This window comes from Streptococcus infantis, assembly GCF_047465525.1.
GTDB classification, from domain to species: Bacteria; Bacillota; Bacilli; order Lactobacillales; family Streptococcaceae; genus Streptococcus; species Streptococcus infantis_R.
In genome coordinates, this window is the sequence record NZ_JASGZS010000019.1 from 1 (window position 1) to 41961 (window position 41961).

At 35.1% G+C, this 41961-nt stretch carries 38 protein-coding genes and 2 tRNA genes; 21 read left to right on the forward strand and 19 right to left on the reverse strand.

Annotation, left to right across the window (positions count from 1 at the left end; all coding sequences use genetic code 11):
• Positions 1–227: 227 nt before the first annotated feature.
• The 10 genes from pcsB to yfmF form a co-directional block, all read right to left on the reverse strand.
• Positions 228–1412: a peptidoglycan hydrolase PcsB gene (gene pcsB / locus QM374_RS07545; protein ID WP_414311356.1), complete on the reverse strand. Its 1185-nt coding sequence runs from the start codon at positions 1410–1412 to the stop codon at positions 228–230.
• A gap of 91 nt (positions 1413–1503) precedes the next feature.
• Positions 1504–1998, reverse strand: a complete 495-nt coding sequence (gene mreD, locus QM374_RS07550) for a rod shape-determining protein MreD (RefSeq protein WP_414311357.1) — start codon at positions 1996–1998, stop codon at positions 1504–1506.
• Positions 1995–2816, reverse strand: coding sequence for a rod shape-determining protein MreC (gene mreC, locus QM374_RS07555; protein WP_414311358.1), 822 nt, complete (start codon positions 2814–2816; stop codon positions 1995–1997). The genes mreD and mreC overlap by 4 nt, the downstream gene beginning before the upstream one ends.
• 21 nt (positions 2817–2837) lie before the next feature.
• A complete protein-coding gene (locus QM374_RS07560) occupies positions 2838–3632 on the reverse strand; it encodes an energy-coupling factor transporter transmembrane component T family protein (RefSeq protein WP_414311359.1) in 795 nt (264 codons plus the stop codon).
• Positions 3625–4464, reverse strand: a complete 840-nt coding sequence (locus QM374_RS07565; RefSeq protein WP_414311360.1) for an energy-coupling factor transporter ATPase — start codon at positions 4462–4464, stop codon at positions 3625–3627. Before QM374_RS07565 ends, QM374_RS07560 begins: the two co-directional genes overlap by 8 nt.
• Positions 4449–5276 (reverse strand): energy-coupling factor ABC transporter ATP-binding protein, encoded by an 828-nt coding sequence (locus QM374_RS07570; protein ID WP_414311361.1) that lies wholly within the window; start codon positions 5274–5276, stop codon positions 4449–4451. The genes QM374_RS07565 and QM374_RS07570 overlap by 16 nt, the downstream gene beginning before the upstream one ends.
• 2 nt (positions 5277–5278) lie before the next feature.
• Positions 5279–5818 carry a CDP-diacylglycerol--glycerol-3-phosphate 3-phosphatidyltransferase gene (pgsA, locus tag QM374_RS07575; RefSeq protein ID WP_061863869.1) on the reverse strand — a complete coding sequence of 180 codons (540 nt, stop codon included), beginning with the start codon at positions 5816–5818 and terminating at the stop codon, positions 5279–5281.
• Positions 5819–5830: 12 nt separating this feature from the next.
• Positions 5831–6655 (reverse strand): cytoskeleton protein RodZ, encoded by an 825-nt coding sequence (gene rodZ / locus QM374_RS07580; protein WP_414311362.1) that lies wholly within the window; start codon positions 6653–6655, stop codon positions 5831–5833.
• A 37-nt stretch (positions 6656–6692) separates the two neighbouring features.
• Entirely contained in the window at positions 6693–7976 is a 1284-nt protein-coding gene (gene yfmH, locus QM374_RS07585) for an EF-P 5-aminopentanol modification-associated protein YfmH (protein WP_414311363.1), read from the reverse strand.
• Positions 7973–9223: an EF-P 5-aminopentanol modification-associated protein YfmF gene (gene yfmF, locus QM374_RS07590; protein WP_414311364.1), complete on the reverse strand. Its 1251-nt coding sequence runs from the start codon at positions 9221–9223 to the stop codon at positions 7973–7975. The genes yfmH and yfmF overlap by 4 nt, the downstream gene beginning before the upstream one ends.
• A 161-nt stretch (positions 9224–9384) precedes the next feature.
• Here yfmF and yaaA point away from each other — a divergent pair, with 161 nt between their 5' ends.
• The gene (gene yaaA, locus QM374_RS07595) at positions 9385–9753 is read left to right on the forward strand and encodes a S4 domain-containing protein YaaA (protein ID WP_373095363.1); all 369 of its coding nucleotides are present in this window, start codon (positions 9385–9387) and stop codon (positions 9751–9753) included.
• Between the two features lie 2 nt (positions 9754–9755).
• Positions 9756–10847, forward strand: a complete 1092-nt coding sequence (gene recF, locus QM374_RS07600; RefSeq protein ID WP_414311365.1) for a DNA replication/repair protein RecF — start codon at positions 9756–9758, stop codon at positions 10845–10847.
• Between the two features lie 53 nt (positions 10848–10900).
• Here recF and guaB read toward each other — a convergent pair whose 3' ends face one another.
• Together guaB and trpS are read right to left on the reverse strand one after the other, a co-directional pair.
• A complete protein-coding gene (guaB, locus tag QM374_RS07605; protein WP_045762410.1) occupies positions 10901–12379 on the reverse strand; it encodes an IMP dehydrogenase in 1479 nt (492 codons plus the stop codon).
• Positions 12380–12540: 161 nt separating this feature from the next.
• Positions 12541–13566, reverse strand: coding sequence for a tryptophan--tRNA ligase (gene trpS, locus QM374_RS07610; protein WP_414311366.1), 1026 nt, complete (start codon positions 13564–13566; stop codon positions 12541–12543).
• Positions 13567–13772: 206 nt separating this feature from the next.
• On the opposite strand from trpS, the gene QM374_RS07615 reads away from it, so the two are divergent.
• Positions 13773–15395 (forward strand): ATP-binding cassette domain-containing protein, encoded by a 1623-nt coding sequence (locus QM374_RS07615; protein WP_414311367.1) that lies wholly within the window; start codon positions 13773–13775, stop codon positions 15393–15395.
• 61 nt (positions 15396–15456) lie between these two features.
• On the forward strand, positions 15457–18006 hold the full coding sequence (locus tag QM374_RS07620; protein ID WP_414311368.1) for a YfhO family protein: 2550 nt from the start codon (positions 15457–15459) through the stop codon (positions 18004–18006).
• A 31-nt stretch (positions 18007–18037) separates the two neighbouring features.
• On the opposite strand, the gene QM374_RS07625 is transcribed toward QM374_RS07620, so the two are convergent.
• On the reverse strand, positions 18038–20701 hold the full coding sequence (locus QM374_RS07625; RefSeq protein ID WP_414311369.1) for a YhgE/Pip family protein: 2664 nt from the start codon (positions 20699–20701) through the stop codon (positions 18038–18040).
• A 128-nt stretch (positions 20702–20829) separates the two neighbouring features.
• On the opposite strand from QM374_RS07625, the gene QM374_RS07630 reads away from it, so the two are divergent.
• Complete coding sequence (locus QM374_RS07630; protein ID WP_001158257.1) at positions 20830–21372, forward strand: TetR/AcrR family transcriptional regulator; 543 nt, start codon at positions 20830–20832, stop codon at positions 21370–21372.
• Between the two features lie 215 nt (positions 21373–21587).
• Here the strand turns inward: QM374_RS07630 and QM374_RS07635 are convergent.
• The 6 genes from QM374_RS07635 to rlmH all read right to left on the reverse strand — a co-directional run bounded on the left by QM374_RS07635 (position 21588) and on the right by rlmH (position 24769).
• Positions 21588–21661, reverse strand: a tRNA-Asn gene (locus QM374_RS07635).
• Between the two features lie 120 nt (positions 21662–21781).
• Positions 21782–22534, reverse strand: a complete 753-nt coding sequence (gene comE / locus QM374_RS07640) for a competence system response regulator transcription factor ComE (protein WP_049530388.1) — start codon at positions 22532–22534, stop codon at positions 21782–21784.
• Complete coding sequence (comD, locus tag QM374_RS07645) at positions 22531–23850, reverse strand: competence system sensor histidine kinase ComD (protein ID WP_315640220.1); 1320 nt, start codon at positions 23848–23850, stop codon at positions 22531–22533. The genes comE and comD overlap by 4 nt, the downstream gene beginning before the upstream one ends.
• A 22-nt stretch (positions 23851–23872) precedes the next feature.
• Positions 23873–24007 (reverse strand): ComC/BlpC family leader-containing pheromone/bacteriocin, encoded by a 135-nt coding sequence (locus QM374_RS07650; protein WP_315640221.1) that lies wholly within the window; start codon positions 24005–24007, stop codon positions 23873–23875.
• Between the two features lie 165 nt (positions 24008–24172).
• Positions 24173–24246 (reverse strand) — tRNA-Arg (locus QM374_RS07655).
• A gap of 43 nt (positions 24247–24289) precedes the next feature.
• Entirely contained in the window at positions 24290–24769 is a 480-nt protein-coding gene (gene rlmH / locus QM374_RS07660) for a 23S rRNA (pseudouridine(1915)-N(3))-methyltransferase RlmH (RefSeq protein WP_075230577.1), read from the reverse strand.
• A 183-nt stretch (positions 24770–24952) separates the two neighbouring features.
• Between rlmH and QM374_RS07665 the strand changes: the two genes are divergently transcribed.
• The 16 genes from QM374_RS07665 to QM374_RS07740 all read left to right on the forward strand — a co-directional run bounded on the left by QM374_RS07665 (position 24953) and on the right by QM374_RS07740 (position 41827).
• Positions 24953–26137 (forward strand): S1C family serine protease, encoded by a 1185-nt coding sequence (locus QM374_RS07665; protein WP_414311370.1) that lies wholly within the window; start codon positions 24953–24955, stop codon positions 26135–26137.
• 56 nt (positions 26138–26193) lie between these two features.
• A complete protein-coding gene (locus QM374_RS07670; RefSeq protein ID WP_414274055.1) occupies positions 26194–26952 on the forward strand; it encodes a ParB/RepB/Spo0J family partition protein in 759 nt (252 codons plus the stop codon).
• Between the two features lie 221 nt (positions 26953–27173).
• Positions 27174–28529 carry a chromosomal replication initiator protein DnaA gene (gene dnaA / locus QM374_RS07675; protein WP_414274054.1) on the forward strand — a complete coding sequence of 452 codons (1356 nt, stop codon included), beginning with the start codon at positions 27174–27176 and terminating at the stop codon, positions 28527–28529.
• A 157-nt stretch (positions 28530–28686) separates the two neighbouring features.
• Positions 28687–29823, forward strand: a complete 1137-nt coding sequence (dnaN, locus tag QM374_RS07680; RefSeq protein WP_049508360.1) for a DNA polymerase III subunit beta — start codon at positions 28687–28689, stop codon at positions 29821–29823.
• Positions 29824–29889: 66 nt separating this feature from the next.
• On the forward strand, positions 29890–30084 hold the full coding sequence (locus QM374_RS07685; RefSeq protein ID WP_049503817.1) for a DUF951 domain-containing protein: 195 nt from the start codon (positions 29890–29892) through the stop codon (positions 30082–30084).
• An 84-nt stretch (positions 30085–30168) separates the two neighbouring features.
• Positions 30169–31284, forward strand: a complete 1116-nt coding sequence (gene ychF / locus QM374_RS07690; protein WP_414311371.1) for a redox-regulated ATPase YchF — start codon at positions 30169–30171, stop codon at positions 31282–31284.
• A 72-nt stretch (positions 31285–31356) separates the two neighbouring features.
• The gene (pth, locus tag QM374_RS07695; RefSeq protein WP_414311372.1) at positions 31357–31926 is read left to right on the forward strand and encodes an aminoacyl-tRNA hydrolase; all 570 of its coding nucleotides are present in this window, start codon (positions 31357–31359) and stop codon (positions 31924–31926) included.
• The gene (mfd, locus tag QM374_RS07700; RefSeq protein ID WP_414311373.1) at positions 31919–35422 is read left to right on the forward strand and encodes a transcription-repair coupling factor; all 3504 of its coding nucleotides are present in this window, start codon (positions 31919–31921) and stop codon (positions 35420–35422) included. Before pth ends, mfd begins: the two co-directional genes overlap by 8 nt.
• A gap of 63 nt (positions 35423–35485) precedes the next feature.
• Positions 35486–35752, forward strand: coding sequence for an RNA-binding S4 domain-containing protein (locus tag QM374_RS07705; RefSeq protein ID WP_001234970.1), 267 nt, complete (start codon positions 35486–35488; stop codon positions 35750–35752).
• Positions 35745–36113 carry a septum formation initiator family protein gene (locus QM374_RS07710; RefSeq protein ID WP_000277028.1) on the forward strand — a complete coding sequence of 123 codons (369 nt, stop codon included), beginning with the start codon at positions 35745–35747 and terminating at the stop codon, positions 36111–36113. The genes QM374_RS07705 and QM374_RS07710 overlap by 8 nt, the downstream gene beginning before the upstream one ends.
• A 6-nt stretch (positions 36114–36119) precedes the next feature.
• A complete protein-coding gene (locus tag QM374_RS07715; protein ID WP_045762396.1) occupies positions 36120–36242 on the forward strand; it encodes an SP_0009 family protein in 123 nt (40 codons plus the stop codon).
• Positions 36235–37503, forward strand: a complete 1269-nt coding sequence (locus QM374_RS07720; protein WP_414311374.1) for a serine hydrolase — start codon at positions 36235–36237, stop codon at positions 37501–37503. The genes QM374_RS07715 and QM374_RS07720 overlap by 8 nt, the downstream gene beginning before the upstream one ends.
• Positions 37500–38777, forward strand: coding sequence for a tRNA lysidine(34) synthetase TilS (tilS, locus tag QM374_RS07725; RefSeq protein WP_371561286.1), 1278 nt, complete (start codon positions 37500–37502; stop codon positions 38775–38777). Before QM374_RS07720 ends, tilS begins: the two co-directional genes overlap by 4 nt.
• A gap of 4 nt (positions 38778–38781) precedes the next feature.
• Complete coding sequence (hpt, locus tag QM374_RS07730) at positions 38782–39324, forward strand: hypoxanthine phosphoribosyltransferase (protein WP_301393796.1); 543 nt, start codon at positions 38782–38784, stop codon at positions 39322–39324.
• Positions 39325–39340: 16 nt separating this feature from the next.
• Entirely contained in the window at positions 39341–41299 is a 1959-nt protein-coding gene (gene ftsH, locus QM374_RS07735; protein WP_414311375.1) for an ATP-dependent zinc metalloprotease FtsH, read from the forward strand.
• Between the two features lie 312 nt (positions 41300–41611).
• Complete coding sequence (locus QM374_RS07740) at positions 41612–41827, forward strand: hypothetical protein (protein ID WP_414311376.1); 216 nt, start codon at positions 41612–41614, stop codon at positions 41825–41827.
• Positions 41828–41961: the final 134 nt, after the last annotated feature.

Sequence of the window (41961 nt, forward strand, 5' to 3'; positions counted from 1 at the left end):
TGCGCTCTTTTTGTCTATTCATTTTGGCTACAGAAGCGATGAAATCAAGCATTAGTAAAACCAGTGGAATTTACCCTGACACGGAATTCCACTGGTTTTTAGGATTTTTATCAGACTAACTTCCACTCGTACTAGCAGTGGAACTTAGTTTGGGAATTTAGCGAAAACTTGGGATTTCACCATCTTATAAATAAGAAAAGAGACCCAATCTGAGTCTCAATTTTTCATTAGTTTGGATAGATGTAAGTAACGTATCCTTGTGATGTAGTTGGATTAAACCATCCACGTTTGTTACCAATTGTACGGTCTCCACCATAGTTAGATTCTGATACTTGAATGTTAGTTGTAGATGAAACAGCTGTAACAACCGCTACGTGACCATAACCACCATCATTCCAGCAAGCAATCGCACCAACTTGTGGCTGAGAACCAGTACGGAAGCCTGCTGCCGCTGCACTTGTAGCCCACTGTCCTCCGTTACCCCAGTAATCTCCAGCCCAAGGAGCTAATGTCTTAGCACCCCATGTACACTCTCCAACTGGATAAGTTGAGGCATTGGTACTGTATGTTGGACGAGTTGCTACAGGAGTGTAGCTTGGTGCTTCATTGCTTGATGATGAAGCCGCTTGTACTTGCGCAGCAAAGCTTGTGTTAGCTGAAGCTGCAACTGATTGACGTTGGCTAGTTTGTTGAGCTCGGTAAGCTGCTTCAGCTTCCACTGCCGCTTTTGCTGTTGCTTCTGCTGCTGCTTTTTGCTCCAACAAGCTTGCTTTTTCACCTTCTGCAGTAGCTTTCTCAGCTGCAAGGTTCAATTCTGCTACTTTCAATTCTGCTTGTTTTGTTGTCAAAGCTTGAGCATCGTCAGCAAGTGTTTGTTGGTTAGCAATGACTGTATTGATTGCTTCGTTGTTTGCAACTTGTTTTTCAGAGATAGCTTTCTTATCTTCTTTTTGTTGCTGCAACATTTTATTGTTTGCTGATACGATTTCACTCATAGCTGCTACACGAGAAATAGCTTCTGTGATTGAGTCAGAGTTAATAATCGTATTGATGTAGCTTGTAGCAGTTCCGTTCGTTTGTGCACTACGAGCTTGGTTTTCAAGCGATGCATTACGAGCTACAATATTTTTTGAAAGCTCTGCGATTTCACCTTCAAGTTTTTTAGATTCTTCTTGAAGTTTTTCGTTTTCAGATTGCAATTTTTCTTGCTCTGATTGAATAGCTGAAACTTTAGTTTGAATTTCGTCTACTTGTTTTTGAGCTTCTTTCTGTTGAGCTGTCAAGTTACTAATTTTACTATCTTGAGCAGCAATCTTTTCATCTGTTGTATTTGCTTTAACACTTGAAAGAACAGCTCCTTGTGAGACCAATACTGTACTTAACAAAAGTGATGCTAGGATTTTTTTCTTCATAAGTGTGAATACTCCTTCTTTTAAGACAATACTAGTATATCAAAAAAAGGCCTAATAAATATTACGCCTTTATTACAGTTTTGTTTCTTTCTTATAGATATATTTTTTCAAAAATAAACTGGAAAACTAACATCCATAGACAGTTTAATATCATTGACGGAACTAGACCATAAACGATAAAGACTGTTATACTTTCAGCAGTTAATCCAATCATTTGCGCTAGAAGAAAACTACCAAATTCAAAAGAGAAAGTCATCATTAAAATAGCTAATAGTCTAGTCCATCTATTTGATAAAATAATCGCATTATTTTTATAAATGATTGCACCAATAATAACAAAAAGAAGACTGGCAATCCCTATCAAATGAAAGAAATATATATCATAGATAAGCCCTATGATTAAGCAATAAACCAAAAACAAATATTCGGATACTTCTATCGTCTCAAATAATAAAAAGATGAAGATAGTATGACTAACAAGTTGAAAATAAGGGAAAAAACTATTGACAAATTGCCCTAAATGACTATCTATTAAGATTATAAAGGGCAAGAGCAAAAACATGCCTATCTGCTTAAAAAGTCTCATGATGGGTTCCCCACTAACTCTACGACTTTGGTATTCATTGAATCAGACTGAAGTTTGACTAATACCTCTCTTGTCAGATAGTCATTGCTATGTGTCACAGATTCGACTTCACCTACTGGAATATCAGTAGCATTAAAATTACCAAGACCACCAGTTACGACCTTATCTCCTTTACTAATGTCGCTACTGCTGTTTAATTGACTAATTTTCAGTAAATCTTTTTCTTTGTCGTACCCAATGATAATACCATATATACTAGTAGAACCGTGCTGAATTTTAACGGAGATTTTCTCCGTATTTTCCGCGTTGGTCAATAAGTTGACCACAGTAGAGTTATCTTCAATCTTTCCCACGCTTCCAATCAGTCCCCCACCAGCTATAACAAGCATATTGCTTGTCACGCCTTGTTGAGAACCTGCATCAATTGTCAACTCTTGTTTCCAGGTTACAGGAGTTCTCATGATGACGTCAGAAGCAATTAACTTGGTTGCATTCAATTTTGACTTCATATCCAATAACTGACGTAGTTGCTCATTTTCTTCCTTCAGACTGTCTGCTTCATTCGTTTCCTTCTTCATCTGATAGAGTTCTTTTTTGAGAGTTTCATTCTCGTTATAGGTTCTGGTCAAACGACCTAAATCAGATTTTACGGAAGAAAGCCATTGAAAAGGCTTTTGCACTATTCTATCGACTAATGAAATTCCATCTCCAGCTTTTGTTACAACTGCACTTGATTGTGTTGTCACTAAAAAAACGGATACTACTAATACAACGACAAATAGAACAATGATATATTTTGATTTTTTAAAACGGTTCATACCTCTACCTTATATTACATTCTAAGATTTTAGCAAAAATAGAATTGCACCCAATACACAAACAAATAATAGCGCTATACTGTCTCTGTTCATCCAATTTAACTGTCGATACTGACTGCGTCCATTTCCACCTTGATAGCCTCTAGCTTCCATGGCTGTAGCAAGAGAATCTGCTCTTTTCAAACTCGTAGCGAACAAAGGAATCAAAATAGGTATCATAGCCTTAACTTTTTGGATTACATTTCCTTCTCCAAAATCAACACCACGCGCCTTTTGAGCATTCATTATGCGAATCGTATCATCCATCAAGGTTGGTACAAATCGCAAACTCATAGACAACATGAGCCCAATCTCATGAACTGGAACCTTAAATCTTTTTAAAGGTCCAAGCAAGGATTCAACTGCTGTTGCCAAACTTAGTGGCATGGTCGTCAAAGTAAGCAAAGTTGAGAAAAAAATAATCAACACAAAACGACAAAAAATAATTCCTGCTTGCTCAATACCATAGCTTGTGATTTTTATAAATCCCATCTCGAACAAGACGTGACCACCAGAGATAAAGAACAGTTGAAAAAGGGTTGTAAAAGCAATCAGAAAAAACATAGATCGCAAACCTTTTATAAAAAAAGATAAGGGAACTTCTGATAAAACGACAAATATGCCTGTTGCAATGAAGAGTATGAGATTTGTAATTGGATTATTGGCCCAAAAAGCGATGATGATCAATAAAATCATTGCTACTAACTTACTACGAGGATCTAGACGATGAATAATCGAATTTCCTGGTATGTATTGACCTAAAATCATATTATCCATTGATAAACTCCTTAAACTCCTCTATCGTTATCGGCAATTGTTCGAAAGAAATTCCTCTGTCAACTAGCCTTTGAGCAAATCGTGTGATTTTAGGAACACCCAATTGGATTTTTTCCATAAATTCGACATTTTGAAAGACAAGATCTGGTTTCCCACCCTTAACTAGTTTCCCTTTTTCCATCACATAAACTTGATCAGCAAATTCGGCCACATCATCCATAAGGTGGGTTACTAAAACAATTGTGATGCCATCTTGATGAAGCTTTTTAAACAAGGTCATCAACTCTTTTCGACCAATTGGGTCCAAACCAGCTGTTGGCTCATCTAAGACCAAAATTCTTGGCTCCATTGCCAAAATTCCAGCAATCGCAACCCGTCTCATTTGTCCACCCGAGAGTTCAAATGGACTTCGATCAAAGAGTGATTCATCGATTCCTACTAAAGCTAGTTTTTCACGCGCAATAGCTTCTGCCTCTTCTACAGAAACACCAAAATTTTGAGGGCCAAAAGCCACATCTTTTAGGACAGTTTCCTCAAAAATTTGATTCTCTGCAAACTGAAACACCAACCCAACTTGTTTGCGAATTTGGCGAATTTGCTTATTGACCGATGTTGGTGTGATCAATGTATCAAAGACACGAACACTTCCATCTGTGGGAACTAGCAAACCATTCAAAAGTTGAAGGATTGTAGACTTTCCGCTTCCTGTATGCCCAATAATCGCAGTATAAGAGCCATCCTCTATTGTCAAACTGACATCTGACAAGGCTGCTGAGGCAAAAGGGGTCCCTTCCTGATATGTATAACTAACATTGTCTAGAATAATTCCCATAAAGCCTCCTCAAGCTCCTCTTCGGTCAGGTAGTGCTCTGGTAATTTAAAGCCACTATCACGCAGTGATTGTTTTAATTGGTTGACAAAGGGTTGATCTAATCCAATTTGATCTAAATCTGACCTAGAAAACAACTCTCTAGGAGTGCTAGTGGACTCGACTTCTCCTTTTTTCATCACCAAAACTCTGTCACTCATGGACACCTCATCCAAATCGTGCGTAATGGAGATGACTGTCATCTGATGGTCTTTGCGAATCTTCTGGACTATCTTAATCAATTCTAATCGTCCCTCAGGGTCCAACATACTTGTAGCCTCATCCAAGATTAAAATATCTGGTCGCAGAGCTACAACTCCTGCAATAGCTACTCTCTGTTTCTGACCTCCTGATAAACGAGATGGTTCCTTTTTAGCAAATTCAGCCATCCCAACCAATGATAAAGCCTCAGAAACACGTTTCTTCATCTCTTCAAGTGGTATTCCTTGATTTTCCAGTCCAAAAGCAACGTCGTCTTCAACAGTTGCTCCTACGAATTGGTTATCAGGATTTTGAAAGACCATACCAATCTTACGTCTTTTTTCCCAGACATTTTCTGGAGTTAGGCAATCACCGTCTATCCAAATCTCTCCAGACTCAACCTCGAGCAAGCCGTCAATCAAGCGAACTGTTGTTGATTTGCCACTACCATTATGACCAACGATAGACAACCATTCTCCACGTTTCACGTGAAACGAAATGTTATGAACATCATAATGTTCTTGATCTGCCTGATATCGAAAAGACAGGTCCTTAATTTCAATAATCGATTCCATATCTAACGAAAGGTTCCTTTAAACAAATATGCGCTTCCCTTGAAATAATCATAACCAGAATAAACTGTGAAGAACAAGGCAATATAAAGAGTTATCTGACCAAGCACATTCCAGTGAAGTAGCAAGAATATAATCGCAAACATCTGACTAAATGTCTTGATTTTTCCAGGCATAGCAGCAGCTAGAACAGTACCTCCTGTTTCAACTAAGAGCAAGCGTAAACCGGTGACAGCAAGTTCACGACAAATAATTATTGCTACCACCCAAGCTGGTGCCATCTTTAGACCAACCAACATAATAAAGGCTGACATGACCAATAATTTATCAGCCATTGGATCCGCAAACTTTCCGAAATTACTAACCACTTGCCATTTTCTAGCTAAATAACCATCTAGATAATCAGTGATACTGGCAATAGCAAAAATAACTGCTGCTATTTTATGTAACACAGGAGATGGTCCAACTGATAGAAGGAGAATAAAAATCGGAATAAATAAAATTCTACCAAGCGTAAGCATATTAGGAATATTCTCTTTTTTCATGTTATCCTTCCTTTAGTTTGAACTTAATGTTAGAGTAATCCAACCAGTTTGACCAGTTAATTTTGAAGTGTCAATTTCCTTATTATCAATTTTCACCGATACTCCTTTAACAACACCCAATGTTATGGTTACTGGAGATCCTTTAGAAATGGTTGTTTTGGCTGTTTTATTATTAGGTTCAAGAGTCACTCCCCCTGCTAAATCAGTATCCGAAACGCTAATCCAGCTTGTTGTATCTGTTACAGATAATTGAAGATCCGCAGAATCTTTAGATGTCTTATATTCCACTGATAAAGCATCTCCCTGACCTGAAACAGTCAAAGTAGTTGCCTCACTCGAACTTGATGAACTAGTAGCTTGACTACTACTTGATGCTACACTACTAGAGCTACTTGTTGAACTCACAACACTATAAGTTGCCGCAGAAGACGCAGTTGGTTGGGTTTGAATATAATTCCACACATAGTAGGTTACAAAAATTAAAATTGATAAAGAAAAAAGAACAAAGTAAAATAGCGGGAGAAATGAATTTTTCTTTCGATTAGACCGTCTACGTCCTGAAAGTTCAATCTCATCTACATCAACTTCTTCATAAGTAATCATACTTCCCGAATCATAGGCATCTAGAACAATATTTTCATCTAATTCAACAGCCCAAGCATACTTTCTCAAAAATGAACGAGCATAAAAAGTACTCGGTAGTTTGTCAAAATCATCTGACTCCATTGCCTCCAACAAATCCAGCTGAATATCTGTCTTTCTGTGCAATTCCTCTAAGCTCAGTCCTTGGTTAATTCTTGCAAGACGTAAGACCTCACCAATTGTTTTTTTTCTCATACTTAACATTCCTTCTTTCTAGTGTATTTTCTAGCGATTATATCGGGAAAATTGTACAATCAACCATATCGCTATTATCTATCAAATCATGTCCAGCCTCTAGAATATCTTCTAAAGTAATTTCCTGCAAAAGTTTAGGAAGGTCAAACAGGGTAGAACCTGTATCAGTTGGATGATACTGAGTAGCAATGTATTCAAGAGAATCCATACTATGAAGAAATTCTCCATACATCTCAGTTTTTACAATATCCAAGTGATCCTCAGTTATATCCTCATCTTTAACAAAATTGCGAATAGCTTTACGAAATTGATGAGAAAGTGCCACAGGTTCCTTTGTATCCATTGTTAATATCACAAAATGGAAACGAGGATCTACTTCTATTTCTAGAGACAGGGAAGCATCCAGTTTACCTGTCTCATATAATTTTTGAAATCTTTGTGAAGTCCAACCAAACATCATTGTAAACAACAATTTCAATAAAAGATGATAACGATACTGATCTCGATTTCCTATGTCTTCATTTCCTCTAATACCGATCGCTAATTTTGGAGAAGCCACGTCCATCCGTAAACTTTCAGTAGTCTTTACAGGATGTAAAGGTATTTTTTCTCTCTTAAACTCATGTTTTTTTTCTTGAGGATGAGATTTCGTAGCAAAATAATCTTCAAGCAGTTCAAAATCAAAATTCCCCACTAAAAAGATATTACTATTGACAGGTCTGTAAAACTCTTTAAAGTTCTCTTCTAAATCCTCCAAACAAATAGCATCAATAGAGTTTTCACTACCAACAATATCTGAAGCTAAAGGACTTTCTGGATAGAGATTTGCCAAAGTCTTGAAAAATAGACAAGAATCCGGATCATCCTGATACATCTCTCTTTCCTGTTGAATGATATCCTTTTCGCGCTCCACAGATTCTTCAGTCATATTGAAAGTAGTGACAAGTTCTTCTAGCAAATCTAAACACTCTAGAACATTTTCAGAAGTCGAGAAAAGATAGCTAGTGTTCGTAAAGCTCGTAAAGGCATTACTTTCAGCACCCAACTCTGTAAAAGCTGCCATAACATCTCCAGAATCTTCTCTTTCAAAAAGCTTATGTTCTAAGAAATGAGCGATTCCTTGTGGATATTGTTGTAAGTCATTACCATCCACTGTAAACCTTGTGTCAACAGAACCAACTTGGACACTTACAACGCCATAAACCTCGTTAAAGTCCTTTTTAGGTAGTAAAGTAACTGTCAAACCATTTTCTAAGCTAGTTTGATACAAAGTTTCTTTTACAGCAGGATAATATTTCTTTTGAAAAGTAGGTCTGGTCATTCTGCTCCTTCCATAAAATAAATAGCCTGCAACTTAAAACTGTTTGCTGCTTCACAAATTGCTTCTCTATCAACTTGTTCAAGCTTATCGATTAAAGTTTTTGTATCAAGATTCGCCTTCCCAAAAAAAGTTGACAAATAATATTTATCGACGATAGAATCTTGATTATCCTGAGCTAGTAGTAAAGAGCGACGAATCATTTGTTTGGTCTGATCAATTTCCTTATCTGTAAACTTGCCATTTTTTATGTCAAGTAACTGATGATTCATCAATTTTCTTACCTTGTTTCGATTTTGCCGATCAATTCCAGCAAATAGTCGTAAAAATCCACTAAAGAGATCCAAATGACTTGATACCGTATAGGCCAGTCCTTCTTTTTCTCGCACTTGGGTAAATAGTTTCGAATGAGGAAAGGCTCCTAAAAGACCATTTACAAGAAGCACTGCCATCTGTTCTTCATCACCATATGCCACTGAACTATGGTAGCCCATCTCTAAAACAGACTGTCCTAATCTCTTTCTAACAATACCTTCTCTAAGAATATTAGAATAGGGTTGCTGATATTGAATGTTTACAGCTAATTTACGACCTGTTAAAGGAAATTTATGTAAAAACTCTAAAACTTCAATTTCATTAAAATCGCCTAAGAAGAAAATATCTATTTGGTCTTCTTTTAGCATTTTTTGATAGCTTGAAAAACATGTTTTTGAAGTCTCTTCTGAAATTCTAGAAATCAAATCTTTTGGAACTAGCTGCATTGATTCTTCTTGGAAAAACAATTGATCTAACTCTTTATGTGCAAAGAAGAATGGGTCTTCCAATTCTGATTCTAGCCTTGATAAGATCTGTTTTTTCTCGATGTCAAAAGCATTTTTCTCAAATCCATCCTCATCCGACAATGGTGTAAACAGAACCTGGTGCAGTAATTCTAAAATTTGAGAAGTTAATACGTTTTTCTTACTTAAAAATTCATCACGCACATAGGTAATATTCAAATCCACAAGATGACTTTGTCCTCTTCGATAGGCGTGCGCTGACAAATCAGTTCCATACAAGGTTGCTAAACGTTTTCTAAACAGTTGAGCAGTTGGATAACTTTGGTTGGCAGTTTCAAGCATACTGGCACTTAACATGCGACCTGAAATTGAATCCAAAGACAATGGAGCTGTGAAACGCACAGTAATTTTATTAGTTTTAAATTTTTTTGATTGGATAAAATGCACTGCAATTCCAGGTACTAACTCCATCTCTTACCTCCTTCTACATAGAGTTCTATTATACCATGAAAAGAGAAAATTTTCTTGTTCTCTTTACCCCTTTTAGAATTAAAACCGCTTTCATTTCTAACAAATTTACCTCTGCCATTTCAAGGTAAAATATGGTATAATACCAAAGATTGAGGTGAACTATGGAATACAAATTATTTGAAGAATTTATCACTCTCCAAGCTCTCTTGAAAGAACTTGGTATTATACACAGTGGCGGAGCTATTAAATCCTTTTTAGCTGAGCATCATGTCTACTTTAATGGGGAATTAGAAAATCGTCGTGGAAAAAAAGTAAGAATCGGAGACTCTATCGACATTCCTGACATGAAAATCCAAATCATTCTGACGCAACCGAGCTTAGAAGAACAGGAAGAATATCTCCAAGAAAAACTTGAGAAAGAACGTGTGGCTAAACTTGTCAAAGAAATGAATAAGACGGTCAAAAAAAAGCCAACAAAAAAGACCCCGAAAGCTAAAACAAAAACTGCACCACGTTTCCCAGGTAGATAAGTATGTGGCTAAAAAACTTATCCATCAAGCAATTTAGAAACTATCAGGATACCGAAATTGAATTTAATCCTAAATTAAATGTATTTGTGGGGCGAAATGCTCAAGGAAAAACCAATCTCCTGGAAAGTATTTACTTTTTAGCTTTAACTAGAAGCCATCGGACAAAGACAGACAAAAATTTAATTCAATTTGAAGAAGAACAGCTTCAAGTTTCTGGAATTCTTCAAAAACGAACGGCTACTGTACCACTTGAGATTGATTTGACTCCAAAAGGTCGGATTACTAAAGTAAATCACTTAAAGCAAGCTCGGCTATCTGACTATATTGGACACATGAATGTTGTTCTATTTGCACCCGAAGATTTACAACTTGTCAAAGGAGCACCAGCTATCCGACGTAAGTTTATAGATATGGAGTTAGGGCAAATCAAACCCATATACTTGTCAGATTTGTCAAGCTACAACCATGTGCTCAAGCAAAGAAATACCTACTTAAAGTCAGCGAATCAGATTGACGAAACATTTTTGTCTGTTCTAGATGACCAGCTAGTAGACTATGGTTGTCGGGTGATGGTCCACAGAGAAGAATTTATCAAAAAAATGGAATTTTTTGGTCGTGAAAAACACTTTGATATTTCGGACCAATTAGAAGAGTTGTCAATTCGTTATCAACCATCTGTAAACTTCACTGACAAGGAAAAACTAGCTGAATCTTTCTATGCAGCACTTCAAAAAAGTAGATCAAGAGATTTATTTAAGAAGAATACTGGAGTTGGTCCTCATCGGGATGATATGATTTTCTTAATCAATGGAATGGACGCAAGCTTTGGAAGTCAAGGACAACATCGTAGCCTTGTTCTTTCTATTAAACTAGCTGAAATCGAATTAATGGAGAGCATTACAAAAGAATCGCCTATACTTTTACTTGACGATGTTATGAGTGAACTTGACAATAATCGTCAACTTAAATTACTAGAAACTATATCTCAAAATATTCAAACCTTTATTACAACAACTAGTTTAGAGCATCTTCAAAACTTACCTGATAATCTCAGTATATTTACTGTAAAGAACGGTCAATTATCTGTAAACTGATATTTACATCGGCGTAAATAAAAAATCTCCTGTTAAACAGGAGATTTTTTTGATTACATTGAGTAGTTTGGTGCTTCATTTGTGATTTGCACATCGTGTGGATGGCTTTCTTTTAGACCAGCACCAGACATTTCGATAAATTGAGCATTGTCATGCAATTCTTTAAGGTTAGCTGCACCACAGTAACCCATACCAGATCGGATACCACCAATCATTTGGAATACGATATCAGCTGCTGCTCCTTTATATGCAACACGACCTTCAATTCCTTCTGGAACAAGTTTGTTTGCTTCATTGACTGAGCCTTGGAAGTAACGGTCACTTGAACCCTTCTTCATAGCAGCGATTGAACCCATACCACGGTATGTCTTGAACTTACGTCCTTGGAAGATTTCAGTTTCTCCTGGAGCTTCATCTGTTCCTGCAAACATTGATCCAAGCATTACTGCATTTCCACCAGCAGCAAGGGCTTTAACAATATCTCCAGAATACTTGATTCCACCATCAGCAATGATTGTTTTGCCATATTCACGCGCAACTGCTGCTGCATCGTAAATTGCTGTTACCTGGGGAACTCCTACACCAGCAATCACACGAGTTGTACAGATTGAACCTGGGCCAATACCGACTTTAACAACGTCAACACCTGCATCATAAAGAGCACGGGCTCCTTCAGCAGTAGCGATGTTCCCAGCAATCAGTGTACGGTCTGGGAAATGAGCACGAATCTCAGCAATTTTACGAAGTACACCCGCTGAGTGACCATGGGCAGTATCGATAACAATAGCATCAGCTCCTGCTTCAAAGAGGGCTTCAGCACGTTCAAAAGTATCAGAAGTTACACCTACCGCACCAGCAACTAGAAGACGACCAAACTCATCTTTAGCTGCATTTGGAAACTCAATCACTTTTTCAATATCTTTAATCGTGATCAAGCCAGAAAGACGACCTTCTTCATCAACCAAAGGAAGTTTTTCAATACGGTGTTCTTGAAGAATGCTCTCAGCTGTTTCAAGATCTGTTCCAACAGGAGCAGTAACAAGATTCTCACTGGTCATATGATTTGATATTGGTTGATTGTAATCTGAAATAAAACGAAGGTCTCGGTTGGTCAAAATACCAACCAATTTACGATTTTCAAGAGTTTCAACCACTGGAACACCACTGATACGGTAACGTCCCATGAGTTCATCTGCTTCTGCAATTGTATGCTCTGGAGTCAAGAAGAATGGATCAATGATAACACCATTTTCAGAACGTTTTACCTTACGAACTTCATCTGCCTGCTGTTCAATAGACATATTTTTATGGATAACACCAAGACCACCTGCACGCGCAATAGCAATAGCCATTTGGCTTTCTGTTACAGTATCCATGGCTGCTGTAATAATTGGGATATTTAAAGTCAAATTATCTGCCAATTTTGTTGTTAAATCCGCATCATTAGGCAATACATGACTCTCTGCTGGAATAAGCAATACATCATCAAAGGTAAAACCTTTTTTCAAAAATTTAGTGTCCCAATTAGACATTGAAGTTTCCTCTTTTCTTTCTTTTTGAGCTTGACGCTTTTTGTATTGTATCTATCATACCATTCTATGAAAATTTGTCAATTATATTGATAATAGATAATGTAAAAAACTATCCCTTTAATTTTAAAGAAGAGATAGTTTTATAGTTCGTATTTTATCTATTAATGAAAGTAATTTAGACCCATTGCTGATTTTACTTCTGATAGCGTTTGACCAGCAACTTCTCGAGCTTTTTCACTCCCTTTTTGGAGCATATTATAAACTTCACCCATATCTTTAGCCAACTCAAGACGGCGTTCACGAATTGGACCAAGTTCACGTTCTAGGATTTCAAGTAGATAACGTTTAGTCTTGACATCGCCTAGACCTCCACGTTTATAATGCTCTTTCATTTCAGCAATTTCTTGAGCATCTTCTGGACGTCCGAAAACATCTAAATAGTGGAAAACCATATTGCCCTCAATCTTACCTGGATCCTCAACACGAATGTGATCTGGATCTGTATACATACTCATTACTTTCTTACGCAAAGTATCTGCATCATCTGACAAGTAGATACCATTATTAAGCGATTTAGACATTTTGGCATTTCCATCAAGACCAGGTAAGCGACCTGCTCCTTCATTTTCAGGATAAATTCCTTCCGGTTCTACTAAAATATCACAATTATAGGCATGATTGAATGAACGCACAATCTCACGCGTTTGTTCAATCATCGGTTTTTGGTCTGTACCTACAGGAACATAGTTAGCCTTAAAAGCTGTGATATCTGCTGCTTGAGCAATTGGATAAACTAAAAATCCAGTTGGAATACTTTCTCCAAATCCTTTCTGAGCAATTTCTGTCTTTACAGTAGGATTACGCTCCAGACGAGTCAAAGACACTAGATTCATGTAATACATAGACAACTCTGCCAATTCTGGAATTTGACTTTGAATGAAAATCGTTGATTTGTTAGGATCCAATCCCACTGCAAGATAGTCCAAAGCAACATTCCCAATAGACTCTACAATAGTTTGTGGATCTTTTGCATGGTCAGTTAAAGCTTGCTGGTCAGCCAAAAAAACAAACATGTCATATTTATCTTCTTGCTGTAATAAGACACGATTTTTTAAGCTACCAACGTAGTGCCCAATATGTAATTTCCCCGTTGGACGATCTCCTGTTAAAATAATGGGTTTATTCATCTTATTCTCCTTTGATATAGTCCTTTCAATTATAGCATTTTTTTGATAAAAAGACAGGTAATTTTTTTTATCAAATAATTACAATTTCAACTCCTCAACTGTAAACTATCTGTAAATATCCTTTACAAATAATTGACAGAGAAAAATTTGAATATTTGCTGATTTTCTAGTAGAATTATAGTATTACATATAATAGGAGAAAAAAATTGCTAACAGTATCTGATGTTTCACTACGTTTTAGTGATCGCAAACTTTTTGATGAGGTCAACATCAAATTTACAGAAGGAAACACATATGGTTTAATTGGTGCTAACGGTGCAGGTAAATCAACATTTTTAAAAATCTTAGCTGGTGATATCGAACCTACAACTGGTCATGTTTCTCTTGGGCCAGATGAGCGTCTTTCTGTACTTCGTCAAAATCACTTTGACTATGAGGATGAACGTGTTATTGATGTTGTTATCATGGGTAATGAAAAACTATACAACATCATGAAAGAAAAAGATGCTATCTATATGAAAGCAGACTTTACTGATGAAGATGGAGTTCGTGCAGCTGAGCTTGAAGGTGAATTTGCTGAACTAGGTGGTTGGGAAGCTGAGAGTGAAGCTTCACAACTCTTGCAAAACTTGAATATCCCTGAAGATCTTCATTACCAAAATATGAGCGAACTTGCAAATGGAGACAAAGTGAAAGTACTTCTTGCTAAAGCTCTATTTGGTAAACCAGATGTACTTCTTCTAGACGAGCCGACCAACGGTCTTGATATCCAATCTATTACTTGGTTAGAAGATTTCTTGATTGACTTTGATAACACCGTTATTGTCGTATCCCATGACCGTCACTTCTTGAACAAAGTATGTACTCACATGGCCGACCTTGACTTTGGAAAAATCAAACTCTATGTCGGAAACTACGACTTCTGGAAAGAATCTTCTGAGCTTGCTGCTAAATTGCTAGCAGACCGTAATGCTAAAGCAGAAGAAAAAATTAAGCAATTACAAGAATTCGTTGCTCGTTTCTCTGCTAATGCTTCTAAATCAAGACAAGCAACATCACGTAAGAAAATGCTTGATAAGATTGAACTTGAAGAAATTGTGCCATCTAGTCGTAAATATCCATTTATCAACTTTAAAGCTGAACGAGAAATCGGTAACGATCTCTTGACAGTAGAAAATCTATCTGTCAAGATTGATGGCGAAACTATTCTTGAAAACATCAGCTTTATCTTGCGTCCAGGTGACAAGACAGCTCTTATCGGACAAAACGATATCCAAACAACTGCATTGATTCGTGCAATTATGGGTGATATCGACTATGAAGGAACTGTCAAGTGGGGGGTTACAACTAGTCGCTCTTACTTACCAAAAGACAATTCAGCTGATTTTGCTGGGGGTGAATCTATTCTTGACTGGCTCCGTCAATTTGCAAGTAAAGAAGAAGATGACAATACCTTCTTGCGTGGTTTCCTTGGTCGTATGCTCTTCTCTGGAGATGAGGTTAACAAACCTGTAAATGTCTTGTCAGGGGGAGAGAAAGTGCGCGTGATGCTATCAAAACTCATGCTTTTGAAATCAAATGTTCTAGTACTTGACGATCCTACTAATCACTTAGATTTGGAATCTATTTCAAGTTTGAACGATGGATTGAAAAACTTCAAAGAATCAATCATCTTCGCCAGTCATGACCATGAATTCATTCAAACATTGGCTAACCACATTATTGTCCTATCTAAAAACGGTGTAATCGACCGTATCGATGAAACCTATGATGAATTCTTAGAAAATGCTGAAGTACAAGCAAAAGTCAAAGAACTTTGGAAAGACTAAATAATACTTTAAAACTCAGTTGGATTAACCAACTGAGTTTTCTAACATTCTATGAGGTAACATGAAAACATTTTTCAGAAACTATTGGACCTATCTTATTTCTTTCATAATTCCCCTAGTAATTATATTCGGAGTCTATCTTTCTCAAGGTATCTACTGGAATAGTGATACTTCACCTTTATTGGGGGATGGATTTCATCAATATGTTATTTTTGATCTAAATCTTCGTAATATTTTACATGGGAGTGATAGTCTATTTTATACTTTTACCAGCGGTCTAGGTCTCAATTTTTATGCCTTGTCCAGTTATTACCTTGGTAGTTTTCTATCACATCTTGTTTATTTTTTTGATGTATCAAGCATGCCAGATGCAGTCTATCTGTCAACCTTGTTAAAATTTGGCTTGATAGGTCTGTCAACCTTTTTTAGCTTGAGTATAATATTCAAAAATCTATCAGCCCCACTCAGATTATCTTTATCTACCTCATATGCTTTAATGAGCTTTACAGTTAGTCAACTTGAGATTAAAACCTGGTTAGATGTTTTTATTTTAATTCCCTTAATTTTAACTGGTTTACATCTACTCATAACGGAAAAAAAACGTATTCTATACTTTACAAGTTTGTCAATCTTATTTATCCAAAACTACTATTTTGGTTATATGACTGCCCTGTTTTTGGTAGTTTGGTATTTTTGCCAACTTTCCTGGGATTTTAAAAGTCGCAAGTATTCTTTCCTTGATTTTTTCCTAACATCCTTACTCGCTGGTTTAACAAGTTTCATCATGACACTCCCAACCTTTTTTGATTTAAGAACTCATGGTGAAAAACTAACCGCTATTACAAAAATAAAAACAGATGCCAGTTGGTATCTAGATCTATTCGCTAAACAATTTATTGGTGCTTTCGATACAACTAAATATGGTTCTATCCCAATGATTTTTGTAGGCCTCCTTCCTTTTATCTTAACAATTGTATTCTTTACATTAAAATCAATTAAGTTTCACGTGAAACTATGCTATGCAACTCTACTCATTATCATCATTGCTAGTTTTTATCTAGAAGCCTTAGATCTATTTTGGCAAGGAATGCACGCGCCAAATATGTTTCTTCATCGCTATGCGTGGATTTTCTCTACTCTCTTGATTTATATTTCAGCAGAAGTTTTAAATAGATTTAAGGATATTAAGTTATGGAATATTTTATTCTCAATGACCTTCCTTTTATCTGGTTATCTAGCAACCATTTATTTTAAAAATCATTATTCATTTCTAACTAAATTAAATATACTCTTAACGATTGAGTTCTTAGTGGTATACTTACTATTGTTATTAGCACTTATCCGAAAAATGATTTCTCTAAAAATCTTTTCAATTCTTATTTTGATCTTTACAGTAAGTGAAGTTAGTTTTAATGCTTCATCTCAATTAAATGGAATTACGAAAGAATGGGGATTTGCTTCTCGTAGTACCTATGATAAAGATATTCCAAGTATGAAAGCTATTTTGGAGTATACCAAACAGCAACCAGATACATTTACACGAACTGAAAAGTTACAAACTCAAACTGGAAACGATAGCATGAAATTTAACTACAATGGCATCTCACAATTTTCATCTGTTCGTAATCGTTCTGCAAGTACAACGTTAGATAAGTTGGGTTTTAAATCTTCAGGTACCAACCTTAATCTTCGTTATGCAAATAATACTATCATTGCAGATAGTTTATTTGGAATCAGCTACAATATTTCTGAAACCTATCCAGATAAATATGGTTTTCATCCAAGCTATCAAAAAGATAATCTAACCCTTTATAAAAATCAATTCGCTCTCCCAATTGCTTTTGCTACACAGTCTCTTTACAAAGATGTCACTTTTAACGACCATACTCTTGATAACCAAACTCAATTTTTAAATAAAATTGCTGGCTTAAATGAAGAGTACTTTTATCCGATAAATCATCATACAGACTCTGGTGACAACGTGGTCAATCTAAACGGAACTGATACTGAAGATGCAACTATCAGCTACAGCATTGAAGTACCTGATAATAGTCAGGTTTACCTTTCCATGACCAAGCTAAATTTTTCAAATGATAAGAAAAAGCAAGTTGACATCATTGTCAATGGTGAAAAAAAATCCTTTACCACAGATAATGCTTTTACATTTTTCAATCTTGGATATGCAGAACATAAACAAACTTTTGATATCCAGATTAAGTTCCCAGGAAATGCTCAAGTATCATTTGAATCTCCAACTTTCTATCGCTTAGATACTAAGAAATATACGGAGGCTATACGCAAAATAAAAGAAAATCCAGTAGAAGTGAGCTCTTATAAAAACAAGGTCACTGTAAATTATAAGGTAAAGAATGATACATCAATCTTTTTCACAATTCCTTACGACCGAGGATGGTCTGCTTACCAAAATGGTAAAAAATTACAAATTCAACAGGCACAAACTGGATTTATGAAAATTGATGTTCCTGAAGGTGAAGGAACTATTACCCTTTCCTTTATACCAAAAGGATTTGTTGTTGGTGCAAGTTGTTCTCTTATAGCTATTATTGTCTTTATTTTTTATGATATTCAAAGAAAAAAATATTCTAGATAAAAAAACAATCGACCGAATTGGTCGATTGTTTTTAGTCTTCTTCAGCTTTTTTAGGTTGATAGGCAAGCATTCCTAAAATAACAAAAATCATTACTGTAAAGATAAGGAAAATAATCTGACTATGAATATTGCCTGTCATAGAAATGGTTTGTCGTAGACCTGAAACTGAATAACTCATAGGTAACCATGGGTTAATAGTTTTAAAGAATTGATTCGTCAAAGCTAAAGGATAAGTTCCTGCACTTGATGCTAATTGAAGGAGTAATAAAATCAAGGAGAAGAAGGCGCCTAGACGAGAATTCCAGGTTGTCAAGGCTGTTACCATCGCCATGAAAGCAAGGCTTGTTAAAATGATCAAAGCTAAGGTTTTGAATTCATGAGTTGCAGTCAGTCCGATTAAATGTACTCCACCATAAACTAATACTCCTGCCAAACCAGCAATGATACCGTTAATTTCAAAGCGAGACTTAAACCAAGCCCAGCGACTTTCTGGATGACGCCCAGAAGGCAATTTAGCAAAAATCATATTAGTTGAAATAGCAGCAACAAAAAGAGCAACTGATATCATATATGGAGCCATGGCAATTCCATTAACTGCTACTTGGTCCTTATCAGTTTTTGAAAGACTTAGAGGATCAGCTAGTAAATCTGCATTTGTTGGTTCAGTTGAAGCCTGTTTCAATTGCCCCTCAGCCTCTGTCAAACCTTGATTTAATTGACTTGAACCATCACTTAATTTTCCAAGTCCTGATTGTAGAATTTCTGATCCCTGAGCAAGTTGATCTGCTCCACTAGCTATTTTTTCAGAACCATTAGATAGTTGATTTGCACCAGAAACTAGCTGGTCTGATTTATCAGCTAATTGTTGAGAGCCCTCTTGTAATTGATTAAATCCAGCGGTTAAATCTGATGTTTTATTATTTACTTGGTTGACACCTGATGCAAGTTTATCAATTCCTGTTGCTAATTCTGGTGCATTCTCTGCTAACTTAGCAGTAGCACCTGTCAATGTTGAAGATTTTTCTGTCAACTGATTAGAACCTTGTAGCAACTTATTGAAACTTCCTGTCAAATTCGAATTTTTCGAACTCAACTGGCTTGCTCCTAAAGCCACTTGGTCTACAGATTTTGTATAGTTGTCAATACCAGATGCAAGAGTTTGACTAGCTGGCAATAACTGACCATCAATTGCTGTTTGTACTTGTGTTAATCCACTTGACAAACTTGTCAATGTAGCAGTAGTAGTTGGTAACAATTGCGCTGAATTTGTTTTTAAGCGACTAAGACTATTTGTTTGACTTTTTACATTCTCTAAAGAAGATTGTAACGTTTGAACTGTAGTTAAAATTGTTCGTGCTGACTCACTAGTAGAAGATGATGGATTAGAAACCACAGAAGTTATTTCTGCCTGTTGGTCAGGAGTTAAGCTTTGATAAGCACTAGTAGATTGAATAGCTGACAAAGTAGTTTCTTTTTCAGATTGATTTGAAGCAATGATGCTCTGTGCTGAATTTGCAAGCGTTGATAGACTACTAGAAAGTTGTTTTGTTACTTGTGTTATCTCTCCACTATCTGCTGTTTGAATATTTTGAATAGCTTGATTAAATTGCTCTAAACTAGTTGCTAATTTTTTAATCTGATCTTTTTGTTGGTTTGTCCCATCTAATTGAGTAGAAAGTTCTTGAATACCTTGATTAAGTTGTGTTAATCCTGTACGTAGAGTCTCTGATTTTGTAGAAATCTGATTTGCACCTGATGATAGACTTTGAACTCTATTTGTATAAGTATCAATACCAAGTGAAAATTGATTTAATCCTGAATTGAGTTGAGAAACACCACCTGTATAGGCTTGTGTGCCTGCATCAAGTTGAGTCAATCCTGATACCAGTGCCGGTGTCTGTGAATTCAGTTGGTTTAATCCATTGTCGATTTGTGAAATAGCGCTGGTATATTGATTTAAACCAGTATTAAAATTACCAAGACCAAGATTTAACTGATTTACACCAGCTGTATAGGTTCCTAAACCTGTAGATAATTGATCAGCACCATTAGAAAATGTGAGACTCGATTGAGCTAAGGTTTGAAGATTGGTTGATAAGGTTTGACTCCCATCCGAAAGTTGATTCGAACCATCAGCCAACTGTAAACTTGCATTTGCAGCTTGAGATAAACCAATTTTTAAATCACCCATCTTCTTAAATAAAGCTTTAGTATAAGATTGAGTAACATTAGTAGCCACAGTCTGTTTGATTTGTGTCATGGCAGAATCACTCATCTTGCTTGCAATAAAACTATGACCACTTGATGTCTGATAGTCAATCGTCATCTGTTCAGGATGATTTGTAAGGATAGAAGAAGCTTTCTCAGAAAGATTACTTGGCAACGTTACAACCATGTAATAATCTCCATTCCGCAGTCCTATTTCTCCCTCACCTTCATCTACAAAATGAAAATCCAGACTATCACTATCTTTTAAATTAGACACCATGTCTTCACCAATAGTGAGTTTTTCATCATTATAAGTAGCAGCTTGGTCCTTATTAACAATTGCTACAGGTAACTCCGAAAGTTTACCGTATGGATCCCACATTGATGATAAGAAAATGATATTGTAAAGAGCTGGAATTAAGGAAATTCCTATCATGACAATAATAAATGTCGGTTTTTTAAAGATTGCTTTCCATTCTTTAAACATATTGTCTCCTTTTTTAAACTACTTGTCTAAATTTTTGATATAATAGATTATACATAAAAAAATTAAAAAGACAAGATAAAAAATTAATTTTTGAACACATTGTCTAAAATTGTTCATCTGGAGGGAACATGCAAGAAAGTAATAAACGATTAAAAACCAAGCGCATTATCGAAAATGCTATGGTAGAATTATTGATGGAACAACCATTCGATCAGATTACAACTGTTAAATTAGCACAAAAAGCTGGAATCAGCCGCTCCAGTTTCTATACTCATTACAAAGATAAATACGATATGATTGAACATTACCAAAGTAAATTATTTCATACCTTCGAATATATCTTTCAAAAACATGCTAATCACAAACGAGATGCTATTCTAGAAGTATTTGAATACTTAGAATCAGAACCGCTTCTAGCAGCTCTTTTATCTGAAAATGGAACCAAGGAAATTCAAAATTTCCTGAGAAATAAGCTTCACATCCTACTGAGCACGGACCTTCAAAAACGTTTTATGCAACTCAAACTAAATGAAGTAGAATTAGAATACAGTAGCGTCTACCTAACAAATGCTCTCTTTGGAGTCTGTCAAACCTGGATTGCCCATGGAAAAAAAGAAAGTCCACAAGAAATAACGGACTTTTTAATGAAAATGTTAGGAGATACAAATTAACAAAAAAGCTCTATAATTTCTGTAGTGGGTAAAACCACCATAGGAATGATGGAGCCTATTTTGTTGTTCTTATTAGGCGCTAAGGCAATACAATTTCCTTAGTTTTATTTTCGGACACAAATCATTATCTATCCGTATGTTAGGTATGCCTCCCCTCATTACATCGGAAAAAGAATCAAAAAAAGGAACACCAAATTAGTGTTCCTTTCATCTGACTCCGCCAGTAGGACTCGAACCTACGACATCATGATTAACAGTCATGCGCTACTACCAACTGAGCTATGGCGGATTAAATAGTCCGTACGGAATTCGAACCCGTGTTACCGCTATGAAAAGACGATTTCTTAACCAACGGACCCTCTACCTGTAGCAGATATAACCATTATATCAATTTATCAAAAATTGTCAATTACTTTTTTTGGTTTTTAGCCATTAGTTCTCTCAATTTTTTAGTTTTTAGGCGAGAGATAGGACAACGATGATCTTCATAAAATACAACTTCCATTTTTTTACGATCAATTTCTCTCACATTACCGATATTGACTAAAAATGACTTGTGAGCTAGATAAAAACGTTGGGTTTCCTTATCCTTTTCTTGAATATCTGTCATTGTTCCATAGAATTCTTTGGCAAAATTCTTACCTACAATTCGTAATTTATGAGAAGTTCCAGTTGTCTCAATGTAGAGAATATCATGATAAGGAATACAAAGATCATTTCCTTTATAACTATAATCAAAATAATCAACGACTGATTGGTTTTCAAGTAAAGTAGTCTTAGTGTAAAGCACACAGTCGGCAACTCTATTTTTAAAAACTTGATCACTGGTTTCTTTATCAATGAAATCCAATGCTGAAACTTTGTATTTATAAGTCAAAGTAGCAAATTCAGATCGACTTGTAATAAAAACAATAATCGCATAAGGATTGCGATGGCGAATAAATTGAGCAACCTCAAATCCTTTTCTCTCAATCCCATTGATATCAATATCTAGAAAATAAAGCTGATTGACTTCATCATGCTCTACATATTCCATAAACTCTCTCACTTTTCCTGTTGTTTTATAGGAGATAGGAATATTTGTTTCCTTAGAAATTTTATTTAGAGTTGTTTCCAACCTTACTTGGTGTTCTATAATATCTTCTAAAATCAATACTTTCATATCAGTTCCCTCTTAAATCTAATTACTTGTTTAAATACATCATTATCAATTTCTGTTTCTAAAATAACATTGTCATATTTTCCTAAAATTTCTTTAACATTATTAAGTCCAAGTCCTCTATGTCTTCCTTTAGTTGAAAATCCTAATTCAAATAAATCTTCGGATTTTACCTTTCTTTTTTTACAAGAGTTTTGGATGACAACTAGGGTTTCAAGATCCAACTTGATGATAGCTACCTCTAGTTGTTTTTGATAGCTTTCAACTGCCCCTTCAACAGCATTATTGAGCAGAACGCTCATCACGCGCACCAAATCTAACAATTCCATAGATAAAGGTGTAATAATATCTTTTACCTCTAATGTGTACTCTACATCATTAGTTTTCGCATTGACAATAGATTGGGCAATCAAACTTCGAAGCGCTGAGTCCTCAATATTGTTCAAATCGAAATAGGTATACTTATCTGAACGTAATTTTTGATTTGCTTTGACAAGAACTTCACTGTAAACTCTGTCAATCTCTTGTAAATCTTTACTTTCAATCGCCATTCTTAAGCTGATAAGCATGCCTGTATAATCATGACGAAAACCACGAATTTCATTATATAAAGTAACAATCTCATCCGTGTAAGTTTGTAAATGTTTTTGCTCAAACTTCTTTTGTTCCAATTCAATCTCTTTTTCTATCTGAACCTTGTGAGAATTCATAGAAAAGAAAGTCAAAAGTAGGCCAACAAAAATAATGGATGATAAAATACTTCCAAAACCATTTAAGTGACGAATCGTACTCACAATATCTGAAGTGAAAGAGACAACGTGTAGAAAAATAAATGTAAAGAGCACTTTTTTCAGAAAAGGATATAGATAGTCTTTATCAAAATATTTAAATTCGAGATGGAAATAAGAAACAACAACTTTAATAACCAAATAAGTTAAGATCAGGATAAATAGAGAAAAATAATTGTTATACTTCAATGCAAACTCATCTCCTGTAATAGATGATAAGGTTACCGATAAAAAGTTATTAGTACTATTATATAAAAGAGAAAATAATAGACTGATAAAAATTCCCTTAGATTTCTCATACTTCTTAAATCCAACAAAGTAACCAAATAAGAGGAAAGGAAATAAAAATTTAGACAAACCAAAACTATCTAAGTTCAAGAAATGGAGAGTTACTTCTAATACTAATGGTAGTAGAAAGATATAAAGACTAAAAAAATATTGGTCTTTTCTAGTTGCTTTACAAACCCATTCATGAATTTTACTAATAATAAAAACATAAACAATAGCAATTACTAATCCGAATAAATCCATTATTTCCCACCTTTATTTTTACTTACTTACTTTTTGAAAAAAGAAAATTATTTATTGTATACATAGGTCTCCATTCCCCACCTCTAATTTCCTGCAGTTCTTTTTCGTTCAATTGTTGGAAATCTTTCATTTGAGCAAAATCTGTATTCTTTTTCATAATATAAACTCCTATAATGTTTTTCTTGTAAATTAACTTACAAAAATATTATATAAAATCTACGATACCTATAGAGAATTATCTCTCAAATGCTCAAATTTTATTCTGAAGTGTCAAATTTTTACAAAAAAAGCCGGGATTTTTTCCCAGCTTACGATTTTACACTGATCCCAGCAGGATTCGAACCTGCGACCGTTCGCTTAGAAGGCGAATGCTCTATCCAGCTGAGCTATGAGACCTTACCTATCTATTTTATCAAAAAAAGCTAGCTTAGTCAATCATCTATTTGTGATAGGGTGAGCCTTGTTGAATCGAAAATGCTCTATAGATTTGTTCTACTAAGACTAGTCTCATCAGTTGATGAGGAAGCGTTAATCTCCCAAAACTAACAGAGAGATTGGCTCTCTTTTTCACCTCTGGAGAGAGTCCTAAACTCCCACCAATGATAAAAGTGATTGTAGAAAATCCATTAATAGAGGCTCTTTCAAGCTGCTTGCTGAATTCTTCAGAAGAAAAAGTTGTTCCTTCAATAGCTAAAACAACTACAAAATCACGATCTCCTACTTTAGAAAGAATGCGGTTCCCTTCCAACTCCAAAATCTTTTGATTTTCAGATTCGCTAGCCCGATCTGGTGTTTTTTCATCTGTCAACTCAATCATTTCTAAATTAGCAAAGCGTGAAATCCTTTTGGAATATTCAGCTATGCCATCTTTGAGATATTTTTCTTTCAGTTTTCCAACTGTTACCACTTTAATTTTCATTCTTCTATTCTAACATATTCACACTCAATTTCACATCTTATTCACAGATAAGATTTTGAAAAACTTCAATAAATTCACAGGTTTTTGAAAGTTATCCACAAGTTGTGAAAAACTTTTTGTTTTTAAGCTTGGATTAAGCTAGCTATTTTATACTTTCATTGATAAAAAAACATGGAGGCTTCTATGAAAAACTTAAAAACTAGTTCCAAAAAATGGGGACAACTTTTATTAGTCATTCTCATCAGCTTTTTTAGTGGTGTTTTAGGTACTTTTACAACATTGCAGCTCAGTCAAAAACAAAATAGTGGTACGACAACTACAACGACTGTTAGCAAAACAGCTGTAAAAAATGAAAACTCAACCACACAGGCAGTCGATAAAGTTAAAGATGCTGTAGTATCTGTCATTACTTACTCCGCAAACTCCCAAAATAGTTTATTTGGATCTACAGATACTGATACAGATACAAATACTGAGCAAGTATCTAGTGAAGGTTCTGGAGTTATTTATAAAAAAGAAGGTAACTTTGCTTACCTCGTAACCAATACTCACGTTATTAATGGCGCTAAAAAAGTTGATATTCGTTTAGCAGATGGGACTAAAGTTCCAGGTGAAATTGTTGGTTCTGATACTTATTCTGACATTGCAGTTGTAAAAATTGCTGCAGATAAGGTGACTACAGTAGCAGAATTTGGAGATTCTGATAAACTAACAGTCGGAGAGACTGCCATTGCAATCGGAAGCCCTCTAGGTTCTGAGTACGCCAATACCGTGACACAAGGCATCGTGTCAAGTTTGAATAGAAATGTTTCTTTAAAATCTGAAGATGGACAAGCTATCTCTACAAAGGCTATCCAAACAGATACAGCCATCAACCCTGGAAACTCTGGCGGTCCCTTAATCAATATTCAGGGACAAGTAATCGGAATTACATCTAGTAAAATCGCCACAAACGGTGGAACGTCTGTGGAAGGACTTGGATTTGCGATTCCTTCAAACGATGCCATCAATATTATCAATCAATTGGAAAAGAATGGAAAAGTCACTCGACCAGCCTTGGGCATTCAAATGGTCAACCTTTCAAATCTTAGTAGCACTGATTTACAAAGATTGAATGTACCATCAAGTGTCACTGCAGGAGTAGTTGTTCGTTCTGTTATAACTAGTATGCCTGCCAATGGACATCTACAACAATATGACGTCATTACAAAAGTGGATGATAAAGCTATTTCTTCAACTACTGAATTACAAAGTGCTCTATATAGTCATTCTATCGGAGATAGCATGACCATTACATACTACCGTAATGGCAAGGAAGAAACAACTACCATTAAATTAGATAAGAGTACTAGTGATTTGGAACAATAGTTTACAGATATGTAAAGTTGCTTTACAGAATATCTAAGTTGTGTTAATGTAGAATTATGGAAGAATTTAAAATTGTTCAAATAAAAGATATTCAAAAAAATCCCTATCAACCTCGGAAGGAATTTTCAGAAGAAAAAATTCAAGAACTGGCACAATCTATTAAGGAAAACGGCTTGATTCAGCCTATTATCGTTAGAAAATCTCCAGTACTTGGATATGAAATTCTAGCTGGAGAAAGACGGTATCGTGCTTCAATAGCTGCTGGACTTTCAGAAGTTCCAGTCATTGTTAAGCAACTTTCTGATCAAGATATGATGCTTCATTCTATCATTGAGAATCTCCAACGAGAAAATTTAAATCCTATCGAGGAAGCTAAAGCATATCAATCCTTAATTGATAAAGGTTTTACCCACACAGAAATTGCTGAAAAAATGGGAAAATCTCGACCTTATATTACAAACCTAGTTAGATTATTAGGGCTACCTAAACATATCCTGATAGAGGTTGAAAGTGGAAAACTTTCCCAAGCTCATGCTAGACTCCTCATTCAATTATCAAGTGATAAACAAGATAAACTCTTGAATCGTATTCAAACTGAAAATCTCTCTGTTCGACAAGTTGAACAAATACTACAAAAAACGAAGAAGAGCAGCAAAAAAGAAAAAGATCACTTTGTCAAAGAGGAAGAGCAAAAATTGAAAAAAATACTCGGATTAGATGTTCAGATTAGCCTTCAAAAAAAAGATAGCGGTAAAATTACTATTTCCTTCCATAACCAAGATGAATACCAACAATTTATTAACAGCCTGAAATAAGGCTGTTATTTTAGTATTCTTAACGAACATAGTTATCCACTGCATTTTAGTTTTTAAAAGCCCAGTATTTCAGAAATTTTCTTAGTTATCCACAAAATGTGGATAACAGTTAAAAACATTGTTAATTGTTTTCCACAAGTTGTGGAAAAATAATCTTATCTATGGTAAAATGATTCTATCAATAAACCTTTTAAATTCTATAGTAAAGGAGGAGAAAATCATTGAAGGAAAAACAATTTTGGAATCGTCTTTTAGAACTTGCACATGATAAATTAACTCAGTCAGTTTATGATTTCTATATTTTAGACGCAAAACTGGTTAAAGTTGAAGAAGATACTGCAACAATTTTCTTACCCCGCGATGAAATGCAGATATTCTGGGAACGAAATATCAATGGAATGCTTTTAGCAGCAGGTTTTGAAATCTATGATACTGAAATAAAAGCTCATTATATCTTCACGAAAGTTGAAGAAGCTAGCTCACAAGTAGCTTTCGAGTCTGAACCTGGCAACGATTATCAACCAATTCCATCCACTATTCCATATTCTGAAACTGGACTCAAGGAAAAGTATACTTTCGATAATTTTGTTCAAGGGGATGGTAATGTTTGGGCTAAGTCTGCTGCTTTAGCTGTTTCTGAAGATCCAGGATTAACTTACAATCCTCTATTTATCTACGGAGGTCCTGGACTTGGAAAAACTCACCTGTTAAATGCCCTTGGAAATGAAATTCTGAAAAAGAGTCCAAATGCGCGTGTAAAATACATACCTGCTGAAAGCTTCATTAATGAATTCCTAGAGCATTTGAGACTCAATGATATGGAAAAATTCAAGAAAACTTATCGTAGTCTAGACCTCCTACTCATTGATGATATTCAATCACTTAGTGGAAAGAAAGTACAAACTCAGGAAGAGTTTTTCAATACATTTAACGCCCTTCACAATAATAATAAACAGATTGTTTTGACGAGCGACCGTAGGCCTGAACATTTAGAGAGTCTACCTGAACGTCTGGTCACGCGCTTCTCTTGGGGATTAACGACAGATATCACACCACCTGATTTTGAAACACGTATTGCTATTTTACAGAGTAAGACTGAACATCTCAACTATCATTTTCAAAATGATACACTCGAATATTTGGCTGGACAATTTGACTCTAACGTGCGAGAACTCGAAGGAGCACTCAACGATATCAGCCTAATGGCCAAAGTCAAAAAGATTAACGATATCACAGTTGACATTGCAGCTGAAGCTATTCGTGCTCGTAAACAAGACGTTAGCAAAATGATTGTAATTCCAATTGATAAAATCCAGACAGAAGTTGGAAACTTCTATGGTGTTAGTGTCAAGGAAATGAAGGGAACTAGGCGTGTTCAAAATATCGTTTTAGCCCGTCAAGTTGCCATGTATCTAGCCAGAGAAATGACTGATAATAGCCTTCCTAAGATTGGAAAAGAGTTTGGTGGTAAAGACCACACAACGGTTATTCACGCTCATGGAAAAATCAAATCCATGCTTGAAACAGATGATAATTTACGTATAGAAATTGAAAATATCAAAAAGAAAATTAAATAACTTGTGGATAACTTTTAAAAAAATCTCTTATTTATCCACATCTTTTAAACAAGGCTCTGTCCTTGAGTTTTCTTGATTACAAGTGTTTTTCCACAGATTTCACACGCTCTATTATTACTATTATCTTTCTAATAATAAAAAGAATAAAGGAGAATCCATGATTCATTTTTCAATTAATAAAAACTTATTTTTACAAGCCTTAAATACAACAAAGAGAGCTATTAGCTCAAAGAATGCAATTCCTATTTTATCGACTGTAAAAATTGATGTTACCAATGAAGGAATTACCTTGATTGGATCAAATGGTCAAATCTCAATCGAAAATTTTATATCGCAAAAAAATGAAAATGCAGGTCTCTTGATTAACTCTTTAGGTTCAGTTCTACTGGAAGCTTCTTTCTTTATCAATGTTGTTTCAAGTCTTCCAGATGTAACACTTGATTTTAAAGAGATTGAACAAAAGCAAATTGTCTTAACTAGTGGAAAATCAGAGATTACTCTTAAAGGAAAAGATAGTGAGCAATATCCACGTATTCAGGAAATTTCTGCAAGCAATCCTTTAGTTCTTGAAACAAAACTTCTTAAAAAGATTATCAATGAAACAGCTTTTGCAGCTAGTACCCAAGAAAGCCGTCCTATTTTGACAGGTGTCCACTTTGTTTTAAGCAACCACAAAGAATTAAAAACAGTTGCGACAGACTCTCACCGTCTCAGTCAGAAGAAATTGACTCTTGAAAAAAATAGCGATGATTTTGATGTTGTCATCCCAAGTCGTTCGCTACGTGAATTTTCAGCTGTTTTTACGGATGATATCGAAACAGTAGAGATTTTCTTCGCCAATAATCAAATTCTCTTTAGAAGTGAAAATATTAGCTTCTACACACGTCTCTTAGAAGGAAATTATCCAGATACCGATCGATTGATTCCAACAGATTTCAATACAACAGTGACTTTTGATGTTGCTAAACTACGCCAGTCTATGGAACGTGCTCGCCTCTTATCAAGTGCGACACAAAATGGTACTGTTAAATTAGAAATCAAAGAAGGAGTTGTAAGTGCTCATGTTCACTCTCCAGAAGTAGGGAAAGTAAACGAAGAAATTGATACTGAAAATGTAAGTGGTGCTGATTTGACAATTAGTTTCAACCCAACTTATTTGATTGAAGCACTAAAAGCTTTGAATAGCGAAAAAGTTACAATCAGCTTTATTTCAGCAGTTCGTCCATTTACTCTGGTTCCAGCTGATACAGATGAAGATTTCATGCAGCTCATCACGCCAGTTCGTACAAATTAATGGAAAGAGGTTGAGCCTAGCTCGCCTCTTTTATGATATAATCGAAAAAGAAAAAGGAGACTAACTATGTATCAAGTTGGAAATTTTGTTGAAATGAAAAAACCACACGCTTGTACAATCAAGTCAACTGGTAAAAAAGCAAATCGCTGGGAAATTACCCGTGTTGGAGCAGACATCAAGATAAAATGTAGTAATTGTGATCATGTGGTCATGATGAGTCGCTATGACTTTGAAAGAAAAATGAGTAAAATCATCGACTAACCCACCATCATAAGAGAGTTAGCAAGTTTTCCCTTTTTGTGTTATAATATTGAAGATTGAAATGTGAACGGAGAATGAGAAACTATGGCTTTAACAGCAGGTATTGTAGGTTTACCAAACGTTGGTAAATCAACCCTATTTAATGCAATTACAAAAGCAGGAGCAGAGGCTGCAAACTATCCTTTTGCGACCATTGATCCAAACGTTGGAATGGTAGAAGTTCCAGATGAACGCCTCAAAAAATTGACGGAAATGATTACTCCTAAAAAGACAGTTCCAACAACATTTGAATTTACAGATATTGCAGGGATTGTAAAAGGAGCATCAAGAGGAGAAGGTCTTGGGAATAAATTCTTGGCTAACATCCGTGAAGTTGATGCGATTGTTCATGTGGTTCGTGCCTTTGATGATGAAAATGTCATGCGTGAGCAAGGTCGTGAAGATGCCTTTGTGGATCCGCTAGCAGATATTGATACCATTAACCTAGAGTTGATTCTTGCTGATTTAGAATCAGTCAATAAACGCTATGCGCGTGTAGAAAAGATGGCGCGTACGCAAAAAGATAAGGAATCAGTTGCAGAATTTAACGTTCTTCAAAAGATTAAACCTGTTCTTGAAGATGGAAAATCAGCTCGTACCATTGAATTTACAGATGAAGAGCAAAAAGTTGTCAAAGGACTCTTTCTCTTGACAACGAAACCTGTTCTTTATGTAGCTAACGTTGATGAGGATGTGGTTGGAGACCCAGAATCTATCGATTATGTGAAACAAATTCGTGAATTTGCAGCAACAGAAAATGCAGAGGTAGTAGTTATTTCCGCGCGTGCTGAAGAAGAAATTTCTGAGTTAGACGATGAAGATAAAAAAGAGTTTCTTGAAGCCATTGGTTTGACAGAATCAGGTGTGGATAAGTTGACTCGAGCTGCTTATCACCTACTAGGACTTGGAACTTACTTTACAGCTGGTGAAAAAGAGGTTCGTGCTTGGACCTTTAAACGTGGCATGAAAGCTCCTCAAGCTGCTGGTATCATCCACTCAGACTTTGAAAAAGGATTTATTCGTGCAGTGACCATGTCTTATGACGATTTGGTAAAATACGGCTCTGAAAAGGCCGTAAAAGAAGCTGGACGTTTGCGTGAAGAAGGAAAAGAATATGTCGTACAAGATGGCGATATTATGGAATTCCGCTTTAATGTTTAATCAATATTTAAAATAAGGTCAATTAGGTTGGAAAAAAATTCCAACCCTTTTGACTTTTGAAAGGAAATATAAATGACAAAATTACTTGTAGGATTGGGAAATCCAGGAGATAAATATTTTGAAACTAAACATAATGTTGGCTTTATGCTGATTGACCAACTAGCAAAAAAACAGAATGTTACCTTTACACACGATAAGATATTCCAAGCTGAGTTAGCCTCATTTTTTCTTAACGGTGAAAAAATTTATCTGGTGAAACCGACGACTTTTATGAATGAAAGTGGAAAAGCTGTTCATGCATTGTTAACCTACTATGGTTTAGATATTGAAGATTTACTAATTATTTACGATGATCTTGACCTGGAAATCGGAAAAATTCGTCTTCGTGCTAAAGGATCAGCTGGTGGTCATAATGGAATTAAGTCGATTATTCAACATATCGGTACACAGGTTTTCAATCGTGTAAAGATTGGCATTGGAAGACCTAAAAAAGGAATGTCAGTAGTTAATCATGTTTTGAGTAAGTTTGATCAGGAAGATTATATCGGTATTTTACAGTCAATTAACAAGGTTGACGATGCTGTAAATTATTATTTACAAGAAAAAAACTTTGAAAAGACGATGCAGAAATATAATGGGTAAGGAAATGGCATTAATCGATTTCTTTTTAGAGAATAAACAAATTCTATCTTGGAATGAGAACTTACCACAGAAACAAAGACAATTATTGCTAGGTCTTTCTGGCTCAGCAAAATCGTTAGCGATTGCTAGTAGTCTGAAGAGTCAGGATAAGGTTTTAGTGATGACTTCCACATATGGAGAGGCTGAGCGTCTGATTAATGATCTAATCTCCATATTAGGTTCGGATCTGGTTTATCCATTTCTAGTAGATGATTCACCAATGGTTGAATTTTTGGTATCATCTCAGGAAAAGATTTTTTCTCGGGTTGAAGCTTTACGTTTTCTAAGAGATGAGTCTCAAAGAGGGATTTTAGTTTGTAACGTCGCAGCTAGTCGAGTATTCTTGCCGAATCCTCAAGTTTTTGATGATAGTATCTTAGAACTTCAAGTGGGGCAAGAATGCGAACAAAGAGAATTAAAAAATCACTTGATTTCTCTTGGTTATAAGAAAGTTACACAAGTTCAAAGTCAGGGAGAATTTAGCCTTCGTGGAGATATTCTAGATATATTTGAAACTTCACAAATATGTCCTTATAGGATTGAATTTTTCGGTGATGAGATTGATGGCATTAGAGAATTTGATACTGAAACTCAATTATCAAAAGATAGTCAAACTCAAGTACTAATCTATCCAGCTAGTGATATTTTGTTAACGAATGAAGATTATCATCGTGGTCAGAAATTTTTAGAACATGAGATTGATAAGGCACTTTCTCCAACTTTAAAGTCTTACCTAGAAGAAGTTTTTAGTTGTACGAAAGAGCAAGTTCTTCATGCAGATATTCGCAAGTTTTTGTCTGTATTTTATAAAAAACAGTGGACCTTGATAGACTATTTGAATCAAGTTCCTGTTATATTTGACGATTTTCAAAAAATCATGAACCAGTACGATGCTTTTGATAAGGAAACAGCTAGCTACTTTACAGAAGATTTACATAATAGTAAATCAGTGTCAAATTTACAATATTTTGCTGATGTAGAAAGTCAGTTTAAAAAATATGTACCAGCGACTTTCTTTTCAAATTTTCAAAAAGGGCTTGGAAATTTGAAATTTAATAATCTGTACCAGTTCAATCAATATCCTATGCAAGAGTTCTTTAATCAGTTTTCTTTTCTGAAAGAAGAAATTGAACGTTACAAAAAATTAAAGTATACGATTGTTCTTCAATCAAGTAGCAAAACTGAACTAAAGAAACTGTCAACGATTCTTGATGAATATAATATTAAAGTTGATAATAGTAATGAAAGTGAAATCTGTAAAGGAACTGTCAATCTTGTTGAAGGAAATCTTCGTCATGGATTTCACTTTGTAGATGAGAATCTTGTATTTATCACTGAATATGAAATTTTTAAAAAGAAGATTAAACGGAAATATCGAAGACAAAATATCAGTAACGCTGAACGATTAAAGGATTATAATGAACTCCAAAAAGGAGACTATGTTGTTCATCAAATCCATGGTATTGGTCAATATTTAGGGATTGAAACGATTGAAATCAAAGGAATTCATCGAGACTACGTAAGTGTCCTATATCAAAATGGTGATCGTATTTCTATTCCTGTAGAACAAATTCAAACCTTATCTAAATATGTTTCAAGTGATGGAAAAGCTCCAAAGTTAAATAAACTAAACGATGGACGTTTTAAAAAAGCGAAGCAAAAAGTAAAGAGTCAAGTTGAAGATATTGCAGATGATTTAATTAAGTTATATGCAGAGAGAAGTCAACTTAAAGGTTTTGAATTTTCAAAAGATGATGAAGAACAAAACGCTTTTGACGAAGCTTTCCCATATGTAGAGACTGAGGACCAACTTCGAAGTATCGAAGAGATTAAGAAAGATATGCAGGCTTCTCAACCGATGGATCGACTTTTAGTTGGAGATGTGGGTTTTGGTAAGACAGAAGTAGCAATGCGAGCTGCGTTTAAGGCTGTCAATGATCATAAACAGGTTGTCGTTTTAGTGCCAACAACCGTTCTTGCTCAGCAACATTACAGTAATTTTAAGGAAAGATTTGAACAATTTGCTGTCAACGTAGATGTTTTGAGTCGTTTCAGAAGTAAAAAAGAACAGACTGAAACACTTGAGAAATTAAAAAAAGGTCAAGTAGACATCTTGATAGGGACCCATAGAGTCTTGTCTAAAGATGTTGAGTTTGCTGATTTGGGGTTGATGATTATTGATGAAGAGCAACGTTTTGGTGTTAAGCATAAGGAAGCTTTGAAGGAATTAAAAAAGAAGGTTGATGTCTTAACCTTGACAGCGACACCAATTCCTCGAACTCTTCATATGTCTATGCTAGGTATCCGAGATTTATCAGTCATCGAAACTCCTCCAACCAATCGATATCCTGTACAAACCTACGTACTTGAACAGAATGATCGTATCATTCGAGATGCTGTATTGAGAGAAATGGATCGTGGTGGTCAAGTTTACTATCTTTACAACAAAGTTGACACGATTGAAAAGAAGGTTTCAGAGTTACAAGAATTGATTCCAGAAGCTTCTATTGGCTTTGTTCATGGACAAATGAGTGAAATTCGTTTGGAGAATACACTACTTGATTTTATAGAAGGACAATATGATATTTTAGTAACTACAACAATCATTGAAACAGGTGTAGACATTCCAAATGCTAATACATTATTTATTGAAAACGCAGATCATATGGGCTTGTCAACCTTGTATCAATTAAGAGGTCGTGTTGGTCGTAGTAATCGAATTGCTTATGCTTATCTCATGTATCGTCCAGATAAAACTTTGACAGAAGTTTCTGAGAAGAGATTAGAAGCTATCAAAGGTTTTACTGAACTGGGTTCTGGTTTTAAAATTGCTATGCGTGATTTATCCATTCGTGGAGCTGGAAATCTTTTAGGAAGCTCTCAGTCTGGTTTTATTGATTCTGTTGGTTTTGAGTTGTACTCTCAGTTGTTAGAAGAAGCAATAGCTAAGAAAAATGGAACTGACAAAAAACGTGAAAAAGGAAATGCTGAGTTAATTCTACAAATTGATGCTTATCTTCCAGATGAGTATATTTCAGATGAACGACATAAAATTGAAATTTACAAGAGAATTCGTCAGATTGACAATCGTGTCAACTATGAAGAATTACAAGATGAGTTGATCGATCGTTTTGGAGAATATCCAGATGTGGTTGCTTATCTTTTAGAAATTGGATTAGCTAAAGCATATCTTGATAAAGTATTTGTTAATCGAGTTGAAAGAAAAAATAATAAACTTATCGTTCAATTTGAAAAAATTTCGCAACAATTATTTTTAACACAAGATTATTTCCAGGCTCTTTCTCAGACAAGTTTGAAGGCTAATATTTCAGAAAATCAAGGTTTAATCGAAGTTGTTTTTGATATTCGTAATAAAAAGGATTATGAGATTTTAGAAGGGCTTTTAACTTTTGGAGAATCATTAGCAAACATAAAAGATTCAAAAGAGTCGAATTAGGTATGACATTTTTCTTCTATAAAATGGATAAAAATGGTACAATAATAATTTGAGGTAATAAAGATGAGATTAGATAAATATTTAAAAGTATCAAGAATTATTAAGCGCCGTACAGTGGCTAAGGAAGTTGCAGATAAGGGACGTATCAAGGTAAATGGTATTCTTGCTAAGAGCTCTACAGATTTAAAAATCAATGACCAAGTTGAAATTCGTTTTGGAAATAAATTGTTGCTCGTAAAAGTGTTAGAAATGAAAGATAGCACTAAAAAAGAAGATGCTGCAGGTATGTATGAAATTATCAGTGAAACAAGGGTAGAAAACGATGTATAAAAAAATAGTCCAAATGAATAATTCCTTTATTCAAAATGAACATCAGCGTCGTAAATACTTGATGGAAGAACGACAAAGACGAAATCGTTTTATGGGTTGGGTGTTGATTTTGATTATGTTGTTGTTCATCTTACCAACCTATAATTTGACTCAAAGTTATCAGCAACTACTCGAACGTCGCCAACAGTTAGCTGATCTGAAAAAACAGTATCAAGAATTGAGCGATGAAAAAGATAAAGAATCAAATCTTGCAACCAAATTAAAGGACGAAACATACGCAGCCAAGTATTTGCGTGCAAAATATTACTATTCAAAATCATGGGAGGAAGTTTATACTATTCCGGACTTACTTCCTAGGTAATGTAAAATGGAAAATTTATTAGATATTGTAGAAAAGTTTTTAAGTCAATCAGATGAAAAATTAGAAGAGTTAGCTCAAAAAAATCATCTGTTACGGCTACAGGAAGAAGAGGAAAAAAAGAATGCGTAAATTTTTAGTGATATTACTACTTCCTATTTTTTTTAAAAGTGTACAAGTAGTAAGCACTGAGAATCCAGTTATCATTCCAAACCAAGAAGTTTATTCCTTAACCCACGCTTCGTATCATTTTTACTATCAAGATGTTATAGAATCTCCAAAATTTTATGGTGAAACGTCTGTTTATTCTACAGAAGATTTGATTAAAGAATCAGGAAAAGTCAATGCAGATACAAAATTATCTGTTTTAGAATGGAGATTAAATAAACAAGGACAGCCTGTCTTTAAATTGTCTAATAATCAGTTTGTGATGGCCGATAAAAGACTTTTATACGATAGTTCAATTGTCAACGATTTTTCTAAACGAGTATGGTTAGAACCAGGATTTGTCGTTTATAATAGTCCTTATGATCAACAAGAATTAAAGTCTACTTTAGCAGCTTATCAAGAGGTTGAAGTAGATATGTCTATTTTTGCTGAAGGTCGTGAATTCTTACATATCAAACAAATTGGTTGGGTTTCGACGGATTACATTTCCAACGATGACAATCGTATCCAGAAAGTACAAGAGTTGTTATCTGCGAATTATCAAAATGAACAGTTTTCTATTTATGTTAAACAATTGAGCACGGGTAAGGAAGCTGGGATTAACGAAGATCAAAAAATGTACTCTGCTAGTGTTATGAAATTGCCTTATCTTTATTATGTTCAAGAAAAAATCAATCAAGGTGATTACCAACTTGACACGAAATTGAAGTACGTTTCTGAAGTAAATGATTTCCCTGGTTCTTATAAACCCGAAGGAAGTGGAAGCCTCCCTAAAACAGCGGACAATAAAGACTACACTCTCAAAGATTTAATTACAAAGACAGCGAAAGAATCTGACAATGTAGCTCATAATATTCTTGCTTATTATATTACGAATAAATCAGATGAAGCCTTTAAAAACGAAATGGCTACTATCGCGGGTGAAGAATGGAACGTAACAGAGAAGTTAGCTTCAGCTAAAATGGCTGGTCAAGTTATGGAATCTATTTATAATCAGAATGGTTTTGTTTTAGAATCTCTATCGCAAACAGCTTTTGATAATCAGAGGATTGCTAAGAATATTTCTGCTAAGGTAGCCCATAAAATTGGAGATGCAGATGAATTTAAACACGATGTAGGAATAGTTTATACAGATTCTCCTTTCATTATTTCAATCTTTACCAAAAATTCTGATTATGATACCATTTCTAAAATTGCTAAGGATGTCTATGAGGTCCTAAAATGAGAGACCAAGATTTTTTAAATCATTTTCTAGAAAAAGGTTATTTTAAAGATCATTCACGAGTTGTACTAGCCTTGTCTGGTGGATTGGATTCGATGTTTCTCTTTCACCTCCTAGTAACCTATCAAGAAGAACTCGGGATTGAATTATTTTTAGCTCATGTAAACCATAAACAACGATTAGAATCGGATAATGAAGAATATGAATTAAGAAAACTAGCTGAACAAGTTGGAGTTCCAATTTACGTAGCTCATTTTACTGGAGATTTTTCAGAAGCAAACGCTCGTCAATTTCGCTATGATTTTTTTAGAGAAGTGATGGGGAGAACTTCCTCTACAGCCCTTGTAACAGCTCATCATGCAGATGATCAGGCTGAAACGATTTTTATGCGATTGATTAGAGGTGTTAGACTACAACACTTATCAGCTATTAGAGAAAGACAAGAGTTTGATAAGGGAGAATTAATTCGTCCTTTGCTGTCTTTTTATAAGAGGGATTTTCCTGAAGTTGAGCATTTTGAAGATAGGACGAATAAAGAAAATCATTATTTTCGCAATCGAGTTCGTAATATTTACTTACCACAACTGGAAAAAGAAAATATTCAGCTAAAGAGAGCGTTTTTAGAGTTTGGAAAAGAAGTATCTGACTATCAAATTGCTCTGACTGAATTATCTCAAACAGTCAATGTGGAAGATTTAACTCAGTTTTTATCTTTTAGTGAAGCAACACAGCGAGTTTTACTACAACAATACCTTAGTTGTTTTGCTGATTTAAATGTAACAAGAGAACAATTTCAAGAAATTCATCATATTTTAAAAACTAAGAGTCAATATCGCCATTGTATAAAAAATGGTTATGAACTTGTAAAAGAATACCAGCACTTTCGAATTTGTAAAATCAGACCAAAGTCTGATGAAAAAAGTAGTGAGTGTGTGTTAAACTATCAAAATCAAGTCCATTATGAAGGTTATTTATTTTCATTTGGAATCCCTCTAAAAGGGGAAAATGTTCAAAAGATGAATGTTTCTCGTGAAACATCGTTGATTTTACGGCATCGACAGCCTGGTGATTATTTGATAAAAAATGGTCATCGTAAAAAACTAAGACGACTTTTTATTGATTTAAAAATTCCTAAAGAAAAACGAGAAAAAGCTATTATCATTGAGCAATTTGGAAAAATTTGTTCAGTTTTAGGAATTGAAATCAGTGATTTGAGTAAAAAAATGAAAAATGATATAATGAACACTGTACTTTATATAGAAAAAATAGATAGGTAAAATCATGTTAGAAAAAGATATCAAGAAAATTTTGATTTCACAAGATGAAATTACAGAAGCAGCTAAAAAATTGGGTGCTCAGTTGACAAAAGATTATGAGGGAAAAAATCCGATTTTAGTTGGAATTCTAAAAGGTTCTATTCCTTTTATGGCAGAATTGGTGAAATATATTGATACACATCTTGAAATGGATTTTATGATGGTCTCTAGCTATCATGGTGGGACTGTAAGTAGTGGTGTCATTAATATTAAACAAGACGTGACTCAAGATATTAAAGGTCGACATGTTGTCTTTGTAGAAGATATCATTGATACTGGTCAAACCTTGAAGAGTTTGAGAGAAATGTTTACTGCAAGAGAAGCAGCTTCTGTTAAGATTGTCACCATGCTTGATAAACCAGAAGGTCGTACAGTAGAAATCGAAGCAGATTATACATGTTTTACAATTCCAAATGAATTTGTTGTAGGCTACGGTTTAGACTATAATGAAAACTATCGTAACCTTCCTTATGTAGGTGTATTGAAAGAGGAAGTTTACTCAAAATAGAAGGGTAAGTGTTTGAATGCAAAAACAAAATAATGGTTTCATAAAAAATCCATTTCTTTATTTGTTGATGATTTTCTTGCTAGTGACAGGATTCCAGTACTTTTTTGCTGGCAGATCCGCTGGTCATAGTCAACAAATTAAGTACTCAGAATTGGTTCAGGAAATCACTAACGACAATGTAAAAGAAATGACCTACCAACCAAGTGGTAGTGTTATTGAAGTGTATGGTGTCTACAAAACTGCTAAGACAGAGAAACAGGAAACGGGAATTCAATTTTTTACACCCTCTGCTACAAAAGTAGAGAAATTTACAAGTATTGTCCTCCCATCAGATACAACTGTAGCGGATTTGCAAAAGCTAGCAAGTGAACATCAAACACAAATTGAAGTGAAACACGAAAGCTCAAGTGGTATGTGGATTAACATCCTGGTTTCAGTAGTACCATTTGCTATCTTATTCTTCTTCCTCTTCTCTATGATGGGAAATATGGGCGGAAATAGCGGACGTAATCCAATGAGCTTTGGACGTAGTAAAGCTAAGGCTGCTAACAAAGAGGATATTAAAGTTCGCTTTTCAGATGTCGCAGGCGCAGAAGAAGAGAAACAAGAACTTGTTGAAGTTGTTGAATTCTTAAAAGATCCAAAACGATTTACAAAATTAGGTGCTCGAATCCCAGCTGGTGTTCTTTTAGAAGGACCTCCGGGAACTGGTAAAACATTACTTGCCAAAGCAGTCGCAGGAGAAGCTGGTGTACCATTCTTTAGTATTTCAGGTTCTGACTTTGTAGAAATGTTCGTCGGTGTCGGTGCGAGCCGTGTACGTTCTCTCTTTGAGGATGCAAAAAAAGCAGCACCAGCTATTATCTTCATTGATGAAATTGATGCCGTTGGTCGACAACGTGGTGTCGGTTTAGGTGGAGGTAATGATGAACGAGAACAAACCTTAAACCAACTCTTGATTGAAATGGATGGTTTTGAAGGAAATGAAGGAATTATTGTCATTGCGGCAACAAACCGTTCAGATGTTCTTGATCCGGCCCTACTTCGTCCAGGCCGTTTTGATAGAAAAGTATTAGTTGGTCGTCCTGATGTTAAGGGTCGCGAAGCAATCTTGAAAGTCCATGCTAGAAATAAACCTTTAGCTGAAGATGTAGATTTGAAATTGGTAGCACAACAAACTCCAGGTTTTGTTGGTGCCGATTTGGAAAATGTATTGAACGAAGCAGCTTTGGTTGCAGCTCGTCGTAATAAATCAGTGATTGATGCTTCTGATATTGATGAAGCTGAAGATCGTGTTATCGCTGGACCATCTAAGAAAGACAAGACAGTTTCACAAAAAGAACGTGAATTGGTTGCCTACCATGAGGCAGGACACACCATTGTCGGTCTAGTATTGTCAAATGCCCGTGTTGTTCATAAAGTTACCATAGTACCACGTGGACGTGCAGGCGGATATATGATTGCACTTCCTAAGGAAGACCAAATGCTTCTATCTAAAGAAGATATGAAAGAACAATTAGCTGGCTTAATGGGTGGACGTGTAGCTGAAGAGATTATCTTTAACGTCCAAACAACTGGAGCATCTAATGACTTCGAACAAGCTACTCAGATGGCACGTGCAATGGTTACAGAGTATGGTATGAGTGAAAAACTTGGTCCAGTACAATATGAAGGAAGTCATGCCATGTTTGGTGCACAAAGCCCTCAAAAATCAATTTCAGAACAAACAGCTTATGAAATTGACGAAGAAGTTCGTTCATTGTTGAATGAAGCACGAAACAAAGCTGCTGAAATTATCCAGTCAAATCGTGAAACTCACAAGCTGATTGCAGAAGCATTATTGAAATACGAAACATTGGATAGTACACAAATTAAATCTCTATACGAAACAGGAAAGATGCCTGAAACAATAGAAGAGGAATCACATGCACTATCTTATGATGAAGTAAAATTAAAAATGAGTGAAGAAAATTAATTATCTTAAATACTATAAACAGAGGAAGCGCAAGTTTTCTCTGTTTTTTTAAAAAAAGTTGAGGGAAATCTAATTTATAGTAGATTGAATCTAGAAGAGTACACCACAACTGCTAAAAATATTTCTAGAAATTAGTTTGACTTTCCTAATTTCTCTGTTCATATCCTATTTCAATCCACTATAAATCAAAGATTTATATATATATTTATATAATAGAAAACAAAATACAAGTTCACCTATGTTAATGCTCTCTTAGAGAAAATGATTCAAATTTTCTGAAAATAAGAGAGTCAAAAGCGTCGCCTAGACCGGATGGCCTATGAAGAAGTAGGGGAGATTAGCCATCGTCTACCAGAAGGAGGATTGTGGCTGGATGATTACTACGCCCTTCATGAATTGTTGAATACTTATAGAAGAAAGTTACCACAAGATAAGCAAGAAGCCTATGAACGCCTCTGGGCAGACGAACGATTTAAAGGCCGCAAAGCCCTTCTCAGAGAGCTGAAGGCAATATTACAAGACTTCTAAAAAAATTTTAAAAAAGGTGTTGACAAAGTAAGAAAAGTCGGTATAATAGTAAGAGTTGAAAATAACAACTCCGGTCCGTTGGTCAAGGGGTTAAGACACCGCCTTTTCACGGCGGTAACACGGGTTCGAATCCC

What these genes read in the sequence shown, in the direction of transcription:
- pcsB (WP_414311356.1), bottom strand. Translation starts at nt 1,412, where the DNA reads ATGAAGAAAAAAATCCTAGCATCACTTTTGTTAAGTACAGTATTGGTC.
- mreD (WP_414311357.1), bottom strand. Translation starts at nt 1,998, where the DNA reads ATGAGACTTTTTAAGCAGATAGGCATGTTTTTGCTCTTGCCCTTTATA.
- mreC (WP_414311358.1), bottom strand. Translation starts at nt 2,816, where the DNA reads ATGAACCGTTTTAAAAAATCAAAATATATCATTGTTCTATTTGTCGTT.
- QM374_RS07560 (WP_414311359.1), bottom strand. Translation starts at nt 3,632, where the DNA reads ATGGATAATATGATTTTAGGTCAATACATACCAGGAAATTCGATTATT.
- QM374_RS07565 (WP_414311360.1), bottom strand. Translation starts at nt 4,464, where the DNA reads ATGGGAATTATTCTAGACAATGTTAGTTATACATATCAGGAAGGGACC.
- QM374_RS07570 (WP_414311361.1), bottom strand. Translation starts at nt 5,276, where the DNA reads ATGGAATCGATTATTGAAATTAAGGACCTGTCTTTTCGATATCAGGCA.
- pgsA (WP_061863869.1), bottom strand. Translation starts at nt 5,818, where the DNA reads ATGAAAAAAGAGAATATTCCTAATATGCTTACGCTTGGTAGAATTTTA.
- rodZ (WP_414311362.1), bottom strand. Translation starts at nt 6,655, where the DNA reads ATGAGAAAAAAAACAATTGGTGAGGTCTTACGTCTTGCAAGAATTAAC.
- yfmH (WP_414311363.1), bottom strand. Translation starts at nt 7,976, where the DNA reads ATGACCAGACCTACTTTTCAAAAGAAATATTATCCTGCTGTAAAAGAA.
- yfmF (WP_414311364.1), bottom strand. Translation starts at nt 9,223, where the DNA reads ATGGAGTTAGTACCTGGAATTGCAGTGCATTTTATCCAATCAAAAAAA.
- yaaA (WP_373095363.1), top strand. Translation starts at nt 9,385, where the DNA reads ATGGAATACAAATTATTTGAAGAATTTATCACTCTCCAAGCTCTCTTG.
- recF (WP_414311365.1), top strand. Translation starts at nt 9,756, where the DNA reads ATGTGGCTAAAAAACTTATCCATCAAGCAATTTAGAAACTATCAGGAT.
- guaB (WP_045762410.1), bottom strand. Translation starts at nt 12,379, where the DNA reads ATGTCTAATTGGGACACTAAATTTTTGAAAAAAGGTTTTACCTTTGAT.
- trpS (WP_414311366.1), bottom strand. Translation starts at nt 13,566, where the DNA reads ATGAATAAACCCATTATTTTAACAGGAGATCGTCCAACGGGGAAATTA.
- QM374_RS07620 (WP_414311368.1), top strand. Translation starts at nt 15,457, where the DNA reads ATGAAAACATTTTTCAGAAACTATTGGACCTATCTTATTTCTTTCATA.
- QM374_RS07625 (WP_414311369.1), bottom strand. Translation starts at nt 20,701, where the DNA reads ATGTTTAAAGAATGGAAAGCAATCTTTAAAAAACCGACATTTATTATT.
- QM374_RS07630 (WP_001158257.1), top strand. Translation starts at nt 20,830, where the DNA reads ATGCAAGAAAGTAATAAACGATTAAAAACCAAGCGCATTATCGAAAAT.
- comE (WP_049530388.1), bottom strand. Translation starts at nt 22,534, where the DNA reads ATGAAAGTATTGATTTTAGAAGATATTATAGAACACCAAGTAAGGTTG.
- comD (WP_315640220.1), bottom strand. Translation starts at nt 23,850, where the DNA reads ATGGATTTATTCGGATTAGTAATTGCTATTGTTTATGTTTTTATTATT.
- QM374_RS07650 (WP_315640221.1), bottom strand. Translation starts at nt 24,007, where the DNA reads ATGAAAAAGAATACAGATTTTGCTCAAATGAAAGATTTCCAACAATTG.
- rlmH (WP_075230577.1), bottom strand. Translation starts at nt 24,769, where the DNA reads ATGAAAATTAAAGTGGTAACAGTTGGAAAACTGAAAGAAAAATATCTC.
- QM374_RS07665 (WP_414311370.1), top strand. Translation starts at nt 24,953, where the DNA reads ATGAAAAACTTAAAAACTAGTTCCAAAAAATGGGGACAACTTTTATTA.
- QM374_RS07670 (WP_414274055.1), top strand. Translation starts at nt 26,194, where the DNA reads ATGGAAGAATTTAAAATTGTTCAAATAAAAGATATTCAAAAAAATCCC.
- dnaN (WP_049508360.1), top strand. Translation starts at nt 28,687, where the DNA reads ATGATTCATTTTTCAATTAATAAAAACTTATTTTTACAAGCCTTAAAT.
- QM374_RS07685 (WP_049503817.1), top strand. Translation starts at nt 29,890, where the DNA reads ATGTATCAAGTTGGAAATTTTGTTGAAATGAAAAAACCACACGCTTGT.
- ychF (WP_414311371.1), top strand. Translation starts at nt 30,169, where the DNA reads ATGGCTTTAACAGCAGGTATTGTAGGTTTACCAAACGTTGGTAAATCA.
- pth (WP_414311372.1), top strand. Translation starts at nt 31,357, where the DNA reads ATGACAAAATTACTTGTAGGATTGGGAAATCCAGGAGATAAATATTTT.
- mfd (WP_414311373.1), top strand. Translation starts at nt 31,919, where the DNA reads ATGGGTAAGGAAATGGCATTAATCGATTTCTTTTTAGAGAATAAACAA.
- QM374_RS07705 (WP_001234970.1), top strand. Translation starts at nt 35,486, where the DNA reads ATGAGATTAGATAAATATTTAAAAGTATCAAGAATTATTAAGCGCCGT.
- QM374_RS07710 (WP_000277028.1), top strand. Translation starts at nt 35,745, where the DNA reads ATGTATAAAAAAATAGTCCAAATGAATAATTCCTTTATTCAAAATGAA.
- QM374_RS07715 (WP_045762396.1), top strand. Translation starts at nt 36,120, where the DNA reads ATGGAAAATTTATTAGATATTGTAGAAAAGTTTTTAAGTCAATCAGAT.
- QM374_RS07720 (WP_414311374.1), top strand. Translation starts at nt 36,235, where the DNA reads ATGCGTAAATTTTTAGTGATATTACTACTTCCTATTTTTTTTAAAAGT.
- tilS (WP_371561286.1), top strand. Translation starts at nt 37,500, where the DNA reads ATGAGAGACCAAGATTTTTTAAATCATTTTCTAGAAAAAGGTTATTTT.
- hpt (WP_301393796.1), top strand. Translation starts at nt 38,782, where the DNA reads ATGTTAGAAAAAGATATCAAGAAAATTTTGATTTCACAAGATGAAATT.
- ftsH (WP_414311375.1), top strand. Translation starts at nt 39,341, where the DNA reads ATGCAAAAACAAAATAATGGTTTCATAAAAAATCCATTTCTTTATTTG.
- QM374_RS07740 (WP_414311376.1), top strand. Translation starts at nt 41,612, where the DNA reads ATGGCCTATGAAGAAGTAGGGGAGATTAGCCATCGTCTACCAGAAGGA.